53 protein-coding genes and 2 tRNA genes (1 of these 55 running past the window's edge) are annotated in these 57,671 nt (G+C 40.1%); 47 read left to right on the top strand and 8 right to left on the bottom strand.

What is annotated here, in order from left to right; all coding sequences use genetic code 11:
* The 4 genes from HOD97_05450 to HOD97_05435 all read right to left on the bottom strand — a co-directional run.
* Window positions 1-1,132, bottom strand: partial view of a GTPase gene (locus HOD97_05450; protein ID MBT4281042.1) — the 5' portion only. It extends 185 nt beyond the left edge of the window; the window shows 1,132 of its 1,317 coding nt (coding positions 1-1,132); the start codon lies at window positions 1,130-1,132; its stop codon lies off the left edge, out of view.
* 115 nt (window positions 1,133-1,247) lie between these two features.
* Window positions 1,248-2,867, bottom strand: a complete 1,620-nt coding sequence (pruA, locus tag HOD97_05445) for an L-glutamate gamma-semialdehyde dehydrogenase (GenBank protein MBT4281041.1) — start codon at window positions 2,865-2,867, stop codon at window positions 1,248-1,250.
* 98 nt (window positions 2,868-2,965) lie between these two features.
* Window positions 2,966-3,937 (bottom strand): tRNA dihydrouridine synthase DusB, encoded by a 972-nt coding sequence (gene dusB / locus HOD97_05440; GenBank protein ID MBT4281040.1) that lies wholly within the window; start codon window positions 3,935-3,937, stop codon window positions 2,966-2,968.
* Window positions 3,938-4,027: 90 nt separating this feature from the next.
* Window positions 4,028-4,486 carry a GNAT family N-acetyltransferase gene (locus HOD97_05435; GenBank protein MBT4281039.1) on the bottom strand — a complete coding sequence of 153 codons (459 nt, stop codon included), beginning with the start codon at window positions 4,484-4,486 and terminating at the stop codon, window positions 4,028-4,030.
* Window positions 4,487-4,770: 284 nt separating this feature from the next.
* On the opposite strand from HOD97_05435, the gene rpmB reads away from it, so the two are divergent.
* The 5 genes from rpmB (at window position 4,771) to HOD97_05410 (ending at window position 9,064) form a co-directional block, all read left to right on the top strand.
* Window positions 4,771-5,007, top strand: coding sequence for a 50S ribosomal protein L28 (rpmB, locus tag HOD97_05430; GenBank protein MBT4281038.1), 237 nt, complete (start codon window positions 4,771-4,773; stop codon window positions 5,005-5,007).
* 267 nt (window positions 5,008-5,274) lie between these two features.
* Window positions 5,275-6,930 carry a urocanate hydratase gene (gene hutU, locus HOD97_05425; GenBank protein MBT4281037.1) on the top strand — a complete coding sequence of 552 codons (1,656 nt, stop codon included), beginning with the start codon at window positions 5,275-5,277 and terminating at the stop codon, window positions 6,928-6,930.
* 191 nt (window positions 6,931-7,121) lie between these two features.
* Entirely contained in the window at window positions 7,122-8,309 is a 1,188-nt protein-coding gene (locus tag HOD97_05420) for an imidazolonepropionase (GenBank protein MBT4281036.1), read from the top strand.
* 23 nt (window positions 8,310-8,332) lie between these two features.
* Complete coding sequence (locus tag HOD97_05415) at window positions 8,333-8,815, top strand: hypothetical protein (protein MBT4281035.1); 483 nt, start codon at window positions 8,333-8,335, stop codon at window positions 8,813-8,815.
* A 12-nt stretch (window positions 8,816-8,827) separates the two neighbouring features.
* Window positions 8,828-9,064, top strand: coding sequence for a DUF350 domain-containing protein (locus tag HOD97_05410; GenBank protein MBT4281034.1), 237 nt, complete (start codon window positions 8,828-8,830; stop codon window positions 9,062-9,064).
* A gap of 117 nt (window positions 9,065-9,181) precedes the next feature.
* On the opposite strand, the gene HOD97_05405 is transcribed toward HOD97_05410, so the two are convergent.
* A complete protein-coding gene (locus HOD97_05405) occupies window positions 9,182-10,672 on the bottom strand; it encodes a DUF92 domain-containing protein (GenBank protein MBT4281033.1) in 1,491 nt (496 codons plus the stop codon).
* 329 nt (window positions 10,673-11,001) lie between these two features.
* Between HOD97_05405 and HOD97_05400 the strand changes: the two genes are divergently transcribed.
* A complete protein-coding gene (locus tag HOD97_05400; protein ID MBT4281032.1) occupies window positions 11,002-11,844 on the top strand; it encodes a methyltransferase domain-containing protein in 843 nt (280 codons plus the stop codon).
* A 149-nt stretch (window positions 11,845-11,993) separates the two neighbouring features.
* Here HOD97_05400 and HOD97_05395 read toward each other — a convergent pair.
* A tRNA-Met gene (locus tag HOD97_05395) sits at window positions 11,994-12,070 on the bottom strand.
* Between the two features lie 207 nt (window positions 12,071-12,277).
* On the opposite strand from HOD97_05395, the gene gdhA reads away from it, so the two are divergent.
* Window positions 12,278-13,615 carry an NADP-specific glutamate dehydrogenase gene (gene gdhA, locus HOD97_05390; protein ID MBT4281031.1) on the top strand — a complete coding sequence of 446 codons (1,338 nt, stop codon included), beginning with the start codon at window positions 12,278-12,280 and terminating at the stop codon, window positions 13,613-13,615.
* A 4-nt stretch (window positions 13,616-13,619) separates the two neighbouring features.
* Here gdhA and HOD97_05385 read toward each other — a convergent pair whose 3' ends face one another.
* Complete coding sequence (locus HOD97_05385) at window positions 13,620-16,613, bottom strand: hypothetical protein (protein ID MBT4281030.1); 2,994 nt, start codon at window positions 16,611-16,613, stop codon at window positions 13,620-13,622.
* 68 nt (window positions 16,614-16,681) lie between these two features.
* Here HOD97_05385 and HOD97_05380 point away from each other — a divergent pair, with 68 nt between their 5' ends.
* The 40 genes from HOD97_05380 to HOD97_05185 all read left to right on the top strand — a co-directional run bounded on the left by HOD97_05380 (window position 16,682) and on the right by HOD97_05185 (window position 56,725).
* A complete protein-coding gene (locus tag HOD97_05380; GenBank protein ID MBT4281029.1) occupies window positions 16,682-17,365 on the top strand; it encodes a ComF family protein in 684 nt (227 codons plus the stop codon).
* On the top strand, window positions 17,362-18,549 hold the full coding sequence (locus HOD97_05375) for a phosphoglycerate kinase (GenBank protein MBT4281028.1): 1,188 nt from the start codon (window positions 17,362-17,364) through the stop codon (window positions 18,547-18,549). The genes HOD97_05380 and HOD97_05375 overlap by 4 nt, the downstream gene beginning before the upstream one ends.
* A gap of 1 nt (window position 18,550) precedes the next feature.
* Complete coding sequence (locus HOD97_05370; protein ID MBT4281027.1) at window positions 18,551-19,315, top strand: triose-phosphate isomerase; 765 nt, start codon at window positions 18,551-18,553, stop codon at window positions 19,313-19,315.
* A 7-nt stretch (window positions 19,316-19,322) separates the two neighbouring features.
* Window positions 19,323-19,667 (top strand): preprotein translocase subunit SecG, encoded by a 345-nt coding sequence (gene secG / locus HOD97_05365; protein ID MBT4281026.1) that lies wholly within the window; start codon window positions 19,323-19,325, stop codon window positions 19,665-19,667.
* A gap of 7 nt (window positions 19,668-19,674) precedes the next feature.
* A tRNA-Leu gene (locus tag HOD97_05360) sits at window positions 19,675-19,758 on the top strand.
* A 29-nt stretch (window positions 19,759-19,787) separates the two neighbouring features.
* On the top strand, window positions 19,788-21,089 hold the full coding sequence (locus tag HOD97_05355; protein MBT4281025.1) for a tetratricopeptide repeat protein: 1,302 nt from the start codon (window positions 19,788-19,790) through the stop codon (window positions 21,087-21,089).
* A 43-nt stretch (window positions 21,090-21,132) separates the two neighbouring features.
* Complete coding sequence (locus HOD97_05350) at window positions 21,133-21,819, top strand: TIGR02253 family HAD-type hydrolase (GenBank protein ID MBT4281024.1); 687 nt, start codon at window positions 21,133-21,135, stop codon at window positions 21,817-21,819.
* Window positions 21,800-22,171: a holo-ACP synthase gene (gene acpS, locus HOD97_05345; GenBank protein MBT4281023.1), complete on the top strand. Its 372-nt coding sequence runs from the start codon at window positions 21,800-21,802 to the stop codon at window positions 22,169-22,171. The genes HOD97_05350 and acpS overlap by 20 nt, the downstream gene beginning before the upstream one ends.
* Window positions 22,168-23,694 (top strand): NAD(P)H-hydrate dehydratase, encoded by a 1,527-nt coding sequence (locus HOD97_05340; GenBank protein ID MBT4281022.1) that lies wholly within the window; start codon window positions 22,168-22,170, stop codon window positions 23,692-23,694. Before acpS ends, HOD97_05340 begins: the two co-directional genes overlap by 4 nt.
* Window positions 23,687-24,046, top strand: a complete 360-nt coding sequence (vanZ, locus tag HOD97_05335) for a VanZ family protein (protein ID MBT4281021.1) — start codon at window positions 23,687-23,689, stop codon at window positions 24,044-24,046. The genes HOD97_05340 and vanZ overlap by 8 nt, the downstream gene beginning before the upstream one ends.
* 4 nt (window positions 24,047-24,050) lie before the next feature.
* Complete coding sequence (murA, locus tag HOD97_05330) at window positions 24,051-25,301, top strand: UDP-N-acetylglucosamine 1-carboxyvinyltransferase (protein MBT4281020.1); 1,251 nt, start codon at window positions 24,051-24,053, stop codon at window positions 25,299-25,301.
* Window positions 25,302-25,368: 67 nt separating this feature from the next.
* Window positions 25,369-26,715, top strand: coding sequence for a Trk system potassium transporter TrkA (trkA, locus tag HOD97_05325; GenBank protein ID MBT4281019.1), 1,347 nt, complete (start codon window positions 25,369-25,371; stop codon window positions 26,713-26,715).
* Window positions 26,716-26,753: 38 nt separating this feature from the next.
* The gene (locus tag HOD97_05320; protein ID MBT4281018.1) at window positions 26,754-28,184 is read left to right on the top strand and encodes a TrkH family potassium uptake protein; all 1,431 of its coding nucleotides are present in this window, start codon (window positions 26,754-26,756) and stop codon (window positions 28,182-28,184) included.
* Between the two features lie 12 nt (window positions 28,185-28,196).
* Entirely contained in the window at window positions 28,197-28,970 is a 774-nt protein-coding gene (locus HOD97_05315; protein MBT4281017.1) for an enoyl-CoA hydratase/isomerase family protein, read from the top strand.
* Between the two features lie 46 nt (window positions 28,971-29,016).
* Complete coding sequence (locus tag HOD97_05310) at window positions 29,017-30,009, top strand: DUF1611 domain-containing protein (protein ID MBT4281016.1); 993 nt, start codon at window positions 29,017-29,019, stop codon at window positions 30,007-30,009.
* Window positions 30,000-31,028: a dipeptide epimerase gene (locus tag HOD97_05305; protein ID MBT4281015.1), complete on the top strand. Its 1,029-nt coding sequence runs from the start codon at window positions 30,000-30,002 to the stop codon at window positions 31,026-31,028. The genes HOD97_05310 and HOD97_05305 overlap by 10 nt, the downstream gene beginning before the upstream one ends.
* Window positions 31,025-31,432, top strand: coding sequence for a methylmalonyl-CoA epimerase (mce, locus tag HOD97_05300; GenBank protein MBT4281014.1), 408 nt, complete (start codon window positions 31,025-31,027; stop codon window positions 31,430-31,432). The genes HOD97_05305 and mce overlap by 4 nt, the downstream gene beginning before the upstream one ends.
* Entirely contained in the window at window positions 31,433-32,371 is a 939-nt protein-coding gene (locus tag HOD97_05295; protein MBT4281013.1) for a pyridoxal-phosphate dependent enzyme, read from the top strand. It abuts the gene before it with no gap.
* 54 nt (window positions 32,372-32,425) lie between these two features.
* A complete protein-coding gene (gene uvrB / locus HOD97_05290) occupies window positions 32,426-34,450 on the top strand; it encodes an excinuclease ABC subunit UvrB (protein MBT4281012.1) in 2,025 nt (674 codons plus the stop codon).
* The gene (gene galE, locus HOD97_05285; protein ID MBT4281011.1) at window positions 34,447-35,421 is read left to right on the top strand and encodes a UDP-glucose 4-epimerase GalE; all 975 of its coding nucleotides are present in this window, start codon (window positions 34,447-34,449) and stop codon (window positions 35,419-35,421) included. Before uvrB ends, galE begins: the two co-directional genes overlap by 4 nt.
* Window positions 35,422-35,548: 127 nt before the next feature.
* Window positions 35,549-36,763 (top strand): sigma-54-dependent Fis family transcriptional regulator, encoded by a 1,215-nt coding sequence (locus tag HOD97_05280; GenBank protein ID MBT4281010.1) that lies wholly within the window; start codon window positions 35,549-35,551, stop codon window positions 36,761-36,763.
* The gene (locus HOD97_05275) at window positions 36,753-37,313 is read left to right on the top strand and encodes an LptE family protein (protein MBT4281009.1); all 561 of its coding nucleotides are present in this window, start codon (window positions 36,753-36,755) and stop codon (window positions 37,311-37,313) included. The genes HOD97_05280 and HOD97_05275 overlap by 11 nt, the downstream gene beginning before the upstream one ends.
* Before the next feature lie 7 nt (window positions 37,314-37,320).
* Window positions 37,321-38,613 carry an asparagine--tRNA ligase gene (asnS, locus tag HOD97_05270; protein MBT4281008.1) on the top strand — a complete coding sequence of 431 codons (1,293 nt, stop codon included), beginning with the start codon at window positions 37,321-37,323 and terminating at the stop codon, window positions 38,611-38,613.
* On the top strand, window positions 38,610-39,065 hold the full coding sequence (locus tag HOD97_05265; GenBank protein ID MBT4281007.1) for a TIGR00725 family protein: 456 nt from the start codon (window positions 38,610-38,612) through the stop codon (window positions 39,063-39,065). The genes asnS and HOD97_05265 overlap by 4 nt, the downstream gene beginning before the upstream one ends.
* Window positions 39,065-39,364 carry an acylphosphatase gene (locus tag HOD97_05260; GenBank protein ID MBT4281006.1) on the top strand — a complete coding sequence of 100 codons (300 nt, stop codon included), beginning with the start codon at window positions 39,065-39,067 and terminating at the stop codon, window positions 39,362-39,364. Before HOD97_05265 ends, HOD97_05260 begins: the two co-directional genes overlap by 1 nt.
* A gap of 22 nt (window positions 39,365-39,386) precedes the next feature.
* A complete protein-coding gene (locus HOD97_05255) occupies window positions 39,387-40,991 on the top strand; it encodes an NAD+ synthase (protein MBT4281005.1) in 1,605 nt (534 codons plus the stop codon).
* Window position 40,992: 1 nt separating this feature from the next.
* Complete coding sequence (locus HOD97_05250; GenBank protein MBT4281004.1) at window positions 40,993-41,433, top strand: hypothetical protein; 441 nt, start codon at window positions 40,993-40,995, stop codon at window positions 41,431-41,433.
* A gap of 32 nt (window positions 41,434-41,465) precedes the next feature.
* Window positions 41,466-43,268: an elongation factor 4 gene (gene lepA, locus HOD97_05245; protein ID MBT4281003.1), complete on the top strand. Its 1,803-nt coding sequence runs from the start codon at window positions 41,466-41,468 to the stop codon at window positions 43,266-43,268.
* Between the two features lie 101 nt (window positions 43,269-43,369).
* A complete protein-coding gene (locus tag HOD97_05240) occupies window positions 43,370-44,095 on the top strand; it encodes a CPBP family intramembrane metalloprotease (protein MBT4281002.1) in 726 nt (241 codons plus the stop codon).
* Window positions 44,096-44,142: 47 nt separating this feature from the next.
* The gene (locus HOD97_05235; GenBank protein ID MBT4281001.1) at window positions 44,143-44,976 is read left to right on the top strand and encodes a zinc ribbon domain-containing protein; all 834 of its coding nucleotides are present in this window, start codon (window positions 44,143-44,145) and stop codon (window positions 44,974-44,976) included.
* The gene (gene lgt / locus HOD97_05230) at window positions 44,977-45,798 is read left to right on the top strand and encodes a prolipoprotein diacylglyceryl transferase (GenBank protein ID MBT4281000.1); all 822 of its coding nucleotides are present in this window, start codon (window positions 44,977-44,979) and stop codon (window positions 45,796-45,798) included. It abuts the gene before it with no gap.
* A 9-nt stretch (window positions 45,799-45,807) separates the two neighbouring features.
* A complete protein-coding gene (locus HOD97_05225; protein MBT4280999.1) occupies window positions 45,808-46,449 on the top strand; it encodes a hypothetical protein in 642 nt (213 codons plus the stop codon).
* Window positions 46,450-46,453: 4 nt separating this feature from the next.
* Window positions 46,454-49,537: a hypothetical protein gene (locus HOD97_05220; protein MBT4280998.1), complete on the top strand. Its 3,084-nt coding sequence runs from the start codon at window positions 46,454-46,456 to the stop codon at window positions 49,535-49,537.
* On the top strand, window positions 49,524-50,717 hold the full coding sequence (locus tag HOD97_05215; protein ID MBT4280997.1) for a BamA/TamA family outer membrane protein: 1,194 nt from the start codon (window positions 49,524-49,526) through the stop codon (window positions 50,715-50,717). The genes HOD97_05220 and HOD97_05215 overlap by 14 nt, the downstream gene beginning before the upstream one ends.
* Window positions 50,717-52,648 carry a ribonuclease R gene (rnr, locus tag HOD97_05210; protein ID MBT4280996.1) on the top strand — a complete coding sequence of 644 codons (1,932 nt, stop codon included), beginning with the start codon at window positions 50,717-50,719 and terminating at the stop codon, window positions 52,646-52,648. Before HOD97_05215 ends, rnr begins: the two co-directional genes overlap by 1 nt.
* On the top strand, window positions 52,641-53,651 hold the full coding sequence (locus HOD97_05205; protein MBT4280995.1) for a DUF4837 family protein: 1,011 nt from the start codon (window positions 52,641-52,643) through the stop codon (window positions 53,649-53,651). The genes rnr and HOD97_05205 overlap by 8 nt, the downstream gene beginning before the upstream one ends.
* A gap of 92 nt (window positions 53,652-53,743) precedes the next feature.
* Window positions 53,744-54,457: a polyprenol monophosphomannose synthase gene (locus tag HOD97_05200; protein MBT4280994.1), complete on the top strand. Its 714-nt coding sequence runs from the start codon at window positions 53,744-53,746 to the stop codon at window positions 54,455-54,457.
* 3 nt (window positions 54,458-54,460) lie between these two features.
* Window positions 54,461-55,342: a glycosyltransferase family 2 protein gene (locus HOD97_05195; GenBank protein MBT4280993.1), complete on the top strand. Its 882-nt coding sequence runs from the start codon at window positions 54,461-54,463 to the stop codon at window positions 55,340-55,342.
* Between the two features lies 1 nt (window position 55,343).
* A complete protein-coding gene (locus HOD97_05190) occupies window positions 55,344-56,303 on the top strand; it encodes an acetyl-CoA carboxylase carboxyltransferase subunit alpha (GenBank protein MBT4280992.1) in 960 nt (319 codons plus the stop codon).
* Complete coding sequence (locus tag HOD97_05185; GenBank protein ID MBT4280991.1) at window positions 56,300-56,725, top strand: acyl-CoA thioesterase; 426 nt, start codon at window positions 56,300-56,302, stop codon at window positions 56,723-56,725. Before HOD97_05190 ends, HOD97_05185 begins: the two co-directional genes overlap by 4 nt.
* Here HOD97_05185 and HOD97_05180 read toward each other — a convergent pair.
* The gene (locus HOD97_05180; protein ID MBT4280990.1) at window positions 56,684-57,628 is read right to left on the bottom strand and encodes a hypothetical protein; all 945 of its coding nucleotides are present in this window, start codon (window positions 57,626-57,628) and stop codon (window positions 56,684-56,686) included. The genes HOD97_05185 and HOD97_05180 overlap by 42 nt on opposite strands.
* Between the last annotated feature and the right edge of the window lie 43 nt (window positions 57,629-57,671).

The raw sequence follows: 57,671 nt of genomic DNA, 5'->3' as shown, positions 1-57,671 counted from the left end.
TTCCGTAGCCCATTGCCGGCAAAAGAGTGCCAATGTTCGGATAATGTTCAAATGTTTCCTTCAGTTTTCCGACGAGATATGGTCGCGGATCTATTGTTTCTGCTGCCCCAAATTTTTCTGCGGCAACCATTCCTGCGCCAATTTTCATTTCACCATGGGTCAAAGTTGGCCCGTCTTCAACCACCAAAACTTTTTTTCCTTCAATCAGTTCAGAATTCTCGACAGTTATGGGTGATGCTCCTTTAATAATAGTCGCTTTCGGATTAACCATTCGGATATTTTGAGCAACGGTTTCCACATCTTTTTCATCTGCTGTATCGATTTTATTAATCACAACAACATCAGCCATCATCAGATTTGTTTCACCCGGGAAATACCTCAATTCATGACCGGCACGATGGGGATCGGTAACCACTATCGAAAGATCCGGTTTATAGAATGACAGGTCGTTATTACCTCCGTCCCATAAAATAAAATCTGCTTCCTTTTCTGCCTCTCGAATAATGGATTGATAATCTGCGCCGGCAAACACCACATTTCCACGAGTAATATGTGGCTCATATTCTTCCATTTCCTCGATGGTGCATTTATGTTTTTCCAGGTCTGCAAGTTCGGTAAATCGTTGGACTTCTTGCTTCGCCAATTCACCATAGGGCATGGGATGCCGGATGACGGCTACTTTTTTTCCGGAAGCTTTTAGGATTTCTGCTATTTTGCGTGTCGTCTGGCTTTTTCCGCAACCAGTTCTCACTGCACATACAGAAATCACCGGCTTGGATGATTGTATCATCGTTGGTTCGCCACCCAGAAATTTGAAGTGCGTGCCCGAAGCGATTACTCGAGATGCTTTGTGCATAACATCTTCGTGAGAAATATCTGAATAAGAAAATACAACTTCTTCTATTTTGTGTTCGGATATGAGTTCTTCCAACTTGCTTTCATCGTAAATTGGAATCCCATTTGGGTATAATTCCCCGGAAAGAACAGAAGGATACAAACGTCCTTCGATATCGGGAATTTGGGTAGCAGTAAATGCCACCACTTTGTATGCATTATTTTGTCTGTACACAACATTAAAATTGTGAAAATCGCGCCCTGCGGCACCCATTATGATTGTTTTTATTGGTTTCATGATTTGATTCCTTACTCGTTTGAAATTAGGGTTAATTTAGATTCAGTTATTCCGAATAAGGTTTATGTAAACCCAAACGTTTGACGGTAATAGAGAATTCTGTTAAAGTATTTTCTCATTCTTCTTCCAAAAATGGATACCGGTAATTTTTTGGTGGATTATGAGTCTCTTTGATTGTGCGTTGCGAAACCCATCTTTGCAAATTGAGCATGGATCCGGCTTTATCGTTTGTTCCGGATGCTCGTCCGCCGCCAAACGGCTGTTGGCCAACTACAGCACCGGTTGGTTTATCGTTAATATAGAAATTCCCCGCAGAATGTGTCAAAAATTCTCGAGCTTCTTTTATCGCTTTTTCATCTTCTGCAATAACACAACCCGTTAGTGCATATGGTGAAGTACTGTCCACAAGTTTTAGAGTTGAATCCCAGTCCGCCGGATCATAAAGATATACGGTTAGCACAGGACCAAATATTTCTTCTTCCATTGTTTTAAAATGAGGATCAGTCGTTAATATTACGGTCGGGTCAATAAAATATCCGGTTGAATCATCGCCGTTTCCTCCTATAAGGATTTCGGCATCTTCATGATGTTTTGCATAGGATATAAATTCCATAATGGATTCAAAAGCAGCTTTGTCTATGACTGCATTCATAAAATTTGAAAAATTCTGAACATCACCCATTTGAATCGATTGAACTTCGGATATAAATTTTTCATTGATTTTGTTCCAAAGGGGATTCGGAATATATGCACGAGAAAGCGCTGAACATTTTTGTCCTTGAAATTCGAAAGCACCTCGCACCATAGCGGTAATTACGGCATCGGGATTTGCAGATTTATGCACAATGGCAAAATCTTTTCCGCCGGTTTCACCAACAATCCGGGGGTAACTTTTATAATTGCTGATATTTTCACCGATGGTTTTCCACATTCCCTGAAAAACTGGAGTGGATCCTGTAAAATGCACTCCGGTAAAATTTGGATGATTCATGACAAGGGGGCCAACAACAGCGCCGGATCCCGGAATAAAATTAATAACACCATTGGGAAGCCCGGCTTCTTTAAGAATTTCCATAACAAAATAAGCGGGGTAAACCGCACTTGATGCTGGTTTCCATAGAGCCACATTTCCCATTAAGGCAGGAGCGGTGGGTAAATTCCCGCCAATGCTAATAAAGTTAAAAGGTGTTACCGCAAAAACGAATCCTTCCAGCGGACGGTGTTCAGATGAATTTCGAGTTCCATCTGGTGAATACATAGGGTTCTGATTATGAATTTCTTGCGCAAAATACGGATTGAACCGCCAGAAATCGATCAGTTCGCATGCAGCATCAATTTCAGCTTGATACGCATTTTTGCTCATATTTAGCATGGTGGCGGCATTTAACGTGTTTCGCCACGGACCTGCGAGCAAATCGGCTGCTTTTAATAAAACATCAGCGCGTTCCTGTAGGTGTGTTTTTGACCACGATTTCCACGCATTTAGAGATGACTCAATTGCTTGCTGAACCTCTGGCTCACCTGCCTGGTGGAAGTGGGCGAGAACATGACCGTGATCATGGGGCATCACACAGGTTCCTATGTTACCGGTTTTGACTTCTTCGCCATTTATTATGAGAGGAATTTCGATTTCTTTTCCACTCAATTCAGCCAATTTTTCTTTAAGAGAATGTTTCTCTGGAGAACCCGCCGAAAATTCTAAAATGGGTTCATTTACAGGTATTGGTATAGACATGTATTCCTTTTATTGTAAGAAAGTAGTTTGAATAAAGCTTGGGAATTTAGTTTATGGGCGGACAGTGAATCAAGGATTGGAACATAGATTTGCAGGTTTTATTCTGCCGGTTTTGAAACTTCATTCAATAGTTCCACCATGGTTGTGTAGTTATTGGAAGTTACAAGGTTTTGGCGCAGGGTAGAGGCACCTGGAAATCCCTTGATATACCAGCCGAAATGTTTCCGCATTAAATTGGTTCCAATCCGCGTGCCTCGGTTTTGAATCAACAAATCAAGATGGCGAATACACGTGGTGATTTTATCCTGAGTAGAAGGTTCGATTGCATTTTTCATTCCTTTTAGAATGGAGCTGGATTGCTCAAAAAACCAGGGATTTCCTAAAGCGGCTCTGGCGACCATCACGGCATCACAGCCTGTTTCTTCGACCATTCGCAAGATGTCCTCGGGCGTTTTAATGTCACCGTTTCCAATAACCGGAATTGACAATGCTTCCTTTAATTCTTTTATCAATTCCCAATTAGCAGTTTCTTTGTAACCTTGTTTGGTTGTTCTCGGATGCAGCGCAATTGCCTTAACCCCGATTTTTTCAAGTCGGGGACCTGCCTCAGTGGATACGATATTATTGCTGTCCCATCCGGCTCGCATTTTAACGGTAACAGGAATTTCTGGAACAGACTCGACCACGGCGGATGTTATGTCGTCCATGAGGCATAGATCTTTGAGTGCAGCAGATCCGGCGCCTTTTTTTGTTACTTTTGGAACGGGGCATCCGTAATTAATGTCGATGAGATCAGGCATAAATTTATCGTACACTACCTTCGCCGCTTTTGCCATAACTTCAGAAGAATCGCCGAAAATTTGAATACCGATCGGCCGTTCTGCTTCCACAAACCGAATCATATCCAGTGTTTTTTCGTTCTCCCGAATTATTCCATGCGCAGACACAAATTCGGAATACACCAATCCGGCACCTTTTTCTTTGCACAAAATGCGAAAGGAATGATCGGTAACTCCGGCCATCGGCGCCAGAAATACCGGAAAATCAATATTAAGGTTTCCGATTTTCATTATTTTATTTGTTTGAATACGTTAATAAATAGCGAATTCGCGGTACCCCTCTGCCTTTATGACACAAAGATTAGAGGAAAGAATGCGTTTTTATTCACCCTTCAACCAATCTTCTTCGAAAAATATATAATTGGATTCTTTCATTCCCATTTTGTTGTACACTTCCTGAGCGCCTTTATTTTCTTTATCCACATATAGTCGTATTCCGCAGACGTCTTTTTCTGCTTTCCCCAATTCAATTACTTTCTCGTGCAAAGCGCGATACACGCCTTTACCTCTATAATCAGGTAGAACATACACAGATTGGATCCACCAAAAATTACCATTTCGCCAATCAGACCATTCTTTGGTTATCATAAGTTGACCAATCACTCGATTTTCTTTTTCAGCAAGTAGATAAAATCCTTTCGAGTTATCTTCAATTAATGACAGAACACCGGATTCGATTGCTGAGGGGTCAAGCATTTTTCCTTCAGTTTCTTTTGCCATAGCAGAATTGAAGGAAACAATAGTGCTTAGGTCTGATTGGGTGGATGTACGCAGTATCACAGTGGGAAGGAATTTATTGCTGAAATGGGTATTACTGAAATAAAGATTATTTTCTTAAAAAGAATGTACTATTTTCAAACGTTTTTCAATTTCCTCTGATCCATTAATTTTCCCCAATTTGGGGAGATATGAAGGGGATAAAAATAGATGCAAGGTTGATTTAATTAAAAAAGCTGGCAATGATGTTTACAAAAAATACAAACCAGAGTAATTTTGGTTTTGCGAATTCCATTCCTGAGATTAAATTCGCCCGCATTTTTTAACATTAAACAAAGAAAATAATTATGAGTAGAATGTGTGACGTAACAGGAAAAAAACCGATGTTCGGGAATAATGTGAGCCATGCGAAGAATAGAACCCGTCGGCGGTTTAATATTAACCTACAAAAGAAAAAGTTTTGGCTAGCAGACGAACGGCGATTTATTTCGCTGAATGTTTCCACGCATGGTCTTCGGATCATTGATAAGCGCGGCATTCGCAAAGTGGTGAATGAAATGCGCGCTCGTGGTCAAAAAGTTTAACTTATAACATCAATCCCCTAAAAAAAGAAGCTCCCGTTTGGGGGCTTCTTTTATTTTAAGCACTTCTTTTTTTGTCGTTTAGGAAGCTAACAAACCTAAGGGTAGAAATGATGAGCAAAGTGAATCATTTCTAAACTTACTTGTGGCTATAATTTCTAATCTCATTAATGCGAATGATGCATGGATTGAGCATTCAAATTCTTTCACCCGCCACCTTTGTTCATACCGTACATTTGAATAAATTCATACTCTCAAACTAGGTACATTATGCCAAAAGAAATTCACGCCCCAACCGGAACAAACCTCACCTGTGCTAACTGGCAGATCGAGGCGCCGTACCGTATGATCCAAAATAATCTTGATCCGGATGTGGCCGAAAATCCTGATGAACTTGTTGTGTATGGTGGCAAAGGAAAAGCCGCCCGGAATTGGGAGTGTTTCCATTCCATTCTTGAAACACTGAAAAGAATGAAACCGGATGAAACGCTATTGGTGCAAAGCGGTAAGCCCGTAGGTGTTATCAAGTCGCACACCACATCGCCACGGGTGCTAATCGCCAATTCCAATCTTGTGCCGGACTGGGCAAACTGGGATCATTTCAATGAGCTCGATAAGAAAGGATTGATGATGTATGGGCAAATGACAGCCGGCTCGTGGATTTATATTGGAACACAGGGAATTTTGCAGGGTACCTACGAAACATTTGCCGCAGCTGGAAAAACTCATTACAATGCTGATTTGACGGGCAAAATTGTTCTCACCGCCGGGCTCGGTGGCATGGGCGGCGCTCAGCCTTTATCTGTGACAATGAATAACGGTGTCGCCATCTGCATTGAAATTGATCCACACCGCATTTCGCGCCGCTTGGAAACGCGATATCTGGATGTTTCTACCGAAGATTTAAACGAAGCGGTTTCCATGGCCCAAAATGCCGCAGAAGAGAAAAAGCCACTCTCTATTGGGCTTTTGGGCAATGCCGCCGACCTTGTACCAAAATTCGCTGAAATGGACCTCATCCCGGATTTGGTTACCGATCAGACCTCCGCTCATGATGAATTGGATGGATACGTTCCGAATGGAATGTCTTACGCAGAAGCGCTTGCACTACGGAAATCTGATCCGCAAAAATATATCACAGAAAGTTTTCGCGCCATGGGTGAACATTGTCAGGGAATGCTGGATCTTATGAAAAAAGGGTCGATTACCTTTGATTATGGTAACAATCTTCGGGGTCAGGCAAGAAAAGCCGGCGTTGAAAATGCGTTCGATTTCCCCGGATTTGTCCCGGCATATGTGCGTCCGCTGTTTTGCGAAGGGAAGGGCCCTTTCCGCTGGGTAGCGCTTTCAGGTGATCCGGAAGATATTTACAAGACAGACGAGCGTGTGCTTGAACTTTTTCCGGAGGATGAAACACTGTCACGCTGGATCGGAATGGCGAAAGAAAAAATTCAATTCCAAGGGTTGCCGTCAAGAATATGTTGGTTGAGTTATACGCAGAGAGCAAAGTTTGGCGTAGAACTGAATCGCATGGTTGCCAGCGGGGATTTGAAGGCGCCGATTGTAATCGGTCGAGATCATTTGGATACCGGTTCGGTCGCGTCGCCGTATCGCGAAACAGAATCCATGAAAGATGGTTCAGACGCAGTTGCAGATTGGCCATTATTGAACGCTTTGGCGAATACCGCGAGTGGTGCAACGTGGGTTTCGATTCATCACGGTGGCGGCGTCGGCATGGGACTTGCGATTCATGCCGGACAGGTGATTTGTGCCGACGGATCCCCTGAAATGGAAAAACGTCTTGAGCGGGTGCTGACCACCGACCCGGGTTTGGGAATTATGCGTCACTCAGATGCAGGATACGAAGATGCTATCCTAAATGCTAAGGACTGGAATGTGGATATTCCAATGATTAAGAAATTATGATGCTTTATATCTTATTACTTTCTCTAAATCCCCTCCGATTACAGGATGGGGCTCGGATGATTTTACTATACCCCCTGCTTAATAGGGGGGAATAAAAAGCGGGACAAAAATGAAGAACATTAAGACAGTGAATAATTCTGAATTAAAAGCAATAAGAAAATCTTAATGCATATTCATAATCCAACCAAATAATGATTCTCGAAAATATAGGAAGTATCGCATCCTACAATCCCGATTCGGGAAAGGTCGAAATATCAGATGATTCCAATATCTTTGTTCGCGACGGGAAGATTTCCGAACAAGCAAAAGGCAAGTCATTCGATTGTGCCGGTGGACTGGTCACCCCGGGATTTGTGGATCCGCACACGCATCCGGTATACGTGGACGCCAGAGAAGATGAAATAGCTCGGAGACTTGCCGGCGCATCCTACGAAGATATAGCAGCAGACGGGGGCGGGATTAATTCCAGTATTAGGGCAGTGCGGGATTCGTCGAAAAATGCGTTGATAAATCGCGTTGCAAAACGCATGGATGTTTTCCTGGAATTGGGTACAACAACGATTGAAGCAAAAAGCGGATATGGTCTAAATACAGACTCAGAACTGAAATCACTTAAAGTTATTGATGAAGTGAATAAATCCCATCCAATTGACATGATACCAACTTTTTTAGGGGCCCATGCTACTCCACCGGAATTTAAGCATAATCCTGAAGAATATGTTGATCTCATTTGTAATGAAATGATTCCGGCGGTAGCAGAACAGGGAATCCCAATCTTTTGCGATGTATTCTGTGAAAATGGATATTTTAGCGCCGACCAATCACGACGGATTTTGACCGTTGCAAAAGAAAATGGAATGAAGCTTAGAATGCATGCGGATGAATTTGAGGATTCCGGTGCTGCTGAACTGGCTGCCGAGGTTGAGGCGATTTCAGCAGATCACCTGATGGCAATCAGCGACGCGGGAATTCGAGCTATGCAGGAGCAAAACGTAATTGCCACACTTTTGCCTGGAACCACCCATTTCCTTGGAAAAGAAGGATATGCGCCGGCACGAAAACTGATTGATGAAGGAATCACCGTTGCGCTTGCAACGGATTTTAATCCGGGGAGTTGCCGAATTAATTCTATGCCCTACATTATTTCCCTCGCCATAGATGAAATGTATATGACAGTCGAAGAAGCATTTGCATCGGCAACGTATCATGCGGCGCAATCTTTGGTAATTGGAAGCAACGTTGGTTCAATTGAAATCGGAAAACAGGCCGACTTGATCATCTGGGAAGTATCAGCTTTGAAGGATATTCCAAATAGAAATAAATCGCTTCCAATCCGCGCTGTAATAAAGCGAGGAAAAGTCTTTGAGGTAAGCAGATAAATCCTGTAAAATTCCGCTTCGCTATGATAAACCAAAACCACTTAAAAGTCACACGGAAAGTTTTATTGCTCGGCTTTGCAATTCTTTTGATATCCGATGGACTGAATGCCAACTACGCATTTTACAAGAAGGTGACCGCCACCTGTAAATATTACAGAATCAATTCTGAAACACAGAATATGAATTTGACATCAAACGATAAAGGCGCGAAAAATTTTAGTCTTATTCTGGACAGTAATAGAAATAATTTTGAGATGGTTATGATTATCGGCTTTATTTCGGCCGGTCAGGCGATATTGCATCAAAAATCGTTAGCAAAGAAAAAAGAGGGATATAATCCTGTTGTCCTTGAAAAAGTTTTTATTACAGTTAATGTGCCCATGGGAAAAACACCGATGATTGTTTCGGCCGCCGCTACTGAAGAACAGATACTCAGAATGGTGGAAGGCAGGATTGATTCAGCGGAATTCATGCGGCAAATTAAAGATTCAATTCAAACACTCTAATAAGGAGGTTGCATGTTAGATCCAAATAGTCTTGAGGGACTTTTTTTGACATACGGAAGAGCACTCGGTTGGTCCGTTGTGGCTGCTGTGGGATTTGCCTTTGGCGTAGGAATCGCATTAAAGGTTTTCGACTGGCTTTCCACCGATATTGATGAATGGGAAGAAATCAAGAATGGCAACATGGGAGTGTCGCTGATCTTTATTTCCCTGATTGTAATGGTGGGTTTGCTGGTTTACAAAGTCATTTAAAATTTTCTGTAGAATGGCAACTAAAAATGGGCTCTTTAGGGAGCCCTTTTTTAGTTCTATAACCAGAATGCACGCAGAGCTAATGGTAAAGGTTTAAAAACTATTGGGATAAAAAAACTAAATCAGGACGGAAAAATATGTTACCACTGCTCCCGTTATAGTATTTAGAAAATTCACCATATCATTATCCATCCACTTGAATCCGTTTACATGCTGAGTTACGCCACTACAATGCCTCCGTTTTTCGGTTTCTTTTTCACAGGATTTGCAATAAAACCGCGCCTGAACGGTTCCTCCCAAAATAGAGTCAGCAATACTCCCAATGAACCCCGCGGCGGTAATAATCCAAAAGAGTTCAGGATCCACACCCAGCAATAATCCAACTCCGGCTATTACACCGGCCCCCAGAAAAGATCCAAATGTTCCAATGAGTGTTACCCCACCGGAAGTTCCTTTTTCTACCTGTTTGAATGTCGAAATTTTCCGCGGATTTGACCGGCTGAAAAACCCGATTTCTGTTGCCCACGTATCCGCCGTTGCTGCTGCGATACTTCCGAGGAAAATGAGATATGCACCTTCGAAAGGGTAGAAAAAATTCCAAAGTAAAATCAGCATTCCAACGCCGCCATTCGCTAATACTTGAATGATGTCCCTTTGAGATCCTTTTTGAAACGTGTTCTCTTGTTTGTTTCCAATCTTAGATAGAAAGGATGAAAGTAAGAAAAAAGTCAATAGTGGAACTATGCCATAAACTCCCTGAACCCCAAACACCAAAACGCCCATTAAAAAAGCGCCTGCCGTCCCGCTTGCCGAAAGTGTTCTTAATTTGAAAGCGTATAAAAATATGATCCCAGAACCCACCGTCCAGAGCATAAATATCGGAAGAGTCCCATGCGTATAATTGATTAAATAGAGCTCATAGGTAATGGCTGCAACCAGCGGAACGGACAGATTGTCCGAACCTTCGCAAGATACAGCTTCTGCCAGTGTTGCCATCATTGCAACAAATCCGGCGAGGCTGATAAGATTCGGTAACGGAATAAAAAATGCTGCACCGAAAATCCATGCAAAAAAATCTGTTCCAACATAAACAATCAGAAATGTTGTAAGAAACATCACTGTGGATCCTTCCAGAGTTTTTGAATCTTTCCACAACGTGAATATTCGTGGATGATCTGCCTTTGATCCGGAAATTCCGGTTGCTGTGTCTGAAAGCGACATCACCAGCATACTTAAAATTAAGGTTATCGGTTTTTCCCAAAAAAATGTAGCAAGAATCAGGAAAGCAATCGGAAAATAAACGGTGCCGTATGTAACTCTATCTGTTGAGTGCATGCCTTTCAATTTCCCTGATTTGAGAGAAAGAAAATTCACGACGATGAAAATACCAGCGAGCGCCATTGGCGGAAGGTTTGATTCGAAAATAAATGGACAGGTGGAAACTAGAATCCCGACAAGTACATGAACAAATTTTCTAACAAATTCAGGATGTACATTCTTTTTGTAAAGCAATAATTCTGCAGTGGCTACCATAGAAAGGATTCCGATAAAAAATATACCGAATGTTATCCATTCATTGGCAAAGGGTTGAAATAGTGGAAGATTCATAAGTATTTATCCTTATTGCAAAACCAAATTAAATAAATGTTCATTTCTTTCAATAAATTATTTGCTTGTTGGGTAATGTATGGATCGCACTTCGATTATCCCCTATGACAGGGGATAAAGTAAAAGGATTTCCCCCGTAACAGGGGAAACACAAAGGGGTCAAAAAAATGGCTATTCATAATTTATAGGTATGATTTATTTAGTTGTAATCTTAATAGAAAATAGAAAGAAAGATGGTGAAAATTTGCAATAAAATGAAAGATTTTGCTTCGTCATCATTAAATTTATTTATTTCCTTGGTAGGACACCCTAAGTTCAGCGCTTTCATTATGGCACATAAACACAAAGTAGATTCAAAAGAAGCGGGGCTGGAAATCGGTCTGCTCATTGGTAGGTTTTTCTTCGATACAGAAGACTTACATTATGGATTATTTAAAGATGGACTCGAGCCGAAAGGACTCAATTTCCGGAAATCTCAGGAATATCATTCCGATCTGATTATTGAGAACATTCAGGAAGGTACCCACACGATTCTTGATGTTGGTAGCGGATCGGGTAATCTGGCGAGACGATTGTTGGATAACGGTTTTAAGGTGGATTGTGTTTCGCCAAGTAGTTATCTCTCAGACGCCATTCACGAAAAAGTAGGAGATGAGACGGAAATTTTCCGATGCAAATATGAAGACCTCAAAACGGATAAGATGTACGATCAAATTCAGTTTAGTGAAAGTTTTCAATATGTGCCGGTGGAGCGTGCGCTGGACCAAACATTTAACATGTTAAATCCGGGAGGGCATCTTCTTATTTGCGACTTTTTCACAGTTCCGGCTGAGGGGGAAGTTCCACTGGGAGGTGGACATAGATTCCCGTTTTTTAAGGAAGCCATAGAAAAAACAGATTTCGAACAAATTGTAGATATTGACATCACGGAAGACACCGCCAAAACGATGACGATATTAGAAGATTTTGTAGAAAAGGTTGCAGGTCCCGTTGGCGAAATTTCTGGTAAATACTTTGACAGCCACTATCCGAAACTGATGAAACTGTTTCGATGGAAATTCAGAGAACGGTACGAAAAAATTAATCGCATTTATTTTTCAGGTCACCTAAATGCGGAAACATTTATAAAATATAAAACCTATCGGCTGATGGTGTTTAAAAAACCAGCTTAAAGCTTGTAGGGGCGAGACATATCCCACCCCTAGAGCAATCGTGAAAATCGGTTAACAAATCCGTACTTTAAATGATGGGAGTTTTTTTCAGAATAAAAAAGTAGGCGGTCCATAAAACAAAAATCCCCAAAGAACGGGGATTTCTATTTTGGTAGCGGAGGAGGGATTTGAACCCCCGACACGCGGATTATGATTCCGCTGCTCTAACCAGCTGAGCTACTCCGCCAAATAAAATATCACTGAAGCGTCCTGCCCCGCACCTTGCGGGGATCTACTCCGCCAAAACTGGGGAGGAAATTATTCGTTACCCTTACTTAAATCAATGGAAAATACTGCAAAAGTTTATGTGACAGGATAGACTTTATTATGTAATTTTCTGATCTAAATATCATAGTTATTGAACAAATTTACTCACAATGAAGGAGAATAAATCATGTCAAATTCAATGCAAACGTATATGAATTCAGTTGAAAATCGAAATCCGGATCAACCGGAATTTCTACAGGCAGTTACAGAGGTTGTCGAGTCACTTTGGGATTTTCTGAAAGATCATCCGCATTATATGCATGCAAAAGTGTTGGACAGAATCGTTGAACCCGAGCGTGTTATTATGTTTCGTGTACCTTGGAGAAATGATCGGGGGGAAGTTCAAATCAATCGTGGATTTAGAGTCGAGTTTAATTCTGCAATTGGTCCATACAAAGGCGGGCTTCGCTTTCATCCATCTGTAAATCTTTCTATTTTAAAATTTCTCGGATTCGAACAAGTTTTTAAAAACAGTCTCACCACACTTCCAATGGGTGGAGGAAAAGGCGGATCGGATTTTGATCCCAAGGGTAAATCTGACAATGAAGTCATGAGTTTTTGCCAATCATTTATGACAGAACTACAGCGTCACATTGGTCCGGATACCGATGTTCCTGCCGGAGACATTGGTGTAGGCGGTCGGGAAATTGGTTTTTTGTTTGGACAATATAAAAGACTTCGGAATGAATTTACCGGAGTGCTAACCGGAAAATCATTGAATTGGGGCGGCAGTCTAATCCGTCCTGAGGCAACGGGGTACGGCTGTGTTTATTTCACCAATGAAATGCTTAAAACCAAAAATGAATCGTTTAAAGGAAAATCGGTGGCTGTGTCAGGATCTGGAAATGTAGCGCAGTATGCAACTGAAAAGGTGATTGAGCTTGGTGGAAAAGTGGTTACACTTTCAGATTCCAGTGGTAGCATTTATGATAAAAATGGGATTGATAGCGAAAAACTAGCCTACGTTATGGATTTAAAAAATGTCCAACGTGGACGCATTAAAGAATACGCCGAAAAATACAAGATTGATTATCTCGAAGGAAAACGTCCGTGGGAAGTATCGTGCGATATTGCGCTTCCTTGCGCCACGCAAAATGAGATTAATGTAAGCGATGCAAAAACACTCGTTAAGAATGGCTGTAAAGCGGTTGCGGAAGGTGCCAATATGCCTACAGAGCCTGATGCGGTAGAAGTGTTTCAAAAAGCTGGTATATTATTTGGTCCGGGAAAGGCAGCAAATGCTGGAGGTGTTGCAGTATCAGGATTGGAAATGAGTCAGAATTCTATGCGGCTTTCTTGGACGCGAGAAGAAGTGGATGAAAAATTGCATTCCATTATGAAAAATATCCATGCAGCTTGTGTGACACATGGTAAAGAAGGTGATGCGGTGAATTATGTAAAAGGTGCAAATATTTCCGGATTTATCAAAATCGCAGATTCAATGCTTGACCAAGGAGTCGTGTAAAAGCCTAAATCCCGGACGACTCTTGTTCGTCCATTAATTCCATCTTCTGTTCAACTGGTTTCTGGATAATTCCTGTCCCTGTTCGTCCGTCAATTTTTACGAGGAGAGGGTTTTCAAGGTGAATCAATCTGGTATATTTCTTTTTCTTTTGGGTATGTTGAGATTTTATCCACTTCAAATTACAATCATCTGATTTCTTTTTATGATTAACTGTGAAATACCCAATACGCATGCTGGTAACATTTTGGAAAAAATGACTCCCAAAAGATGGATCAACCGGAAAATCCTCGATCCCAAGTTCAACAATGACCTTTGCATTAGAAATTTGTTGCCATTTTACCGGAATTCCCAACCAATGATCTGCGGATCCCCATCGGCCAGGCCCCATTAATATGCACGGTTTTCCTTCAAGTTTGATGTTTAGAAATTCAATTTCTTTAGCCATTATTTTTGTATGTGCAGGATCAAAACCTTGGGGGTCAACTAAGATAATATCTTGAATTCCCTGAATGATTCCATTCCCAAGAGCTGCTTCGCTTTTGCAGATGATGTTCTCTGGAGAACTAGACTCCAACTCCTCGAAACGGTCCAAAGAGCGCGTTACTAAAGGTTTGATTTGAAGAAGACAAAATTCCGAGGGTTTGTCATCTTCGTCATACACATTAGATGCGAATTCAATTTCTACAGGACAGCCGAGTGAATTTTCTCCAATTTCAAGGAGGTCTAAAATTATATCTGTTAATGGAATGGTATTCCATTTCAAAACTGATGGAAAAGTGATAACGCGGGTTCCTTGGTAGCGAAGAGATTCACGAATCACGTTATCTTGCCCACAGACCACACTTGCTGCCCATTTTAGTTCTCCGTCTTTTTCCGCGCGGCTTAATTTATAGGACTTCAGATTCCCCTTTTCACCTTTGGATAAAAGTTTTTTATTGGGAGTGAGATTGAGTGCATAAAAGCTGTTTTGCGAGCTATCTATGGTTGCTTTGATAGAATAATATTGAGGTAGAATAGCTGGATATTTTGGGGAGAACCGAAGTGCTTTTTCACCTTCTACAACAGTGCGCCCTAACCCAAGCGCTACAAACGCAACACCTTCTTCTCGTTCCATATAAGATACGGGATAATAATTAAAACTTTGTGCCGATCCGCTGATAGTTGGATAAAAGATATCGTCATATTTTTTTCCGATCAATTCCATTAAAACTACTGCCATTTTTTCTTCAGAAAGATTATGGACAGAAGATTCGATGAGTGCTTTCGGTTCTTGGTAAAACATAGAAGCGTACACAAGTTTAATGGCATTACAAAGCTGATGTAATCGATCTTTCTTATGCTTATTTGCATTGGGAATCATGTAGGTCGCATACATACCTGCCAATGGTTGATATTGTGAATCTTCGAACAAGCTAGACGATCGCACGGCTAATGGATATTTTACATCATTGAGAAAATTTTTAAGAAGTTTCTCCAATTCTGTAGGAAGAGATGCTTTTAGAAAAAGTCTGTTAATGGATGAGTTTGATTTATCTGTTACTACTTTTTGCCAAAGATTATTATCACCCATAAATTGATCGAATTCATCTGTACCAATCACGGAAATATTGGGAATTCGAATTAGGATATTCGGATATTTTTCGGGAATACCGGATTCCATTAACATTGAATTTGCAAATGCAAGCCCTCGTGCTTTTCCACCCAAAGACCCGGTAGATATCCGGGTAAAGTTCATTTTCTTTTCTCTCGAAGATTTCGAATATGCGGCAATTCGACCTTTATGCTGTTCTAGGATGGCTTTATCAATAAATTCAATTAAAATATTTCGTAAATCTTCGGTCTTATCAAAATGATGGATTTTCATCGATCTTAATTTGGAAGCGATTTTGAATTCTCCTCTTACAGCAATCCAGTTTGAAAAATGATTTCGTGATGCGTGGAATTCAAGGCTTTTCCCAGGAACGAGTTTTATTGCTTTTTTAAGCGATATGAGATCAGTTGCTCTGGATATTTCTTTTTGTTTTGATGTTCGAAATACAAAATCACCGAAACCAAAATTATTTACAATGAATTTTTCTATTTCCTGTAGCAGATTTCCGGAATGTTTATGCAAAAACTGTGCATCTGCCTTTTGGGCTTCTTTCTCCTGATCTTGGTTCGTTGATTGGAGAATGATTGGCATATCTGGATCCAATTCTTTAATAAACCTTGTAAGCTTTACACCGGCATCCGGATCTAGTTTTCCACTCATTGGGAAACGAACATCTGACACAATTCCAAGAATATTATTCCGATATTTCTTGTAATAATCGATAGCCTCTTCGTAAGTAGAAGTGAGCAAAATTTTAGGACGGGCCCGAAACATCAAAATTCTATCTGCATCCGAAAGGCTAGAGTTGATAAGATTTCGTGCATGTTTCAATGCGATTTTATATAATAACGGAAGAAGAATAGAATAATACCTAGGATTGTCCTCCACAACAATAATACATCTTATATCAGCAATCTTATAATCTCGCTTAACATTTTTCTTATCTTCATAATATTTTATAATTGCAGGGAATACATTAGCATTCCCGGACCAAATAAATATTTTATCGATGGATTTCGTCAACCTCTTTTCCGGAATTTGCTTAATTTCTGAGGGATCGAAAGCAAGCAAGATGACTGGTTTTTTGGGGAATAATTTTTTTACTTTTGAACCAAAAGTCACCGGATCCATATCCGCAATTCTCATCATCACAATAACCATGTCATATTTTCGATGAGAAAGCATATCCAATGCTTTTGTAGCACTTTTTGCATGCCAAACACGGGGGGCATAGCTCAAATTCATTCCAAGATATTCATAAAGAATCTGTTGCGTAAGTCCTCCTTCTTCTTCCAAAATAAATGCATCGTATGGGCTTGCAACCAAAAGGATTTCATGAATCCTCACCAGCATCAGATCTTGAAAATTGACTTGCGAACGCAATGTTTTTATTGTTTCAGCCATCATCGGAAACTAAAGAAAAATAACCATACAAAACGTGTGCGTATTGTAGGGAATTATGTAGGTTTACTAATATGATTTCAGCACTTACATTACCTTTTAACGTACTTTCGGACTTGGTTTATCCGAATCTTTGCAAATCGTGCGGAGATATGATGACCGGAAGTAATCTTGTATGTGGCACATGTTTAAATAAATTGAGACAAACTCAATTCGGTAATTGGATAAAATCAATGTCCTGCTCTGAAGGAATAGATGCAGCATTCTCATGTTGGTTTTTTGATGATGAACTACAACAGGTCATTCATTTATTGAAATACAGTGATTATGCTGGAGTTGGAACTCAATTGGGTAAACTCATGGGAAAAACGATTCAGGTGGATAATATACGTGAAATTGATATGCTTATTCCCATTCCACTTCACACAGTTAAAAAACGGAAACGCGGATACAATCAGGCAGATTTTATAGCAAAAGGACTTTCCACATCTTGGAATTGTCCTGTACGAACTGATGTGTTGCGTCGAACCAAATTTACTGAAAGTCAAACACAACTTAATAAACAAGAGCGTATTCAAAATTTAGCCGATGCGATTGTGGTTCGTCGGAATGTAAAGGATAAAACAATTGTGTTGATCGATGATGTATTGACAACCGGATCCACTATGTCTTCAGCAGCTATCGCGTTGAAAAAATGTGGTACAAAAAAAGTGATTGCCTTGACGTGTGCAACACCAAGACCCACTGAGAAAACATGATAAAATCATTAAAATATTTTGATGTAAAAAATCGGAAAGTACTGATCCGCGTTGATTTTAATGTTCCCATGGATGGAGAACGTGTTATAGACGATTTTCGTCTTCGTGCCGCTTTACCAACAATTAAGGATTGTATGAACCGAGGAGCTGCGATTATTTTAATGTCACATCTTGGCCGTCCGAATGGGAAGCCTGATAATAAATATAGTTTAGTCCCTGTTGGCGAAACGTTGGCGGATTTATTTGAAATGCCCATAAAATTTTCTGATGATTGTGTGTCGAGAGACGCTTTGGATGTTTCCCTAGGACTGAAACCGGGTGAAATTCATTTATTAGAAAATGTACGTTTTCACTCGGGTGAGGAAAAAAATGATCCGAAATTTTCCGGAATTTTGGCAAAGCACGCTCACATTTATATCAATGATGCATTTGGAACTGCTCACCGGGCTCATGCTTCGAATACGGGTATTGCGAAACACTTACAGCTTAAAGGCATAGGTCATCTTATGGAAAAAGAGATCCATTTTCTAAATGGAATTATGACCAAACCCAAAAAACCGTTTACCCTTGTTTTAGGAGGTGCGAAACTAAAAACAAAGGTGGCATTAATTAAACGGTTTCTGATGGAAGCTGACACCATATTAATTGGTGGCGGTATGGTGTTCACATTTTTAAAGGCACGAGGGATGGAAATTGGAACTTCACTTGTGGATGACGCTATGTTGTCAACTGCAAAAGAAATTATTGGGCTTGCGCATGAACGCAAGGTAAAATTTCTATTTCCCACAGATATTAAATGTGTGAATAGCATAAAAAAAGACGAAAAAATATCAGTCTGTTCTTCGAAAGAATTACCGAAAAATAAAGTAGGAGTAGATATTGGTCCGGAGACTATTGAAAGATTTCGAAATGAAATAATGAATTCACAAACAATATTTTGGAATGGACCTATGGGAGTGTTTGAAGTTCCGGGATTTGAAAAGGGAACATTAGGTGTTGCAAATGCAATGGCAGACGCGGTAGAAAACGGATCAATTTCCGTTGTGGGTGGTGGCGATTCTGCGTCGGCTCTTAATCAATTTGGTCTAAACCATAGTATGAGTCATGTTTCTACAGGCGGTGGCGCATCGTTACAGATTTTAAGCGGAAATACCTTACCGGCATTAGAAGTATTGGAGCAATAATATGAAATCGAAATTTTTTGTAGTGGCAAATTGGAAAATGAATAAAACGAGTGAAGAAGCACAATTTTTCCTCGAAAAATCGTCCAAATTGAATTTGAATATGGAAAAAGCGCAGGTTATATTCTGCCCGCCTTTTACGGCGCTGTTTGACATGGGAAAATCTCTTGAGGGAGAATCGTGGTTATTGGGTGCCCAAAATATGCATTGGGAAGGATCCGGTGCATTTACCGGGGAAATTTCTTCCGAAATGCTGAAAGCGTGTGGAGTGACATACGTTATCCTTGGACATTCTGAAAGACGTCACATTTTTGGCGAATCTGATGAATGGATTAACAAGAAAATGCACCTTGCTTTTTTAGCGGGCTTACGACCCATATTTTGCGTAGGGGAAACTCTAGAAGAAAGACAAGCCGGAAATATGAAAGACGTGCTAGAAAAGCAAATTTCGAATGGGTTAAAAGATATATCTGACGTGAATGGATTTCTTATAGCATACGAACCGGTTTGGGCTATTGGTACCGGAGAAAATGCATCGGTAGATCAAATTGAGGATGCTCATGGTTTGGTAAAAAATCTTGTTCAACAAACCCTCGGAGACTTTGGAAGTACAATTCCGGTTTTATATGGAGGCTCTGTTAAATCAACCAATGTTGGTGAATTAATTCTTGCGAATGGCGTAGATGGTTTTTTAATTGGCGGCGCTAGTTTGGAACCGGAATCATTTTCGGAAATTATTACAAAAGTAGAAACCAGTATCAGGGAGTAAAAAAAATATGTTAGGATTTCTCATTACAATTCATACAATTGTCAGCCTATTTTTGGTGACAAGTATATTAATGCAAGCCAGTCAAGGCGGAGGGCTTGCCGGTTCATTTGGAGGGCAAGCATCTAATGCTATCCTCGGATCTCGCGGAACGGCTTCTATGCTGAGCAAAATTACGACTTGGCTTGTAGTGATGTTCATGGCATTGGCTATTTTGATTAGTTTAGTGGGCTCATCTTTAAGTGGAGACTCATCCACATCAATTCTTCAGGAAGCCGTTGAAGAAGGGTCTTTAGCACCCGGGGCTGAATTATCACTCCCAGGGGTGCAAATTTATCCCCAAAATGACCAATAAATGTTTAGCCGAAGTGGTGGAACTGGTAGACACGCTGTCTTGAGGGGGCAGTGGGGGAAACCCCGTGCCGGTTCGAGTCCGGCTTTCGGCACTGAATATTAATAAAGGAACAAAATTCACATGAAATTAAAGAAAAATCTCATATTTATCCTGATGGTTTCAGCCATGTGTTTTTCCCAAGATCCAATGGCGGATCATGCGCGTGCTCAGGAAGAACTTGCAAAAGGTAATATTGATATTGCAGAATCCCTTTTTAAAAGTGCTCTAGATATGGACCCATCATTTTCTCTGGCATTTCTTGGTCTTTCAAGAGTAAGCCTGCGGAAAGGTGATTTAACCAATACAGGGAAGTTTTTAAGAGAAGCAATTGATATGGAACCTGAAAATCAAGAATTTCGAGATGAATTTGAACAGCTCAGCGAATTAAATACGTTAATGAATCAGGGGAATCGTTATTACAGTAATGGTGAAATATCGGAGGCTCTTGAAACATTCAGGATCATTCTTGAAAGGTTTTCTACCTTTTCGGAAGCGGCCTTTAGAATGGGCTTGGCATATTCAAGGAATGGCGAGACGCCTGCAGCGGTTGAGAGTTTTAAAAATGCACTTCGAATTAATCCTTATCATGAAAACGCTCTGAAAGCAATCAAGAATGAAGCAAAAAGATCTTTTCTGTCCGGGAATCAATATTATAAACGTGGCGATCTTGAATCTGCATTGGAATCGTACAGAAAGGCAATTGGGATTGATGAAACATTTTATCAGTCTTTTTATCAACTTGGTGTGATTGAAGCAAAACTTGGGAATGATAACATTGCTATAGAAAACTATCAAAGTGCGCTGGATATTCAACCCGGGTTTTACAAAGGATGGTATGCAATTGGTAAAGCAAAGAATAGGATAGGCGATTCAGAAGGAGCCATCGCGGCATTTAATCAAGCTATTGAAGTTCATCCGAAATATTCTAAGGCGTACGGCGCGATTGGCGATTTACATCTTGCAAACCAGAATTATGATGCGGCGCTTCAAGCATTTCTACAAGGCTCAATTGTAGATTCAACCTATGCCAAATCATTTATTGGATTGGGGATTGTTTATTTAAATCAAGAACTTTTTCAGGATGCAATTAGTCCTTTAGAAACCGCATCCGAATTAAAACCGAAAGATGCAATGGTTTGGTTCAGACTTGCCTCTGCATATAATGGTGTGGAAGATTGCGAAAATAGCAAACGTGCAGCGAGGGAAGCAACGGAACAAAAACCTAAATTTGGTGGGGGTTGGTATGAGCTTGGTATTGCAGAATGGTGTGGAGGAAAAGGGAATAAAACAGCTTCACTCAATTCGCTCGAACGCGGAAGAAATGATAGAAATTGGCGTCCATCCTGTGAGCATTTGATAAAAGAAATCCGAACTCCACGTTAAATAAAATATATTAATTAGTCCGTTTACTGTAAAGGAAAATTTGTTGAAGATAAAAGCAATTATTTTTGATTTAGATAATACCTTGTTAGATTTCATGAAAATGAAACGACAAGCCGTTCGGGCAGGAATTGAGTCCATGATTGAAGCCGGTCTTACGGTTGACCAAGATAAATCAGTCGATAGAATTTTCGAATTATATGAGGCAAAAGGGTGGGAGAATCAACAAATATTTGATATATTTTTAGAGGAAATTCATGGTAAAGTTGATGCAAAATTTTTAGCTGCCGGAATTGTAGCTTATCGCCGAGCACGGGAAGCCAACCTCAAAGTGTACCCCAACGTAAATCAGACATTAGTTTCCCTTGGAAAAATGGGACTAAAACTAGCAATTGTATCAGATGCGCCTCGTCGCGAAGCTTGGATGAGAATTTTCTATCTAAACCTTCATCATGTGTTTGATATTGTACTTACCTTCGATGATACGGGAGTTCGAAAACCATCACCAAAACCATTTGAAATGGCACTCGATCAATTATCGGTTAAAGCAGATGAGGCAATCATGATAGGAGATTGGCCGGAGCGAGATGTGGAAGGTGCAAAACAGCTCGGAATTAAGACTATTTATGCACGATATGGTGATACATTTGGAACGGTAGAATCTGGTGCAGATTGGGATATTAATGATGTATCCGAAATTCTTGATATTGTCAATGAACTCAACCGAACCTAATTGGTTCATTGGAACAGATATTGTTTCTGTTCCCAGAATTTCGAGCATTATTAACAAAGAACAAGATTCTTTCATATCTCGTATTTTTACAAAAGGTGAAATCTCTTACTGTGGTAAAAGGAATAATCCAGCTATTCATTACGCCGGGAGGTTTGCTGCAAAAGAAGCACTAAAAAAAGCAATTTTATCCTATAATCCCAAATCTACAATTTCTTTAAAAAAGATAGAAATTCAACGGTTAGATTCAGGGGAACCTCACGTGAACCTCAATGAATCTTTGGATTGTAAAGTGAGTATATCTCACACAGAAGAATTTGCAATCGCCTTTGCGATCGTGAAACCCAAAATATGAGAATTCTTACGAAAAAACAGGCCAAAGAACTTGATTTAATGGCCATGGTAAAAGAAGGAATCCCGGGAGAGCAATTAATGGGAAACGCAGGAATGGCGATTGCAAAATTAGCAGAAGAAATAACAGCCTCTAATGCGAACATGGCAATTGCTGTCGTGTGTGGGAAAGGAAATAATGGTGGTGATGGTTTTGCAGCTGCACAGATTTTAAAAGATTGCGGAAGAAACATAGACGTGTATTCTCTATATCCAGAATCAAACATTACAGGAGATGCGAAAACATTTTATTCAAAACTCATCGAAGCAGGGCAAGAAGTTCAATTCATTGCGCATTCACCAACAAAAAATATATCTTATTCTTTAATTATTGATGCTGTTTTGGGTACTGGCGTGAGAGGAGAATTGCAATCTGAAATAACATCCTGGATACGCTGGATGGATGAACAAAATTCACAGATTCTATCTGCCGATATTCCTTCCGGTCTACATGCGGATACCGGGTTAGTCAATCCCATTTGCGTTACAGCGAATAAAACTGTTACAATGGGATATCCAAAAATTGGGATGTTGCATAATGATGGACCCGATGCATCTGGTGAAATTGTAACTGCAGATATTGGATTCCCGAATCTACTTGAAAAGAAAAAAGACATGCATTGGTCAATTTTTGATGATTCTGATATGAAGACCCTATTCCCAAAATTACCAAGAAATTCTTCGAAGCATTCTCAGGGTAAAGTTCTATTAATCGCCGGATCAAAAGGGATGACTGGAGCAGCGGTTCTTGCAGGAATCGGAGCCATGCGAACTGGCGCGGGGTTGGTAAAAGCATGTGTTCCGGAATCTCTAAATACAATTTTTGAAACGAAAATGACTGAAGTAATGACCATTCCATGCGAAGACCATGATTTAGGACGACTTCAAATGGACAACATTAAACTGTTGAAAAGTGCAATAAAATGGTGCGATTGCGTGGTGATTGGCCCGGGAATTGGAAACCATTCTTCAACAAAAAATATGGTTGAAAAAATAGTTGTAACCTCAAATATTCCGATGGTTATAGACGCAGATGCGTTAGAAATATTCTATGATAATGATCAATTACTATCCAAGGTTGAGGCACCGTTTATTATAACGCCTCATTGTGGCGAATTAAGTAAGATTCTAAAAGTTGGCAAAACGCATCTTGAAAATAACTTTCCTGAAATGGCTTCCAACCTTTCAAAAAATATTAATGGAGTGTTGGTCGCAAAAAATGCACCAACTATCACATTAAAAGGATCACATGGTATATTTAATCCATCAGGAAACTCTGGTCTTTCAACGGGTGGAACGGGGGATGTATTATCGGGAATGTTGGGGAGTTTAATGGCCCAAGGGTTTGATCCATTTATCGCTTCGCAAATCGGAGTCTTTTTACACGGAAAAGCGGCGGATATTTGTGCTCGCGAACTAGGTCAGCGTGGTATGATTGCATCTGATCTACTTAATACAATTCCAAAAGCGATTGCTTTGTATGAATAATCGGAAATTCAGGTGGTTATTGGGACTATACATCATTGCGATTTTTAGTTTGTCCGCAATTCCGGGAGAATCGCTTCCAACTCAGCTATTCCCTCAATGGGATAAGGTTGTTCACTTTATTGAATATTTTTTCTTTGGGCTTTTAGCATGTAACAGTATTGACAAACCGAATCCCCGCATGATATTCTTTTTAATTATTGGAGGAATTGTCGTTTCGGGAATGGATGAAACCTGGCAATCATTTCAACCGGGGAGAGATTCCAGCGTTTTCGATATGTTTGCGGATGGGTTGGGTTTTATTTTCGGTTCGATTTTTGCATTAAAATGGTTTAAAATACAGTCGGTTAAATAAGATTATGGATAAAATTGTAATACATGGACAAAAATCACTTTCTGGTTCGGTAGAAATTAGTGGGGCAAAAAATGCAGTTTTGCCTCTTATGGCAACTTCTTTGTTATCCCAAGGTGTAACAATTCTTCATAAAGTACCAAATTTGAAAGACACCCGGACCATGATTAGTTTGCTTGAAATGACGGGTGCCGGGATTGAGTTTAAAGATGGAACGCTAACCATTGATGGGAGCACAGTGGACACGCCATTTGCTCCTTACGAGCTCGTTAAAACTATGCGAGCATCCTTTTATGTTCTTGGTCCGTTACTAGCCAGATTCGGTTCTGCAAAAGTATCTTTACCGGGTGGATGCGCTTGGGGTCCTCGACCTGTGAATTTTCATTTGGCTGCCATGGAAAAATTGGGTGCAGATATTCAGTTGGATGAGGGATATATCAATGCAAAAGCAAAAACATTAAAAGGTAATGAAATTCATTTTGAAATTCCATCGGTAGGAGCGACAGGAAATACCATAATGGCGGCAGTCCTTGCCGAAGGAACAACAGCCATTACTAACGCTGCTATGGAACCAGAAATCACCCAATTGGCAGATGTACTCGTTCAGATGGGAAGTAATATTACCGGCATTGGGACCAGCACACTCGTCATTCAAGGAGTGCAATCACTAACTGCTCAAGAAATAACCGTAATTCCCGATAGAATTGAAGCAGGTACTTTTTTAATCTGTGGTGCTGCAATTGGGGATTTTACCTTACATAATGTTGAACCCAGCCATTTGTCAATTGTTCTTGAAAAATTAAAAAATGTCGGCGCAGAAATCTCCATTAATGAAAATTCGATTCTCATCAAAAAAGCAAAGGGTGTAAAACCGGTGGATGTTACGACGGATGTGTATCCTGGATTTCCAACAGATTTACAAGCGCAATGGATAGCGCTTATGACGATAGCGGAGGGTTCCTCGATGGTTACTGACACGGTTTACCATGACAGATTTTCTCATGTACCTGAATTAATTAGACTTGGTGCAAATATTCGCGTGGAAAATAATGTAGCATTTGTGCGTGGTAAACCTTCTTTGAAGGGTGCAAATGTTATGTCTACGGATATACGTGCGAGCGCATCGCTTATCCTAGGCGGACTATTTTCCGAGGGTAAAACGGACGTAAGCAGAGTATATCACATTGATCGGGGTTACGAAAATATTGAACAAAAATTCAGGAATTTGGGTGCAGAAATTTCCCGGGAATATGAGTAAGGATGTTTTTTGTTTTTATTAGGAATGGTGTAGATTTTCTAGCCTTAAAGGTTCTTAAAGCTGAACAATGAAAGTAGTTATAATAGGTGGTGGAGAAGTCGGATTCCATGCTGCAAAAGCGTTGTGTGGTGAAAATCATGACATCACGATTGTTGATATCGATCCCGCCAAAACCAAACGAGCTTCCGATCATATAGACGTTATTACCGTCGAAGGAAATGGGGCGAGTCCAAATACCCTTCGCGAAGCCGTCGTTGAAGACGCGGATCTCGTTCTTAGTCTAACCCGCACAGACGAAGTAAACTTAATTGCATCCCAACAAGCACATAAAATGGGTGCAAAAAAGATTATTGCAAGACTCCGGAATGAGCAATATACAAGACGTGATTCAATCATCCGACCCGAATCTTTTGGCATTGATCTTGTTATTCATCCCGAAAAAGCAGCCAGCGACGAAATAGTGAGATTGGTGCGGCATTCTTATGCTACACAAGCGATGGATTTTGAAGGTGGACGAATGGAAATGATTGGATTTAGATTGGATAAAAATTGTCCTATTGCGACCAAAACAATTCGGGAAATTTGTGAAGAGAATGAAGATTTTAGATTTGGAGTGGTGGCAGTAACACGAAATGGTTCTACTGAAGTTCCATGGTCCGATTTCATTTTCCGAGAAGGGGACACATGTTATTTTATTTTTAAAAAGGATTATTTAGACCAGATTATGGAAATGCTTGGTAAAGAAGCTATAGAAGCGAAAGGCGTTATGATTTTAGGTGGAAGTAAAATTGGCAGAAACCTTGCAGAAACTCTTCAAAATGAAATGTCTGTTAGGCTTATTGATGCAAATAGAGATAAAGCAGAACGGCTTGCATCCACGCTACCAAACACCATGGTTTTAAATAGTGATGGAACAGATGTTGAATTCCTTAAATCTGAAAATATTCATGAATTAGATAGTTTTATTTCTGTAACTCAAAGCGAGCAAACCAATTTACTTTGCGGATTGTTAGCTCACCATCTTGGTACAAAACAGACTATAATTCACATTAATACAACAGAATATCTTCCTGTTGTTCAAGAAATTGGAATTGGTTGCATGGTTAGTAAAAATATATCCACCGTAAATGCCATTCTGCAAAATATAAAAAGTGGGTTTTCAGATTCAGCGGTTACCTCATTTGAAGAATTAGAAGTGGATGTGTTAGAATTCAGTCCTGAGCCTGGAAGTAAAGTGATGGACATTCCATTGTCCGAGGTTCATTTTCCCAAAGATAGTATTGTGGGTATTATTAATCACCATGGGCATTTAAGTATAGCACGTGGATCGTCACAATTAACCGAAGATGATATTGTCCTTGTGTTTGCAAAGCAGAAAGCTATTCCGAAATTACGTAAGCTGTTCTCGGCTTAATGAATTATAAAACAATCCTTAATATCTTAGCAATGCTAATGGCATCGCTTGGAATTACACTTCTAATTCCCGCCGGTATTTCTTGGTATTATGGAGAAGGTGTGGAATCAGGGTTTTTATTTAGTTCAGGATTTTGCATATTATTTGGAGTTCCATTATGGTTTATTTTCCGTAATGATCGCAGATTAACCAATAGGGATGGATTTGCCATCGTTGCATTTTCTTGGATAACGACCGCAATCATTTCTGCGATTCCTTTTTACATGACGGGCGCAATCCCAAATATTACAGACGCATTTTTTGAAGCAATGTCCGGCGTTACAACAACCGGTGCGACTATCATTGGCAGTCCAATCACAATGCCTCACTTACCCAATGGTATAGAAAGTCTTCCAATGAGTGTACTGTTTTGGAGATCGTTTATTCAATGGATTGGCGGAATGGGTATCATAGTTTTTTATATTGCAATTTTACCTTTATTGGGAGTTGGAGGTGTTCAACTTTTTAAGGCAGAAATGCCCGGCCCGGTTGCCGATAAAATTCGACCACGTGTTAAAGAAACAGCTCGATTCCTTTGGATGACTTACCTCGGATTTACTTTTGCTGAAATCATTCTTTTATCTATGAGCGGAATGTCTTGGTTTGATTCAGTTTGTCATGCATTTACCACCATGCCAACAGGCGGGTTCTCAACAAAAAATGCTAGCATTGGGGCATTTGCAAATCCGGTAACACATTATATAATCATCATCTTTATGATGATCGCCGGTGTGAATTTTACACTTCATTTCAGGGCAATTACCGGAAATGTAAAAACCTATTTCAGAGATAAGGAATTTCTGTTTTACCTTGGATTAATTATGACGATAACTTTCATTATCTTTTTGACACTTGGTGCTCCAAAAAATGATTGGTCTCACAGTAATTTTCAGAATGCGTTATTTCAAACTGTTTCTATTTTAACAACTACCGGATTTGGTTCTGCGGATTATGAACTTTGGACCTTTTTTGCTCAATTTTTATTACTAAACCTAATGTTTATAGGAGGCATGGGAGGGTCCACAGGTGGTGGAATGAAAACGATCAGATTTATGTTAATTTTGAAATATGCCGCTAGTGAAACACGAAGAATGCTACACACAAAAGCAATAATTCCTATTCGAATTGGGAAAAGATTAATTAGTGAGGACATTATTCGAAATACTCTCGGATTTTTTCTTTTTTACGTGTCCATCTTTGCGATTACTTCTATTACCCTTACGGCCATGGATTTAGATATCATTTCCGCTGTCAGTGTTGCTGCATCATCAATTGGAAATATTGGTCCAGCGCTTGGCGATTTTGGCCCAACAGAAAATTATGCATTATTACATCCGATTGGAAAATGGCTATTATCTTTTTGTATGCTTTTGGGTAGGTTAGAAATCTTCACCATTATGGTAATATTTAGCCGTGTATTTTGGAAATAAGTATTTAATTAGATGCAAACATTATTGATACAGAATCAGAACGGAATAGCTACCATAACCATTAATCGCCCAGACGTTTTGAATGCGGTTAATGATGTGGTTGTGTCAGAACTGAGTCAAGCTTTAACTGATGCAATTTCTGAAGAGTCCATTGGTGTTATTATTCTCACCGGAGCAGGCGAAAAAGCATTTGTTGCCGGTGCGGACATCAAAAAAATGTCAAAAATGAATTCTAATGAAGCGCTTGAATTTGGGAAAAACGGGCAAGAAATGACTTCAATCATTGAAAATTCACCGAAACCTGTCATTGCAGCTGTGAATGGTTTTGCTTTTGGTGGAGGGTGCGAAATAGCGTTAGCATGTCATATTCGAATAGCGAGTGACACTGCTGTTTTTTCCCAGCCGGAAGTAAAGTTAGGATTAATACCCGGTTGGGGTGGTACCCAACGGTTGCCGAAAATTGTGGGAAAAGGGAAAGCAAACGAAATGATTTTAACCGGCGAAATGGTTTCTGCGGATGAAGCCTATCGGATTGGGCTCGTGAATGCAACGGTGGCGCATAAAGACCTTGAAGAGTCATGTCGAAAAATGGGAGAGACAATGCTTCATAATAGTCCCAATGCTATTGCTAAATCGCTTGCATCGATTAATGCGGGGTCCGGTATTTCGATAGAAGATGGATTGGATATCGAAGTCAATAATTTCAGCCAATTATTTAGCACAGAAGAAGCTAAAGAAGGACTGACTGCGTTCATCGAAAAGCGTCCGCCAAACTTTCGATCCTAATAAAATGATGAAATTTGTGATCCTTTCTTCCGGGGTATTTAATTATATGCTTAATAAGACGGGCAATATGCTTCTCAGGTACAGGCCAGAGGACGTGTGCGCTGTAATTTCCCCCGAGCATGCGGGGAAAACTGCACAAGATGTTATTGGATATGGTGGAAAAATTCCGGTGGTTTCTTCATTTGCCAAAGCGCAATACACTAAACCTGATACACTTGTATTAGGTGGTGCTCCTCAAGGCGGGATCATTTCTCAATTAGTTCGTTCAGAAATAAATCACGCATTGGAAAGTGGATGTGATATCATTAGTGGAATGCACACTTTTTTGAATGATGACCCAGAAATAAGAAATTTGGCGGAACAATATTCATGTACGCTCACTGATTTAAGGCGGCCACCCAATCCGCCTCATTTCCCGAAAGGTTTATGGAAAGATCGAAAAATTCCAGTTCTGTTGGTTGTTGGCTCTGATTGCGATACAGGAAAAATGACCACTGCTTGGGAATTGGCAAACCGATTGAAGAAAAAAGGACTGAACGCTGAATTTCTCGGAACGGGCCAGACGGGAATTTTGCTGAGCGGGAATGGTGTCCCAATTGATGCTGTTGTGTCAGATTTTATGGCAGGTGAAATTGAACATTCCATTGAAAAAATTGGCGAATGTGATCTCATTATTGTAGAAGGACAGGGATCCTTAACCAATCAATATTATGCAGGTGTTACACTTGGACTTTTGCATGGATCGATGCCGGACTTTCTTGTGATGACTCACGAAGTTGTAAGAAAATCGGATACCACAGGGTTTCCATCTGCAAAGCTCCGAGATTGCATGCCAACATATATTGATCTTATGAAACCTTTTAAGTCTTCCCGATTTGTAGGTATCAATCTGTTAACGGTAAACCAACCTGAAAAGGAAGCGAAGAAAACCATATCTGATATTGAATCAAAAATCGGAATTCCCACCACCGATCTTGTTCGATTTGGCGATCAATCCTTGATCGATTCCATTCTAAAGGATGTGCAAAATTGGAATTAAGCTGGGCAACATATCGAATAGAATGCACGCATCCGTTTGGTTTATCACGCGGAACGGTAAATTATTACGATATTGTGTATATCTATTTGACGGGAGATGGTTTTATTGGGCGAGGAGAGGCAGCTCCGTCCAAGCGATATGATGAATCCACTTCTGCTATTGTGGATCTATTAGAAAAAGGGATTGAAATTCCGTCTTTAGATGATGAGTATGAATCTTGGGAAAATAAATTAACTGGCCAAACTATAGGTATTAAAGCGCTAGAGTCCGCTTTGAGTATGGCTGCTTTAGATTGGTGGTGCCAACGTGATGAAATTCCGTTACATCAGTTATTACATGCCAATAAAGATGCAACGCCGCAAACTTCTTTCACTGTTGCGATTGGCGATTTAGATGAAATTCCACAAAAAATCAAAGAAGCAAAGCCCTATGCAATTATTAAGGTGAAGCTTGGGACAGATGAAGATAAAGAAATCATTAATGCAGTCCGCGGTTGCACCGATAAACCTATTCGAGTAGATGCAAATGAAGGCTGGACTCTCGCACAAGGAATTGAAATGTGTCAATGGTTATCGGAACGAAATGTGCAATTTGTGGAACAGCCATTACCATCGGATTCTCTGGATGAATCTTCTGTTTTACGCGATGAGTCTCCGCTTCCAATTTTTGCGGATGAAAATTCAATTTCTGCTGAAGATATTCCAAAAATAGCGTATGCCTTTGATGGAATTAATATCAAACTAATGAAATGTGGAAGTTTGTTTGAAGCGAAGCGAATGATTGAATCTGCAAGAAAACATGATTTAAAAATTATGTTGGGTTGTATGGTGGAATCGTCTATAGGGATTACGGCAGCTGCTCATTTATCTCCGTTGGTTGATTTCGCCGATCTTGATGGAAACCTTCTGATTTCGAATGATCCATATCAAGGCGTTAGCGTTGAAAATGGGAAATTGGTTCTTCCGGATGGAAATGGGGCAGGAATTACTTTAAGATCTGGAATTGAGGGGTTGATATGAAAATTCTTAGAATTGAACATGTGGGGATAGCTGTTGAAAGCATTGAAAAAGACGCACCTTTTTGGAAACACATTTTAGGAATACAACATTTGGGAACAGAATCGGTGAAAGGCCAAGGGGTTACGACAGATATTTATAATACGGAACATGGAAAAATTGAACTATTGGAAGCTTTGGGTGTCGATTCGCCGATGGTAAAATTTCTTAAAAAACGTGGACCGGGCATGCATCATATTTGTCTTGAAGTAGAAAACATTTTTGAAGCAATAAGAGAATTAAAAGATAATAGTATTGAAACGATTACCGATGAGCCATCGGTTGGCGCTGAGGGAATGTTGGTAATATTCATCCATCCGAATAGCACCGGTGGCGTGCTTGTCGAACTTTCACAGAAACCAAAGTAATTGGTCTCACTAGCTGATATAAAAGATGCGCATGAGCGTATCGAACCCTACATTCATCGAACGCCAATTCTTACCTCTGCTACATTGGATCAAATGTCCGAGGCAACGATGTTTTTTAAATGTGAGAATTTTCAGAAAGCCGGTGCTTTCAAAGCTCGCGGTGCGACCAATGCAATTTTGAGTTTATCCGATGAAGATGCCAAGCGAGGCGTGGCAACAGTTTCATCCGGGAATCACGGCGCCGCTTTGGCAAAAGCTGCTCAGATTCGAGGAATTCCTGTTACAGTTATAATGCCTTATAACTCAGCCAAGATCAAATTTGAAGCAGTTAAATCTTATGGTGCCGAAATTATCACCTGCGAACCGGATCAAATCTCCCGTGAATCTGCTCTTCAAGAATATGTATCCAAAACAGATGTGGCAGTTATTCATCCTTATAATGATGAACGCATTATTGCAGGTCAGGGAACAGCTGGGCTTGAACTCATGGAAGGTCAACCGGAATTGGACGCTGTTATTTCGCCTGTGAGTGGAGGCGGACTGCTTAGCGGAACGGCTCTGGCGGTGAAAGGGATGAATTCAAACACGGATGTATTTGGCGCCGAGCCGGAAGGGGCTGATGATACGTTTTTGTCTATGAAAGCGGGAGAAATTGTCCCGAATAAAAGAGTCGATACGATTGCGGATGGATTACGGTCCCAAATTGGAATACTTACTTTCCCGATAATTCAAAGAATGGTAACAGGAATTATAACTGTGACGGATGCAGAAATAATTGATGCAATGGAATTGATTTGGGAACGGATGAAAATTTTGGTTGAGCCATCAGGCGCAATTTCTCTAGCTGCAGTGTTGAAAGAAAAGTCCTTATTTCAGAGGAAGAAAGTGGGAATTATTCTTTCAGGTGGAAATGTGGATTTATTCACATTACCCTTTTAACATAATTAAATTCTCTGCCATTGATCCTTATCTTTTATCCGTCGTAATTTAGACATTATGGCAGAGTTCAAGATTCATTCGGAATTCGAACCCAAAGGTGATCAGCCGCAGGCAATATCCTCATTGGTGGGCGGATTAAAACAGAAACTGGATCATCAAGTTTTACTTGGAGTAACTGGTAGTGGAAAAACGTTTACGATGGCGCAAGTGATTCAAGAAGTCCAGCGTCCAACATTGATTATATCGCACAACAAAACATTAGCCGCACAACTTTATGGTGAATTCAAGCAGCTTTTCCCGGAAAATGCTGTGGAATATTTTATTTCGTATTATGATTATTATCAACCTGAGGCGTACCTACCTGTTACAGACACTTTTATCGAAAAAGATATGGCAGTGAATGAAGAAATTGATCGCCTAAGGCTGAAAACCACCACTGCGCTATTGGAACGAAAAGATGTCATTGTTGTGAGCTCAGTTTCTTGTATCTATGGTATTGGATCTCCAGATGAATACCGTGATCAAATTGTGAGGATAGTAAAAGGAAAACCACTTCATAGAAAAGAGGTCTTTACAAAACTCATACATATTCATTATGCGCGAAACGATACAGTTCTAGAACGTGGTAATTTTCGAGTGCGCGGAGATGTAATTGAAATTTTCCCCGCTTACGATGTGGCCTGCACACGAATAGAAATGTTTGGAACTGAAGTGGATTCCATCACTCGATTCGATCCCCTTACCGGAGAAATTCTGGGTGAAATGGACTCAGTCATTATTTATCCTGCAAAACATTTTGTAACCGATAAAAAGCAAATTAAGGGAATCGTTAAAACCATTCGTAAAGAACTCGATGAAAAGCTATCGGATTTCAGAAAAAATAATAAACTATTAGAAGCACAGCGATTGGAACAAAGAACCAATTTTGATCTAGAAATGATGATGGAACTAGGTTACTGCTCCGGGATTGAAAATTATTCTCGCTATTTCTCAGGTCGAAAGGCGGGGGAAAAGCCATTTACATTATTAGACTTTTTTCCTGATAACTACATGACTTTTATAGATGAGTCACATGTCACACTTTCTCAGGTGCAGGGAATGTATAATGGCGATCGTGCTCGAAAATTAACACTTGTGGAACATGGTTTTCGTCTACCAAGCGCATTGGATAATCGTCCGCTTCAAATAGATGAATTTATGAAAATGCAAAACCAGGTGACTTATGTTTCGGCAACACCGTCTGATCGTGAGCTTGAATTGGCTAATGGTATAATTGCAGAGCAATTAATTCGCCCAACCGGATTGCTTGATCCAATAGTGAAAACTCGCAGCACAAATGGACAAATGGATGATCTTGTGAATGAAATACAGAACCGGACAAAAATGAATGAACGTTGTCTCATTACAACCTTAACAAAACGTATGGCAGAAGATTTAACGGAATATTTGCGTGGACTAAGTCTCAGAGTGAGATATTTACATAGCGATATTCATACTTTAGACCGAGTTAAAATTTTACGTGATCTTCGTCTTGGTGAATTTGATGTTTTAGTTGGTATTAATCTTTTGAGAGAAGGATTAGACCTTCCTGAAGTATCTTTGGTGGCTGTTTTGGATGCAGATAAGCAAGGGTTTCTTAGATCAAAGAGTTCGCTAATGCAAGTGGCGGGTAGAGCGGCACGTCATTTAAACGGGACAGTTATCCTTTACGGCGATAAAATCACTGAAGCGATGCAATACCTCATTAGTGAAACAAAACGTCGCCGAAAAGTTCAGCAGAAATACAATATAACCCATAATATTGAACCGAAATCTGTTTACAAATCTATGGATGATATTTTGCATAGCACTGCTGTTGCAGATTCACTTCAGGAAAAAGATGCGTTTCAACCAAAGACAAAACGCAAAGGGATAGATTTTGATCAGTTGGATAAACAGCTTGCGCTTGAAATGATGCGAAAGGAAATGTTGGAAGCAGCAGATGATTTAGAATTTGAACAAGCAGCAAAATTGAGAGATGAAATTCAGAAATTTGAAAAAGAATTGGCTGGAATTTTTGAAGGAGGCAAATCTTCATGAAAATACTGATAACAGGAGGTGCCGGTTATATTGGAGCTCATGTCGGCTTGGAATTACTAGATCAGGGATATGAAGTGGTAGTACTTGATGATCTTTCGATGGGCACAAAGGAAAATGTAGATACACGAGCCGAGTTTATTCTTGGATCTATTTTGAATCGAGAAGATAATGAAAAAGCGCTTGATGGTGTCGATGCAGTGATTCACATGGCTGCTTTCAAAGCTGCTGGGGAATCTGTTGAAAATCCTGAAAAATATATGCATAATAATGTGTACGGAACATTGACTTTGCTTGATACTATGGTTGATTTATCCATTCAAAATTTTGTGTTTTCATCTTCCGCAGCTGTGTACGGAGATCCTAAATATTTGCCCATTGATGAGCGACATCCAGTGAATCCTATTAATCCCTATGGCGAATCAAAATTAATCATTGAGAAAATTCTTAAGGATGTATATGAATCCAAAGGAATCAGATCTGCATCACTTCGATATTTTAATGCAGCCGGATATGACATTAAAGGCCGGATACGAATTCCGGAAAAAGGGCCGAATAACTTACTTCCGATTGTGATGGAAACAGCAAATGGAACTCGCAATAAAATGAATGTATTTGGAAACGATTATAAAACACCTGATGGAACCGGCGTACGGGACTATATTCATGTTTCAGACCTCGCAAAAGCGCACATTCTTTCAGTGAACTATTTAAAAAATAATCCATCAATTACAGTAAATCTTGGATCTGAAGTTGGATATTCTGTTCAAGAAATCATTGACACAGCTAGAAAAATAACAGGAGAAATAATTCCTACAGAGATCAAAAGTCGCAGATCGGGAGACCCGCCAAAGTTGGTTGCGAGCTCAGAAAACGCAAAAGAAATATTAAAATGGTCTGCCGAACATTCTGAAATTGAAACATTGATTTCAACAATGTGGGAAATTTATTGCCATGCGGAGGTTACTGAATGATTAGATCTCACTCCCAGCCCCTCTTTTTGAAAGAGAGGGGTTGAGTTGAATACAAAAATCAAAAGCGCAGATCATTCCGAATATCCCAGCCGACGAATTAAAAAAAACTGCTTAGGAGAAACATTCCATGATTGATTTAGATAAATTACAAAAAAGGTCTGGTATCATTGGTAGAAGCGATGCTATTCGTCAAGTGTTGGAAATGATAGCTCAAATTGCTCCAGTAGATATTTCTGTTTTGGTAACTGGTGAATCTGGAACTGGGAAAGAGGTTGTTGCCAAAGCGATCCATAAATTTAGTAGAAGAACTCATGAAGGATTGGTAGTAGTAAACTGCGGTGCTATTCCGGCAGGAATTATAGAAAGTGAATTATTTGGACATAAAAAGGGTGCCTACACTGGCGCTGGAGAAGACCGAAAAGGGTATTTTGAATCAGCCCATAAAGGAACCATATTTTTAGATGAGATTGGTGAAATGCCATATGAAACACAGGTAAAATTATTACGGGTGCTTGAAACCGGGGAGTTTATGCGCGTTGGGGATTCCAAAACGTTAAGAACTGATGTTCGAGTCGTTGCTGCGACCAATAAGGATTTAGCCACACTTGTGGAAAATGGAAAATTCCGACAGGATCTTTACTTTAGATTGAAAACGATTACGATTGATGTTCCAACATTACGTACCAGATTAGAAGATTTGAATTTGCTAGTTGAGCGCTTTGCTTTAGAATTTACAAGGAGTAATGACATCCCTTATAGAGGATTTGTGCCCGACGCTATTCGTATCATGAAACATCATGATTGGCCTGGAAACGTTCGTGAACTTAAAAATTTTGTAGAAAGTATTCTGGTTTTGGAAAAAGGTGAGCGAATCACAGCGGTTATGGTTGAGGAACAGATAGGAAATGCAAGAATGCCATCAAAAGGAAATCTTCCGATGGTAATGAGCCAAACACCTGAACAAGCTGAACGGGAATTAATTTTACGTCAACTATTGCTTCTTCGCCAGGATGTTGAATGGGTAAAATCAATGTTAAGCGGTCAAGGGTTACCGGTAATAAACGAAGGGGAAATACCGGCTTATACTGCCGAAGTACAATCAGAGGATGGGCGAATTCCTGTGGATCAAATTTTTGATGAGTATATTCGCGGTGCTTCTATAGGAGATATGAATTTGAAAAATCTCGAAAAAGAGGCACTAGAGCGCACTCTGAAATATTTTAATAATAGCCGGAGAGCTACTGCAAGGTCCCTCGGAATGAGCGAAAGAACCTTATACAGAAAAATTGAAGAATACGGATTGGAACCGAAAATTAAGCGAAGGAAAAAGAATGGTGATTAGAACAATTTACATCTTCATTCTTTCCGTTTTGTTAGTCCCAGGATGCATGTTTTACTCGATGGCAGGTTCTATTCCGCCTCACATAAAAAGCATCGCCATTCCGCTCGTAGAAAATCAGACTTCAGAATTTGGAATGGCGGAAGCAGTGACAGATAATCTGGTTGAAAAATTCACAGAAGAAAACATTCTTCGAGTTCAAGATGGAAATGATGCAGATTCCATCTTGCGTGGGACTATTATTAGCATAAAAGATGCGCCTTACACTTACACGAAAGAAGAAGCAGTTACGGAATACCGATTTACGGTTAATTTGAAAGTTGAATGGTTTGATGTAAATGAAGATAAAACACTATTTGAGAAGAATTTTTCCAGTTTTGGCGCATACGGATTAAGCGGAGATATTAGTACCGACGGTATTGACAATGATGGTGACGGTTTAACTGATGATGAAGATGATGATGAATTTGGCGATGCTCGTGAATTCGCTACTAATGTTGCGGTAAAAAAAATTGCGGAAGATATACTTAACGAAATAATGACATCATGGTAAAGGAATTATGAAACATAAATACATAGCAAACATAGCAGAATTTGAAGGGCAAGACGTCACTTTTCATGGGTGGGTTTATTCCAAAAGATCCAGTGGGAAAATTTGGTTTTTGATGCTTCGTGACGGAACAGGAATGACGCAGTGCGTCGTCGTTAAAAGTGAAGTTTCGGAAGAGGTGTTTAACATTGAACCAACTCTGACGCAGGAATCATCCCTTTCTGTAACGGGGACAGTGCGGAAAGATGATAGGTCTGTTGGAGGATTTGAGCTTACTGTCAAAGACATTAAAACGCATCAAATTGCAGAGGAATATCCTATTTCTCCCAAAGAACACGGTACAGCTTTTTTGATGGATCACCGGCATTTGTGGCTTCGATCCAAAAAGCAACACGCCATATTGGGAATTCGAAATCAAATTATTAAAGCTTGCAGAGACTTTTTTGAGGAAAACGGATTTACGCTGATTGATACCCCCATATTTACGGCAAACGCCTGCGAAGGAACATCCAATTTGTTTAATGTGGAATATTTTGACCGAACCGCTTATTTAACGCAAAGTGGACAATTATACGGCGAAGCGGCTGCAATGGCATTTGGTAAAATATATTGTTTTGGTCCAACATTTCGAGCGGAAAAATCCAAGACACGCCGTCATCTCACAGAATTTTGGATGATTGAACCTGAGATAGCCTTTTGTGATCTTGATGAAAATATGGAATGGGCGGAGCGGCTGGTTGCTTTTATTTTAGAAAGGTGTCTTGACCGATGTGAAGAACAACTGAAAACATTGGAGCGGGATGTTACAAAACTGAAGGCGGTGTCTTTACCATTTCCGCGAATCACTTACGATGATGCAGTCGAAATTTTGAAGAAAAACGATGTCGATTTTGAATATGGAAGCGATTTTGGCGGAACAGATGAAACCATTATTTCTAACGAATTCGAAAGTCCTGTCATGATTCATCGCTGGCCAAAAGAAGCCAAGGCATTTTACATGAAGCGCGATGCAGAAAATGATAACCTTGCCCTTGGTGTGGATATGATTGCTCCGGAAGGTTACGGGGAAATAATTGGCGGAGGGCAGAGGGAAGATGATTTAGAAACTTTGCAAAGACGTATCAAAAAACACGATCTTCCTGAGGATGAGTTCAAATGGTACCTAGATTTAAGAAGATATGGTTCGGTTCCGCATTCTGGATTTGGACTTGGGCTTGAGCGAACTGTGGCGTGGATAACCGGAATTCAGCATATTCGAGAAACCATTCCGTTTCCAAGAACACTTTCACGATTAGAACCGTGAAGAATTTTACAACAAGAGTTTCTGTTTTCGGCGGTCGCAACATTACCGATGAGGTGTACAGCCAAACTGTTGAGCTTGGAAAAAGTATGGCGGAAGAAGGATATCTCGTTTTTTGTGGCGGAGGTTCAGGCGTGATGGAAGCCATTGCCAAAGGTGTGAATGAAGGCGGAGGAACCTGCGTAGGAATATTAAAAGATGGTTCTCTCGAAGAGGCGAATGAATTTATTTCTCTTCCGATTACGACTGGTCTCGGCATTTATCGAAATCTGATGTTGGCTTACAATTGTGATATTGCTGTAGCGATTTCAGGTGAATACGGAACTTTGTCCGAAATTGCTTACGCTTTGCAACTCGAGAAACCTGTAATCGGTTTTCACACTTGGGATATTCCAAAAGTAAATCACGCAGATTCGCCTTCAGATGTGATAAAACAAATAAAGGAACACATTTAGTGGACTTCGATATTCATAAGCCAGAAAACGCCGGAGCGAAGCTTGGAGTCAGCGGTAAAGTGCAGCAAGTCGGATTCCGATGGTTTACCGTTCAATGGGCTCAGGATTTTAGATTGGCTGGGTACGCAAAAAACTTAAAAGATGGCACTGTTTTAATTGAAGCGGAAGGCAAAAAAATGGATATCGAATCTTTAATAAAGGAAGTTGAAACGGGACCGCGTGGAGCGGATGTCGATGAAGTTCAAGTGGAGTGGCTTCCGTATGAGCACCGCTTCAGGGATTTTGAAATTCGAAGGTGAGAGGAAAATAAAAAATAATACAATGAAAATTGCCCTCTGCCAAATCAATCCAACGCTCGGTGCTTTTTCTTTCAATGAAGAAAAGATGCTGGATGTTTACAATAATGCAGTCGGTCAGGATGCTGATCTTGTCGTTTTCCCGGAATTAGCAATTACGGGTTATCCACCTCAGGATTTGCTGTATTGGGATTCTTTTATCGAGAAGAATCTCGAAACACTTAATTCTATTGTTTTAAAAACGACTGTCCCGATGATAATCGGCTATGTGAGAAGAGAGAATGGCAATCTTTACAACAGCGCCGCCCTGTGCAGCAATGGGGAAATAGTGGATTCTTACGACAAAATTCTATTACCAACGTATGATGTATTTGATGAAGATCGCTACTTTACTGCCGGAACGAAGCCTGGGATTTTTCAAATTACTCTAAAAGAAAAATTGATAAAAATCGGAATTCAGATCTGTGAAGACCTTTGGGATGAGGATTACACATGCAAAGTTTCTAGTGAACTCAAAAATTCTGACGCTGAAATGATTATTAATATTTCCGCTTCTCCCTACAGGGAAGGAAAGTCTGCAAATCGTCGCAATCTCATTTCCAAAAAAGTGAATGAAACAGAACTTCCATTTGTGTACTGTAATATGGTCGGCGCACAAGATGAGCTCATTTTTGACGGATCGTCTCTGGCGATGAATGCAGCCGGCGTTGTGATTGCTTGCGGAAAAGCATTTTCTGAAGACTTGGTATTGGTAGATACCGATAATCTTAATCCAGCACACACGCATTCCATGCAGCGCGAGGAAGAAATGTATTCTGCACTTGTCCTCGGTGTGAAAGATTATTTCAGGAAAACTAACCATTCGGAAGCGGTGATTGGCCTCAGCGGAGGAATTGATTCCAGTCTGGTAGCCTGTATTGCTGCAGATGCGCTCGGCGCAGACCAAGTCCACGGTGTTGCTATGCCATCCAAATACTCGAGCGATCATAGTCTCGTTGACGCGAAGGCGCTTGCAGAAAATCTGAACATCAATTTTGAAACAATTCCGATCAACGAACTTGTGGATACGTATGAGAATTCATTGAAATCTGTGTTTATCGGACAAAAACCCAATGTTACCGAAGAAAATATACAGGCACGTGCTCGGGGAAACATCCTGATGGCAATGTCAAATAAATTTGGCTGGCTGTGTCTTTCCACGGGAAATAAAACTGAACTTGCGCTCGGCTATTGCACGCTCTACGGAGATATGAGCGGCGGACTTTCTGTTATTTCTGATTTGTCCAAATCTGATGTGTACGCCCTTTCCAATTGGGTGAATCGCGATTCTGAGCGAATTCCAAATCGATGTATTACCAAAACACCATCTGCAGAATTAGCGCCGGGACAGGAAGATCCGTTTAATTATGAAATTGTCAGTCCGTTAGTAGATGCCCTAGTAGAAGAAAGACAAAGTCCATCTTCGCTAATTAATGATGGAGCTGACGCTGATTTGGTGAATGATCTGGCAAATCGAATCCGCATAAATGAGTATAAACGACGGCAAGCGGCTACAGGTTTAAGAGTTACGCGAAAAGCATTCGGGATGGGACGACGCATTCCTATTGTAAATCATTTTAAGGGAGACTGATGTGAAACAATTTGTATTAATCATGGCTATTTTTTCTGTATGTACGGGTTCTCTTATTGGGCAGGGAAAAACCCCGGCGGATTATTGGCAATCTCTAAGTCAGGAAGAAAAACTGACCTTTGTAAATGGCGCTTATGCGATGACCTCTCGGTTGCAAACTCTTCACGATTTTGAAGTTAAAAAGCAATATACCGGAGATCCGTCATTTATTGAACCGTATTACATTGAACGCTATTACCAAATTATCGATGAATTTTTATCTACCGAAGTTGGAGGTAACTTGTCACTAATTACCGGTTCGCTAGATGCACTTTATGCCAATTCAGACAATGTAAGAATTCCACTAACGGAAGCTATTCGAATTGTATCACTGGCACAGGACGGCGAACGAAAAAAAGGCAATTTTCTTTTGTTAAAAGCTCAGAAAAAATATAAACCCTGAACTGATTTTACCTCGAAAATATTAATAAAGTCATGTCAACCACCCACATACGAAATTTCTGCATCATCGCCCACATTGATCACGGCAAGTCTACGCTTGCGGATAGACTATTAGAAGTCACCCACACGCTCCGCAAAAAGGACATGAAAGCACAAGTGTTGGATTCGATGGACCTAGAGCGCGAGCGCGGTATTACCATCAAAAGTCATCCGATTCAAATGCATTACAAACATGGTGACGGCACCGAATATATTATTAATCTTATTGATACGCCAGGCCACGTGGATTTTTCATACGAAGTCAGCCGAAGCCTTGCCGCGTGCGAGGGTGCGCTGCTATTGGTGGATTCGTCACAAGGTGTAGAAGCGCAAACTGTAAGCAATGCGTATTTGGCAATTGAACACGACCTGGTAATTATTCCCGTCATAAACAAGATAGATCTTCCCAGCGCTCGGATAGAAGACGTAACCGGGCAAATTGTGGAACTCATTGGGTGCAAACCAGAGGAAATAATTCACACCAGTGCGAAAGATGGTTCAGGAATTGATGCGCTTTTGAGTGCCGTGGTGGATCAGATACCAGCTCCAAAAGAAAATGAAAATGCGCCGGCGCGTGCCCTCATTTTTGATTCCACCTATGATAATTACCAGGGTGCCATCGCGTATGTTCGAGTAATGGATGGCGTATTAAAACCAGGAAACCGTGCTAGATTTTTTGCACACGACAGAGAATACGACATTAGCGAAGTCGGTCATTTTATCATGAATCGAATCAAATCTGCCGAGATTAAATCCGGGGATGTTGGTTATGTGGTTGGAAATATAAGAGATGTGAATCATGTCCTTCCCGGTGATACTCTTACCACCAAAGAAAATCCCGCATCCGAGCCATTGCCGGGATATGAAGAAATGAAACCGATGGTTTTTTCGGGAATGTATCCGGCGGATGCAGATGATTATGAACAGCTTCGGCAAGCACTTGAAAAACTTAAGCTAAATGATGCATCGCTCATTTTTGATCCGGAAACAAGTGAAGCTATGGGATTCGGATTCCGCTGCGGATTTCTCGGACTTCTGCATATGGAAATTATTCAAGAACGACTCGAAAGAGAATTTAATCTGACACTGGTAACAACAACGCCTAATGTAAAGTATAAGCTCAATCTTCGCGATGGAACAGAATTGGAAGTTGACACTCCCGCAAAAATGCCATCTTCCGGAGAAATTGATAAAATAAATGAGCCCTTCGTATCTGCCGAAATTGTAACTCCCAAAGAATACATTGGCGGACTTATGAAACTATGCCAATCTAAACGGGGGATTTATAAGAATACTGATTATCTTACTCCGGACAAGGCGCAGTTGCATTATGATCTTCCTTTGGGTGAAATCATTTTTGATTTTTACGATAAGCTGAAATCGGCTTCCCGCGGGTACGCATCGCTGGATTACACGCTGCAGGATTTTCGTCCAGGAACGCTTCAGAAATTGGATATTCTTCTCGCGGGTGATCCCGTAGATGCGCTGTCCACTATTATTCACTCAGACGAAGCCTACCAACGAGGGGTTGCTCTTTGTTCAAAATTAAAAGAACTGATTCCCAGGCAAATGTTTGAAGTAGCAATTCAGGCTTCTATTGGTACACGGATTATTTCACGCGCTACCGTAAAAGCGCTTAAAAAAAATGTAACAGCCAAGTGTTATGGCGGCGATATTACACGGAAGCGGAAATTGTGGGAAAAACAAAAAGCAGGGAAAAAGCGGATGAAAAAAATTGGCAAAGTTGAAATTCCGCAGGAAGCCCTTCTTGCTGTACTGCAATTGGATAAAAATTGATGAGCGACAGAGCACACAGAGAAATGATTTTGAAAAACTTAAAGTACACTCTGTGATCTCTGTGGCTGACATAAAACCCTTAGAGAAAATTGGCGTTCTTCGTGGCTAGACAGAAAACCACATATTGGCAGGATACCGCTACACCATTTTACAGTTTTGTGTTTACGCTACCCTTGTTTTTGATCTATGAACTCGGTGTTTTTGCTATAACTAAAAATGATTTGATGGTTTTAAGAAACGGTGCCGACGTACTTATGCGGCAAGTATTGGGATCGCTTGGCATGTACGGAATGTATGGGTTTAGCGGAGCATTTTTAATTGGATTTATGGCAGCCTTTATGCGACAGAAAAAAGCATTGGCATCCACAGCAGTCAGAAGCGAGTATCTTCTCAGAATGCTCGGGGAAAGCGTTATGTGGGGATGTATCCTGTTTTTGGTTATGTCTTTTACTCCACTGTTGCTCATGTCGCCTGTCCTTGGCCAATTGGTTCAGCAGGGTGTTCTTGCCATCGGAGCGGGAATCTATGAAGAATTTGTTTTTCGAGTCATTTTGATAAGCATTTTTGTCGCCGTCCTTGGATTTATTTTTCAATGGAAACGATCAACGAGTCGTGTAGGTGCCATAATTCTAGCATCTGCATTGTTTTCAGCATTTCATTTTGTTGGAGAATTTGGAGATACGCCTACATTAGCCTTATTTTTAATTCGGTTTTCTGCAGGAATATTTCTAGGAACATTATATGTTTTTCGCGGATTTGGTGTTGCAGCTTACACCCATACAATTTACGACCTGATTGTCCTTTTCCAGGTTGCAACTCGTTCATGAAACTTTAGAAGAGGATTAACGTCTAAATAACCAATAAGGATGGAACAATGAAAAAACGTTTTTTACTTCTCATTATCCCAATATTTGCATTCGGGAATGATTTCAGCAGATTTGATGTTGCCGTGTATCCGGAATATTATTTTCCCGGTGTCATGGTTGAGATTCAGGTAGAACCATTAGAGGGACAATCGTTTCCGGAATTTTCAATGGTCATACCATCCAATGCCGACTCGGCGTTTATGGTAGGTCAATCTGATGAGAGCGAACCGATATTATTAGCAATCCATTCCTTTGATGGAGAAAGTCAAATTGTAATTCCCGAATCGAATGTTTCTGTCCGAATTTTCTACTTTTATTCAGTAGAGCGAAAAGGACATTCTGTTTCATTTGATGTTATTCTGGAAATAGATGCAATCGTTGCTGATGCACACATATTAATTCAAGAACCTATGGTTGCAGAGTTATTTACTTTATCGGAAAAAGGTGCAGAAGTTTTTCAGGATACACACGGATTGACGTTTCATCGATTTCATGTAAAAGATGTAAAGCCCGGTGCGAACAAATCCATAGTCGTTTCGTATCAAAATACTTCAGGAGAAACGACAATTGATCTTCTAAAATCGATGCTTAATACCAATAATACAAACACAAATAGAGAAAAACCTAATCGGTCGAAGTCGATGGGTGCGATCCAGCGCCATACACTTCCAACGTGGCAGCCTCTAACCGTTTTAGGCGCATTGGCGATTATAATTGGTTTATTGTTTACCCAACAGCGTAAAAGGGAAGAACATGGCGAAGGAAAGGCGTTTTGCACATCATGCGGTTCAGGTGTTCAGCCGAACGATAAATTTTGCGCGAAATGCGGAAAGGAACAATAAATGATTCCCGTATTATTTGAAATTGGCCCTATCAAGATTTATTCATACGGGTTCATGCTCGTTGTAGCGTTTTATTCTTGCTATTTCCTTTTAGCAAAAGATTTGAAACGTCTTGGGCATAATTCAGAACTGGCGTCCAACATTATTATGGCATCTGCTATTGGCGGAATTTTGGGTTCAAAAATCTATTATCTAATTGAAAATTATAGTCGAGTTATTGAAGATCCTTTTGGAATGATTTTTAGTGGTTCCGGACTTGTGTTTTTAGGTGGACTCATGGGCGGAATCCTTGGTGTTACGCTTGTTTTTAGAAAGCATAAATTGAATTGGCTAGAATTTGCAGATGTTGCTGCACCTATGATGATTCTTGGATATGCGATTGGCCGTGTTGGGTGTTTTCTTGTTGGCGACGATTATGGGATTCCAAGCCGACTTCCGTGGGCGATGCATTTTCCAAATGGAATTCCTGCAACAACAACATTCAGTTTTGAAAACTATTATCCTTGGGTCGATATTTCAGGATGGGCTCCGGGAAATTTGACGGTTCATCCTACTCAAATGTACGAAACGATTATTGGTTTTTTGATATTTGCATTTCTTTGGAAAAAACGGAAATCTGTTAAAGTAGCTGGAAGCCTTTTTTTCACTTATCTCATTCTTGCAGGAATTGAGCGTTTCTCAATAGAATTTATTCGCACAAATCCAAAATATCTACTGAATACCTTTTCCGGGGCGCAAGTTATTTCCTTGATCATGATTGCAGTTGGAATTGGTTTTTTCCTATTCTATCAGAAGAAAATCCAACCAAAGGAACAGACATAGCCCATTTCTATGCCCCGAATATTTTCTACCATATTCATTATTCTCGGGTTTTGCTATGCAACAGATTTAACTGATGCTGTTATCTTTGCAGATAAACCGGAATTCCAATCCGATCAAATTTTAATTCTACAAGATGGAACGCGATATCATTTGGATAAATCAAATAAGGAAGTTGCCGTAGAATTAACTGATGGCGAACCCAGATTTGCAGGAGGGTTTGGCGATAGGTTTGAAACTTTTATTGAACCGGTTGGAATTGTGACTGATGGTGTTTCAATTTTTGTGTGCGACCGCACAGGAAATAAAATAATTCAATTCACTCGAAGACTTGAATTTGTTCAAACAATTCCAATCAATCTGCCTGAAGATATGAATCTATTTTATCCATCTTCAATTGCAGTGAATAAGAATGGTCATTTGGCTATCTTTTCTGAAGACCGAAACGAAATTTGGACAAAACATCCACATGCTTCAAGCTGGACATTAATTGTTGATCTAAATCGTCAAACAATCCCAATCATTTGTCCGGATCGCATTGCATATTCAGATATCAACACAATAACTATATTTTCATCCTGCTCAGATGTAGAATATTTCTTTTCCGTATTTGGCAGATTTATAACTGCCAGACTTTTTTCTGCTGAGAAGTAAACCAATGGTTCGGCTTTATTCTTTTGTCCTCATATGGTCGTGCGCGTGGTGCGTTTCGGCTGGGAATCAATTCAAATCTGATTCAACCACTATAAAGGAATTCATTGCATCTTTACCGGAACTTGATTCTTTATTAATCAAGACTGGATCTCCGGAAATATTAAAACAAAAACAAATTTCAGCTTTGAATACCAATACCGAACAAATTCTGTCTTCGGGGACTTTTTTTCGTTTGATGGACATGTCGGCCTTATCGGGATCTGATGTAGGAGGCGGATTAAAATTCCAATTGCAAGGAAATCTTACAGATGATATCCAGGTGAGCGGAGTTTTATCTGATCAAAATAATCCGATTCGTCCTCAAGGGGATACAAAAACTATCCGCGATTTAGATGAAGTTCATTTAACGGTTTCTCATCCAAACATTCGCATAACAGCGGGTGATTATATATTGAGAATGAATTCTGGTAAGTTGCTCAATATCAATAAAAACCTAGTTGGTATAAAGAGTAACTTTAAATACAATAATGTAACCGCCTCTGCATTTTTTGCGGGTGCAAAGGGCAATTATCATGAGTTGAAAATAAAAGGGATGGAAGGAAATCAGGGGCCGTATATCTTATCAGGAAACGGGGATATCCGATACCAAACCATCGTTACGGGATCGGAAATTGTTTGGCTTGATGGTCAAAAGTTGATTCGTGGAAGTCAATACGATTATACCATAGATTATTCCACCGGCGAACTTTATTTTGAGCCAAAACATCTTATTTATTCTGATTCTGATATTTTTGTGGAATTTGAATCGACGGATTTTCATTACCGACGTAATACAGCCGGATCATCCTTATCGTTAGAAAAGGACGGTCGAATTTTCGAGGTAAATTGGATTCGAGATTTTGATGATCCATCGACCAATGGATCGTTATACTCGAATTCAGAATTAAATCTCTTGCGTTCTGCAGGCGATTCGCCGGTTGTTATTTCCGGTGCTGTTGAAGATCCAGCCGGGAATTATGTAATGAAAAGTAATTATTTTCTGTTTGATCCAGACGGAATTGAAACGGGAAATAGATATCGGGTTACATTTTCGTTAGATCGTTCTTCGGGAACATATACAAGGGAAATCTCTTCAAACGGAACCTTATTTTATTCGTTTGTTTTAGAGGATGATCGGACCGATTACATTGATTTGTATTCACCTGATAAACCCATTCATAAGCCAGAAAATTTCAATTTAATCCACTTGCGGTCTGGAATTCCAATTACTCAAAACCAATTATTTAAGTTGGACATTGGTTTAACTCAATACGATCAAAACAGGCTTTCGAATGTTGGAGATGATGATAATATTGGGAATGCCATTTTGCTTGAATTAACAGGAGAAAAAATAAACATTGGAAAAGGATTTGATGTGGATTATTCTATCTCAAATTGGCAGCAGGGAATTCGATATTATTCCTTAACTCGGGATAGAGATGTGATGTTTGATCGCGATTGGAACATGACAGGAAATGAAAGTGGAAATGAAATTTTATCTAAATTAAGTGCTGAAATTCATTTGCCATGGAACGGTAGTATTTCATCATCGTTCCATCAATATTCCATAGGAGATATTCATAAAAATCGATTTCAATCAGGCGTGAATACTAAAACTAAATGGATTCCAGAGTTAAAAGGAACCTTCAATTCTGTAAAAGGTAAACAGGATTTTTATCAGAAATCCATTTATATAAAAGCACTGCCCGGGTCGTATCATCCTTATGTGAATTATAAAAGTGAAACTCGTCAGAATTTTGATTCGTGGCGAACCATCTCCGGCGGGCTGGAGTTAGATCAAAACTTTTCTTCTTTTAAAGTTGGATTTGGATCTAGGAATGATTTATCATATTCAGAATTGCTTCGAAAAATGGAAGAATATCAGCAAGCAGTATTTGGCGAAATAGATATGTCTCGAAAATCAAAAAATGGTTGGACGGGAGCAATGCAGATTCGGAAACGGATAACCGAGAATAATTTATTGAATACTGAATCGGATATTAGCCTTGCTCACATTCGCACGCATTTTAGGAAATCAAATCATCCGATTCGATTTGATTTGAAACTAAAGCAGGAATCTCGGTTAGGAAGCGGTCGGACCATGGTGTACGATTCTATAGGTGCCGGTCTTGGTGGATATCGATATGATGAAGAATTTGACGCTTTTATTGAAGATCCAAATGGAAATTACAGTGGATTTGCTGTTGCGTCCGGTACCAGACGTTCCGTGAAAGCGATCGGACTAACTGAGATGTTTGAAATTGATTTTAATCGAACTAGATACGAGAAGTTACACGGTATGAAATTTCGGTTGAATATGACGGCTGATTTGTCGGGGACTAATGGAAAATCTACGGAATGGATTTTTGCGGACATTGGTTCAAACTCGATTGAAAGAAGCCGATGGATGGTGCGGACTGAGATTAATAGCAATCCGATTGGTGGAAAACGACAAAGCAGATTAACGTGGTTAGCCCAAAGAGATTTGAATGGTTTGGACGCCCGTGGGATTGATATTACAGAACACCAAGAAATTTCTTCCGAATGGAAAAAAGCTATCAACAGACATTTTCGTTTGACAGTAAATGGATCCTGGGCGGATCATCAAATTGAATCTACCATTAGCCAATTTCGAAACCGCAGTGTAACGGGAGGATGGATAGAAACCGGAACCGAATGGAAAATGAACTCCGAAGTAGAATTGAATACCAAAATAATTGGAGGGTCTGATTCTGGTATGCATCAATCTCAAAATTTTATTGCAAATGCATTGGGATTAAAAGTGGGATTTGTAAAAAGAATTGGACGAATAGGAAGATTGCGTGGCGAAATGATTGTGACGGATTCTTGGATGAAAGAGGAAACAACTGCAAGTCTTCCACCTGAGGCTCTGCATGGATTTGCATTAGGGAAAACATTTCGGACTCAGCTTCAAGCTCATTTTCTTTTCGCTAACTCACTATCAGCAAATCTCAGCGTAAACACGATATCTGACAGTCGGTATGAAAATCTCATCAATTTGAGAGGAGAGATTCGTGCGAATTTTTAATGTCATCCTTTTCTGCGCTTCCTTTGCTACCGGACAATCTATCACCATTGATTCGGTTGTTGTTTTGTCGAAGGCAACCGTTTTGCCATTTATTGAAGCCAGAATTTTTCAACCCATTTCCGGATCTGAAGTACAAAAGGAAACATCAATTTTATTTGATAATATCAAAACAGATACGCCATTTCTTTCAGACAAAACACAGTTTACCCTTGCACGATTTAATCAAAATAAAATTGCAGCTGTGATTCATTTTGATCCACATTTTGATAGTCATGTGTCCGGAATGATTGGAACCGGTAAAACTCCGGAAGGAACTTGGGAATCCCAGGGCGAATTAAATCTTCATTTGGAAAATGTATGGGGAACAATCGGCACGATTGATGTCAATTGGCACCGAAGAGATTTGTCATCACAATACACTGATATTCAGATTGTCGAGCCCTATCTTCCAATTATCCCAATCGGGATAAAATTCGGATGGAAAGAACATCTTCAGGAAGGGTTTACTTTATTACGATCCAAAACTGTTTCGACAATCTTTCATGCAAATAACGGATGGAAATGGGATACCGGAATAAAGAAAACTGAAATCAACCCCACAGAAAATGGATTGTTGAATGGTTATAAATCATCTTCATCTGATATGATGGTATTTGGTTTATCAAAAAATTCCGTAAATCATCGGTGGCTTCCAACGGTTGGATTTCGAATGAAGACTCTTTTTGATTATGGTATTGAGAAAAAGGAAAATAAAAGGTCTGCCATTTCCGGCTTCAAATTTGAAACTGAATATTTTCATCCATTTAAATCAAGTTGGATATGGATGGCAGGATTAAAAGGGCAGGGAATATTTTCGGAATCGGGCGAGATTTTATCGTCACAAAAAATTCAATTTGGCGGCATGGCATCTTTACGCGGATTTAGAGAAGATTTCTTTAAAGCCGATTGGGTTGTTATCCCAACCATCGAAATTCGGTATGCTTTATTTAACAGAATGCAGTTTTCAGCATTCATTGAATCAGGCTTACATTCCGAAGTGTATCAATATCCAGTTAGCTATGGATTCGGTTTAATCCAAGAATCTGATGCTGCTATTATTAAACTATTTTACGGAGTGGGTACAGGCAATAGTCCATCCGAAGATGGAACCATTCACATTCAATTTATAGGTTTATTATAATGCATAAAAAACAACATCAAAACGTAACTCAAGAAGGAATTCTGCAAGTAACTCAAAAAGGATTTGGATTTGTACTCATGCCGGATGATGAGCCGGATATTTTTGTGGGCAGGCGCCAGCTTCGCGATGCCATTCACGGTGACAAAGTAAAAGTGCAGTTAAAAAAACAAAAGCGCACCGGAAATCCCCGAGGAAAGATAACCGGGATTATTCAAAGAAACTCGACCCGATTTACAGGAACAACATACAAATCCGGTAGAGATTTTTATTTAGCGATTTCACCTGTAACACCTGAACGTGGTATCAAGCTAAAAAAGAATCCCAAAAAACCGATTCAGGTTAATATGATTGTTACCGTTGACGTACTGGATTGGGGTACAGCTGTTTCGCCGATTTTCGCTAGAGTAGCACATGTTATTGGCGATTCCAAGAATCCTGAAAATGATTTTGATCTCATCATTTCAAAATATGATTTCCGACCTCAATTCCCGAAAAAGGTAACAGATTTTATTCAATTCATGTCTGAAGACACCATTCAAAATGAAATCCCAAATCGCAGAGATATTCGAAATTGGACCACATTTACCATTGATCCAGAGAGTGCACGAGATTTTGACGATGCAGTATGTATCCAAAAAACCAAAAATGGTTTTTCACTTGGGGTACACATTGCGGATGTTAGCTTTTTCGTTACTCCCGGTTCCGAATTGGACAGAGAAGCGCTAAAACGAGCCACATCCGTTTATTTTACGGAAGGGGTTGTCCATATGCTTCCGGAAACACTTTCGGCGGATTTATGCTCACTCAGGCCGGAAGTTGACCGCCTTGCGATGACGGCGCTCATGGAAATTGATTTATCCGGTGAAGTTACAGCGTATGAAATTTTTCCATCCGTCATTCGAAGTGACAAACGGTTTACTTACGATGATGTCCAGGAAATTTTAGATGGTAAAGAAACGGATCCTTTGAACGGTAAAGTCAAACTTTTAAATACGCTTGCAGAAATTTTATTCAAAAACAGATCCAAAAAAGGCAGTATTGATTTTGATATCCCTGAACCGGTTTTTTCCATCGCAGAAGGTGGAATTCCTCACGAAATACGACCCAGCGAACGAAAACAAAGCCACCGTATTGTCGAAGAATGCATGCTTATTGCAAACCAAACTGTTGCAAAACTTATCATTAAAAAATCTGGGAAATCAAAATGTGGCATTTATCGTATTCACGATAAGCCAAATACTGAGGATGTAAGCAAATTCCTTGATTTGATTGGAAGACTCGGAATTTCTGTCCCAACTAAAGGAACCGAGTTATCCTCAGCAGATTTTAGAGCAATTCTGTTGGCAGTGGAAGATTCTCCATATTGTAATTTAATCGAAAATGTGGCACTTAGAACCATGAGTAAAGCGATATATTCTATGAAAAACAGAGGACATTTCGGACTTGCATTTGATCAATACACTCATTTCACATCGCCCATACGGAGGTATCCGGATTTGGTGGCACACCGTCTAATTAGGCGTTTTAATCTTCAAGATAAATCGTATGAATCCTATGGGCACGGCGCAATTCAATCTGCCGTAGAACGGTCCAATGAAGCAGAATTACTCGCGCTTCAGGCAGAGCGAGAATATATAAAGTTAAAACAGCTTCGGTGGCTTGCGCAAAAGGTGGGACAAACATTTGAAGGTGTCATCTCCGGTGTGGTGCAATTTGGGTTATTTGTTGGATTAAAAGAATCGCTGGCAGAAGGTTTGGTTTATATAGATACCATGGAAGAAGACTCATTTGTTTATGATGAAGAGTCGTACTCCTTAAGAGGAAAAAAGACAGGAAAAGAATATAGATTAGGCGATCGAGTGCACGTGAAGGTTTTGGATGTCCTTATTGATAAACAGCGGGCAAATTTTATGTTGGATGATCTTGAATAAACTCACTTCACTGTGCCTGATTTTACTTTTCTTTAATTGCGATTTGCCAAAACGGAATGCGCTTGGGGCAGATAATGAGTTGTTGGTTGTGTGCTCAAAAGATTTACAAAATGAAATGCGATCTGTGCTTTCGATTATTTTTTCTGATACCCTATTCACTCCACAACCTGAACCATTATATCGTCTCGTTTTTGTCGAACCGAATCAATATTCAAAAATTAAACAAAACGTAAATATCGTTTTTGGTTCGATCGGGACTGACCTCTCAGATCCAGGAACGAAATTGGTTAAATCATTGCTTTCGAAATCTCAATACGAGGATTCCATGCACGGTGCTAATCAACTTATTTTATCAAAAAATGTATTCGCTCAAGATCAGCTTGTGTTATTTATAAACGGGACAACTTATTCGCAAATAAAGAATCGGGCACATGAACAAGCTTCTAAAATTTTGAGCTATTATGAAACATTGTACGAAAAACGTCAGAAAAAACATTTATTTGAAAATGCTCGGCAAGAAGACCTCGAAAAACGGATTTTACAAGCATACGGATGGAGTATGAAAATTCCCTGGGGATATACGATTTTACAAGAGGATCAAGATCGTGGAATATTTTGGATTGGGAGAGACATTCCCTATCGATGGTTTGCCATACATTGGGAAGACGGACTTGTGGTTTCAGATTCTGCGTCAGCCGACCAATATTTTCGAAATTTTACGGAAGAAATGTTGGGTTCTATTCAATTAAATGCATACAAATTTTCTTCAGAATTGGAACCGTTTAATGACTGGACAACTTGGACCTACGGTGGAATTTGGGAACATCAAGAAGAAGCGCAGGGAGGTCCGTTTAAAGGTTACCTGTTTTATGATGGAATATCTAACAAGACGTATGCCATATTTTTATTAGTCTTCCATCCCGGGAATGATAAATCTTTATTACTGAAACAGTTAGATTTTATGGCACATAGTTTCTTTGTGGATGAAAATGGTTATTATTAGTTTACTGACATAGATTATGAGCAACGAAGTCACAAATGCAGGAAAAATTAATAAGATGAAATATGAAACCTTGAAAGCAAAATACTGAATCCATGAAAACACTCATTATTTCTCCGACTTACAACGAAAGTAAGAACATTGCAAATTTGATTCAGAAAGTGAATTCGATTAATCCGGATTATCATATGTTGATTATTGACGATAATTCACCGGATGGCACCGGTGATCTTGTGGAAAGCCTTCAAAAAAAGTACAACAATATTCACCTTGAGAAACGTCCGGGAAAAGCTGGCTTGGGAACCGCGTATTGTTTTGGATTTCAATGGGCGCTGGAAAGAGAATACGACATTATTGTCCAAATGGACGCTGACCTTTCTCATAATCCGGATGATGTACCGGGTTTGATTGAAAAATTAGGCGAAGCAGATTTGATAATTGGCAGTCGATATGTGCACGGAGTGAGTGTTGTAAATTGGCCCATTCGAAGGCTTGTGTTGAGCTACGGCGCGAATTTATATACTCGAATAATCACCGGGCTTCCTGTGAAAGATAGCACAGGAGGTTTTAAAGCATGGAAGCGCGAAGTGCTGGGTTCTATTGATTTTGAAAAAGTGCATTCGCAGGGGTATTCTTTTCAGATTGAAATGAACTTCAGATCGTGGTGTAACGGGTACAATATTCATGAGCATCCTATTATTTTTGTGGACCGCACCATTGGAGAATCCAAGATGTCTAAAGCTATTATGATTGAAGCCATTTTTATGGTGTGGAAACTCAAACTGCGCAAGATTTTCGGATTGCTGTAAAACATGGATATTTCCATTTGCATCGTATCGCTGAATTGTTCAAAACGCCTGTCTGAATGTTTACATACTTTACCCAAAGCGGTTGGGAACGCCAGTTGGGAAGTGCTGATTGTGGACAACCAATCCACGGACGATACGGTAAAAATGATTCGGAGAGATTTTCCGGAAGTTACTATAATTCCTTATGATGAAAATGCCGGTTTCGCCAGAGCGCAAAACCACGCCATTGCGCATGCGGAAGGTGATTATATTGTTGTCCTTAATCCTGATACCATCGCGCCGCCTAATTCGCTTTCCATTCTGATGGACTTTATGAACTCCAACCGGGAAGCAGGCGTGTGCGGCCCCAAAGTTCTGAACGAAGATTTGTCTTTTCAGCGATCGTGTAGACGAGGAATTTCAACCCCGTGGCCCGTTATTTCATATTTTACAAAACTAGACCGTGTTTTTAGAAAAAACGCGTTTTTTAGCGGATATCATCTTGGACATTTAAATGAGGACGAAATAATGGAAGTCGGCGGAGTGTCCGGATCTTGCATGATGATGCGGAAAGAAATTCGAGATACTGTTGGGTATTTTGATGAACAATTTTTCCTCTATCAAGAAGATTCCGATTTTTGTATTCGCGTTGCCGAAGCAGGGTGGAAAGTGCATTACGTACCTACATCTCAGATTATTCATGCGGGAGGGTTGGGAGGAACCCTAGTTAGCAGATCCCATATTTATATTTCTGTTTTAGAATGGCACAGATCTTATTTCAAATTGTACCGAAAGCATTTTGCACATGAATATCCATTTTTGTTTAATATCTTCTATTATGCAGCAATGGCGCTAAAGCTTGCTTTTGGACTGGCAAGAACACCTTTTAGAAGATCCTACACATAACATGGCACATTATCTTTTAGAATTTGAAAAACCACTGATAGACCTTGAGGAGAGGATTTTAGCATTGGAAACTTCGGTTGGGGAAGATGGTGCCGATTCTGAAAAAATCCGTGAATTAAAATCCGAACGAGACGAAAAATTAAAGGATATTTATTCTCATTTGAGCCGATGGCAGCGGGTACAGTTAGCCCGTCATCCAAAACGACCATATACCTTGGATTATATCAAAGAATGGTCGCCGGATTTTATTGAACTTCACGGCGATCGGCATTTTGCGGATGATACATCTGTTGTCTGCGGATTGGGAAGCCTTGGCGATGTGCCTGTTTTTTATATCGGACAGCAAAAGGGAAGAAACACCAAAGAAAATCTATACCGGAATTTTGGTATGATGCGGCCGGAAGGCTATCGAAAAACACTGCGGATAATGGAACTTGCCGAAAAATTTAATCGTCCTGTTGTTACCCTCGTGGATACGCCGGGCGCGTACCCGGGAATCGGCGCCGAAGAACGCGGGCAGGGAGAAGCCATTGCGAAAAATCTTCTGAAAATGGCAGCGCTGAAAACACCGATTTTGACTATCGTCATAGGTGAAGGCGCCAGTGGTGGCGCTCTTGGAATCGGCGTGTGTGATAAAATGCTGATGCTTGAAAATACGTGGTATTCCGTGATCAGCCCGGAAGGATGCGCTTCCATTCTCTGGCGCGATTCTGCAAAGGCGAGCGAAGCGGCAGACGCCATGAAAGTAACACCTCAGGATTTGATTGAAATGGGAATTTGCGACCGAGTCGTTCCCGAACCTGTCGGCGGCGCGCACCGAAACCCGAAGGAAACTGCGGACATCTTAAAATCTATCATTCTTGAAGAATTAACAATTCTTTCAAAAGTGGACAAAAATTCCTTTTTGGAAAACAGGATTGCCCGTTACGAAAAAATGGGCGTTTTTCAGGAAAACAATTGATTCAGTACGACCATTCCGTCCGCGTGTATTATCGGGACGTGGACAAAATGAATATTGTGTATTATTCCCGGTATTTTGAAATGTTTGAAGAAGCGAGGACGGAATTGCTTCGATCCATTGGATTGGACGTTACCGCACTCGAAAATTCCGGAACGACGCTACCGGTAGTGGAAGCACATGCGGATTATAAAAAAGGCGCCGGGTTTGAAGATGAACTTATCGTGCGCACTATGATTCCTGAGCTGCCGAAAGGAAAACTCAGGATAGAGTACAAAGTGCTGAAAGGGGAGGAATTGCTGGTATCAGGATTTACGCAACACGCATTTACAAATAGCGATGGAAACCCAATGCGGGCGCCGGAGATGATTCTGGAAGTTTTGTTAAGCGTTGCGGAATCGTTTAAGCACTCTCAATGCTCGTAGGGTATTCCAACGGCTTGGACCTCCTGTTTTCTCCATATCGAAATGGGTCTGTCCTGGATGCATGGCTTGAACTGGCCACTTTTTATCCTTCCGTCTTTTTTTCTTCAGTATATCTAGCGCATCCTTCATTCGAGGATCGTATTTAACTCCCGTATATTGAAAATAATCCAGAGCCCGTAATATATCGTATCTCCAGCGTGATGGATATGAAAGCATTAACATTTTCTTATCGATAATGTCTCCCGTTCGGTCGGATCGAAACAACCTGTGCTGCAACAAGAATTCTCTTGATTCCACTTCCGATTCCTGAAGCTCGTCTAGCCTATATCCATAGCCATTTTGAGTATATTCCAAAATTCCTTCGATAACAGAAATAGTTGAATGCAGAGAACTGTGTGTTGCTCCTTTAGTATTTGATTCACAATTGAAGCCACCATCATTCATATGTTCTTTCAGTAAGAAATCGACGATTGATTTTAAGTTTGCTTCATCTATTAAAAAATATGAAGCATAGTTCAGAAACATACCGTTTAAGCAGACATCACATTTTTTGTGTACACCGATTGGATAGATCCCGCCGTCTGGCCCTTTGAGAGTATGTATGACCTGTGATATGGATTGTCTAATGACCTCGTTATTTTGAGATATGGCAAGGTTTTTTAGATCTAGAATTGTGTAATGTGTTGAAATCCATTTCGGTTGATAAAAACGATCTCCCCAATGCCCTTCCTTCTTCCTAAAACTGAGAAATTGAGCCCCCCAACCTTCGGTGGCAATGCGATCACGCAGGTGCGGTTTTGCGGCAGCCAACAAGTCTCGATGAACCTGAATTTGGATTGAAACATCCCCTTCAATCAGCCAATCTATTAGTTCGCTTTCATCTACCGAGTTTGATGATTTCATTAAATATTGACGCCTAACGAATTAGCTAACCTGCACAAACTTG

The organism is Candidatus Neomarinimicrobiota bacterium (genome assembly GCA_018651745.1).
Taxonomy (GTDB): domain Bacteria; phylum Fidelibacterota; class Marinisomatia; order Marinisomatales; family TCS55; genus JAAZYX01.
Note: the sequence above shows the minus strand (reverse complement) of the source record. Positions and strands in the feature narration are given on the sequence as shown.

What these genes read in the sequence shown, in the direction of transcription:
- pruA (MBT4281041.1), bottom strand. Translation starts at nt 2,867, where the DNA reads ATGTCTATACCAATACCTGTAAATGAACCCATTTTAGAATTTTCGGCG.
- dusB (MBT4281040.1), bottom strand. Translation starts at nt 3,937, where the DNA reads ATGAAAATCGGAAACCTTAATATTGATTTTCCGGTATTTCTGGCGCCG.
- rpmB (MBT4281038.1), top strand. Translation starts at nt 4,771, where the DNA reads ATGAGTAGAATGTGTGACGTAACAGGAAAAAAACCGATGTTCGGGAAT.
- hutU (MBT4281037.1), top strand. Translation starts at nt 5,275, where the DNA reads ATGCCAAAAGAAATTCACGCCCCAACCGGAACAAACCTCACCTGTGCT.
- HOD97_05420 (MBT4281036.1), top strand. Translation starts at nt 7,122, where the DNA reads ATGATTCTCGAAAATATAGGAAGTATCGCATCCTACAATCCCGATTCG.
- HOD97_05415 (MBT4281035.1), top strand. Translation starts at nt 8,333, where the DNA reads ATGATAAACCAAAACCACTTAAAAGTCACACGGAAAGTTTTATTGCTC.
- HOD97_05410 (MBT4281034.1), top strand. Translation starts at nt 8,828, where the DNA reads ATGTTAGATCCAAATAGTCTTGAGGGACTTTTTTTGACATACGGAAGA.
- HOD97_05405 (MBT4281033.1), bottom strand. Translation starts at nt 10,672, where the DNA reads ATGAATCTTCCACTATTTCAACCCTTTGCCAATGAATGGATAACATTC.
- HOD97_05400 (MBT4281032.1), top strand. Translation starts at nt 11,002, where the DNA reads ATGGCACATAAACACAAAGTAGATTCAAAAGAAGCGGGGCTGGAAATC.
- gdhA (MBT4281031.1), top strand. Translation starts at nt 12,278, where the DNA reads ATGTCAAATTCAATGCAAACGTATATGAATTCAGTTGAAAATCGAAAT.
- HOD97_05385 (MBT4281030.1), bottom strand. Translation starts at nt 16,613, where the DNA reads ATGATGGCTGAAACAATAAAAACATTGCGTTCGCAAGTCAATTTTCAA.
- HOD97_05380 (MBT4281029.1), top strand. Translation starts at nt 16,682, where the DNA reads ATGATTTCAGCACTTACATTACCTTTTAACGTACTTTCGGACTTGGTT.
- HOD97_05375 (MBT4281028.1), top strand. Translation starts at nt 17,362, where the DNA reads ATGATAAAATCATTAAAATATTTTGATGTAAAAAATCGGAAAGTACTG.
- HOD97_05370 (MBT4281027.1), top strand. Translation starts at nt 18,551, where the DNA reads ATGAAATCGAAATTTTTTGTAGTGGCAAATTGGAAAATGAATAAAACG.
- secG (MBT4281026.1), top strand. Translation starts at nt 19,323, where the DNA reads ATGTTAGGATTTCTCATTACAATTCATACAATTGTCAGCCTATTTTTG.
- HOD97_05355 (MBT4281025.1), top strand. Translation starts at nt 19,788, where the DNA reads ATGAAATTAAAGAAAAATCTCATATTTATCCTGATGGTTTCAGCCATG.
- acpS (MBT4281023.1), top strand. Translation starts at nt 21,800, where the DNA reads ATGAACTCAACCGAACCTAATTGGTTCATTGGAACAGATATTGTTTCT.
- HOD97_05340 (MBT4281022.1), top strand. Translation starts at nt 22,168, where the DNA reads ATGAGAATTCTTACGAAAAAACAGGCCAAAGAACTTGATTTAATGGCC.
- vanZ (MBT4281021.1), top strand. Translation starts at nt 23,687, where the DNA reads ATGAATAATCGGAAATTCAGGTGGTTATTGGGACTATACATCATTGCG.
- murA (MBT4281020.1), top strand. Translation starts at nt 24,051, where the DNA reads ATGGATAAAATTGTAATACATGGACAAAAATCACTTTCTGGTTCGGTA.
- trkA (MBT4281019.1), top strand. Translation starts at nt 25,369, where the DNA reads ATGAAAGTAGTTATAATAGGTGGTGGAGAAGTCGGATTCCATGCTGCA.
- HOD97_05320 (MBT4281018.1), top strand. Translation starts at nt 26,754, where the DNA reads ATGGCATCGCTTGGAATTACACTTCTAATTCCCGCCGGTATTTCTTGG.
- HOD97_05315 (MBT4281017.1), top strand. Translation starts at nt 28,197, where the DNA reads ATGCAAACATTATTGATACAGAATCAGAACGGAATAGCTACCATAACC.
- HOD97_05310 (MBT4281016.1), top strand. Translation starts at nt 29,017, where the DNA reads ATGCTTAATAAGACGGGCAATATGCTTCTCAGGTACAGGCCAGAGGAC.
- mce (MBT4281014.1), top strand. Translation starts at nt 31,025, where the DNA reads ATGAAAATTCTTAGAATTGAACATGTGGGGATAGCTGTTGAAAGCATT.
- galE (MBT4281011.1), top strand. Translation starts at nt 34,447, where the DNA reads ATGAAAATACTGATAACAGGAGGTGCCGGTTATATTGGAGCTCATGTC.
- HOD97_05280 (MBT4281010.1), top strand. Translation starts at nt 35,549, where the DNA reads ATGATTGATTTAGATAAATTACAAAAAAGGTCTGGTATCATTGGTAGA.
- HOD97_05275 (MBT4281009.1), top strand. Translation starts at nt 36,753, where the DNA reads ATGGTGATTAGAACAATTTACATCTTCATTCTTTCCGTTTTGTTAGTC.
- asnS (MBT4281008.1), top strand. Translation starts at nt 37,321, where the DNA reads ATGAAACATAAATACATAGCAAACATAGCAGAATTTGAAGGGCAAGAC.
- HOD97_05255 (MBT4281005.1), top strand. Translation starts at nt 39,387, where the DNA reads ATGAAAATTGCCCTCTGCCAAATCAATCCAACGCTCGGTGCTTTTTCT.
- lepA (MBT4281003.1), top strand. Translation starts at nt 41,466, where the DNA reads ATGTCAACCACCCACATACGAAATTTCTGCATCATCGCCCACATTGAT.
- HOD97_05235 (MBT4281001.1), top strand. Translation starts at nt 44,143, where the DNA reads ATGAAAAAACGTTTTTTACTTCTCATTATCCCAATATTTGCATTCGGG.
- lgt (MBT4281000.1), top strand. Translation starts at nt 44,977, where the DNA reads ATGATTCCCGTATTATTTGAAATTGGCCCTATCAAGATTTATTCATAC.
- HOD97_05225 (MBT4280999.1), top strand. Translation starts at nt 45,808, where the DNA reads ATGCCCCGAATATTTTCTACCATATTCATTATTCTCGGGTTTTGCTAT.
- HOD97_05220 (MBT4280998.1), top strand. Translation starts at nt 46,454, where the DNA reads ATGGTTCGGCTTTATTCTTTTGTCCTCATATGGTCGTGCGCGTGGTGC.
- rnr (MBT4280996.1), top strand. Translation starts at nt 50,717, where the DNA reads ATGCATAAAAAACAACATCAAAACGTAACTCAAGAAGGAATTCTGCAA.
- HOD97_05200 (MBT4280994.1), top strand. Translation starts at nt 53,744, where the DNA reads ATGAAAACACTCATTATTTCTCCGACTTACAACGAAAGTAAGAACATT.
- HOD97_05195 (MBT4280993.1), top strand. Translation starts at nt 54,461, where the DNA reads ATGGATATTTCCATTTGCATCGTATCGCTGAATTGTTCAAAACGCCTG.
- HOD97_05190 (MBT4280992.1), top strand. Translation starts at nt 55,344, where the DNA reads ATGGCACATTATCTTTTAGAATTTGAAAAACCACTGATAGACCTTGAG.
- HOD97_05180 (MBT4280990.1), bottom strand. Translation starts at nt 57,628, where the DNA reads ATGAAATCATCAAACTCGGTAGATGAAAGCGAACTAATAGATTGGCTG.